Origin of the sequence: Bizionia saleffrena (genome assembly GCF_008086175.1) — a bacterium.
In the GTDB taxonomy this organism is placed as follows: Bacteria; Bacteroidota; Bacteroidia; order Flavobacteriales; family Flavobacteriaceae; genus Bizionia; species Bizionia saleffrena.
The window spans coordinates 1-57,671 of sequence record NZ_VSKM01000016.1; the positions used below are offsets into that span (position 1 = coordinate 1).

Here is a 57,671-nt window from a genome sequence, read left to right on the forward strand (position 1 = left end):
TTTTTCCATTGATGAAAAAACGAACCAAAAAAATCTAGGCTGATTTTAGTACGCTTGAAAACGGCGTAAAACCCTTATCGTGCGGATGGCAACCGCTGCACTAGGCCATCCTCCACTGCCAGCCGCTACAGCTTTTACTTGTTTTGCTACGCCTACGAAAAGTAGGCCATTTAAGATTTAGGTACAAATTAGATTGTAAAACGTTCTAATTGTGTTCAATGTCCACCCTTTAGGGTTGGGGTAAAGACATAGCGCTCTTCCTAATTAAATTACAAACGACCCTCTGCATTTTCCAAAACCCCTTTCACATCATAAACAATCCCCTTTTCGGCTTTCAGACTATTTAAATCGGCAGTTAAAAATTCGTTGTGCGCTACGGCTAGTACCACAGCTTCAAAACGACCTTTAGGCGGCGATTGTACGGTTTGTAATTGGTATTCGTGTTGCACGTGTGCTGGAGAGGCTAGCGGATCGTAAATAGTAACCGTCATTCCGTAGGTTTCTAATTCACGAACCACATCTACCACTTTTGTGTTGCGCACATCGGGGCAGTTTTCTTTAAAAGTTATACCAAGCATTAACACGTTAGCGCCTTTTACTTTTACATCGTTTGCCAGCATTAATTTCACAACTTCTGAGGCGACATAAGCCCCCATAGAATCGTTCATTCGGCGCCCTGCCAATATAATTTCGGGGTGATACCCTACTTCTTGTGCTTTTTGCGCCAAGTAATACGGGTCGACACCAATACAATGTCCGCCCACTAACCCCGGTTTAAAGGGGAGGAAATTCCATTTCGTCGCTGCCGCTTCCAGCACGTCGTTGGTATTGATCTCTAAACGGTTAAATATTTTTGCAAGCTCGTTAACAAAGGCAATATTAATATCGCGCTGTGCATTTTCTATAACTTTCGCCGCTTCGGCCACTTTTATACTAGGTGCTAAATGCGTCCCAGCGGTAATCACACTCTTATAAAGGGCGTCTATTTGTTGGCCGGCCTCTGGAGTCGATCCAGAAGTGACTTTTAATATTTTGTCTACCGTGTGCTCTTTATCTCCCGGATTAATACGCTCTGGAGAATAGCCGGCAAAAAAATCGGTGTTAAAGGTTAAGCCGCTAAACTCTTCTAACACAGGAATGCATTCCTCTTCGGTCGCCCCAGGGTACACCGTAGATTCGTAAATAACGGTATCTCCTTTTTTTAGCACTTTACCTACCGTTTCACTCGCCTTAAATAAGGGCGTTAAATCGGGCCTGTTATTTTTATCTACGGGTGTAGGCACCGTAATAATATAATGCGTACAAGAAGCAATATGCTCTAGGGTGGTGGTACAGTATAATCCCGTCGCACCGTCCTCTTGCAATAGTGCCTCTGGGTCACTTACAGAAACGGCTTTTAAAACGGTATCTTCTACTTCTAAAGTACTGTCTGTACCGTGCTGCAATTCTAAAACGCGGGCGCTGTTAATATCAAACCCAATAACCGCATATTTCGTTGCAAACAATCGTGCTACTGGTAAGCCCACATAACCTAAACCTATTATAGCTATTCTCATAGTTGTGATGTCATCGTTTTAATTTTATTTTATGTTGAAGTAATCGCGGTTAGTACTGCCCTCGGTAGCCATCGTATTATAAACCTGGTAACCCAACACTAAACTTTCCGTCGTTAAGGTGTACTGTAAACGGCAGTAGTAATAATACCATAGCGACAGGAAGCATAATGGCGAAAGCCGTATGTATGGGTAAATCGTTAAGTGCAAAGGCTAAAACAGTAACCATAAGGGTGTACACCGAAATAAACACGGTGGCCCATTTGTGAGGCAATCCAAGATCTATTAAACGGTGGTGAATATGGCATCTATCGGCCGAAAACGGACTGCGTTTATTTCTAATACGAATGCAAAAGACCCGTAAGGTATCTATTAACGGATAGGAGAGTAAGGCCAAAACAAACACGGGTGCATTTTTAAACACAAGCATTTCGGGTTGTTGAGCGCTAAGTTCTAAATATAAAATAATTTGAAAGGCGAGTACAAAACCAACGACCATAGAACCGGTGTCGCCTAAAAAAATTTTCCGACGCAATGAAAAATTATAAATCAAAAAACCGACCAACGCTCCTACCAGTGATAAGGAGATAAGACTATAAAAAAAGTAGTCACTATAAAAGAAAACCAACGCCATAACCATCGAAATTAAGGTTCCTAATGCTCCGGCTAAACCATCGATCCCATCAATTAAATTGTAGGCATTAATGATTAAAACAATAACAAACACAGAAAAACCTATAGCAAAAAGCACGGGAAGTTGCTGTATACCAAAAAGCCCTCCAAAGGAATCAATGTGTATGTTGGTTCCTAAAACAAACAGGAAAGCGATAAGCAGCTGAAAAAAGAATTTTCGGCGTGGGGCAATGGTCATAATATCATCAGAAACACCAACTAATAAAAGCATCAATACCAAAATATTAAATATTACTAAATCGATTAACTGACTATAATTAGCGAATAAAACAGCGGCGACGTTTGCCGTTAAGAGAAAGCCGGTAAAAACACCTATACCACCAAGAGTAGGGACAATACCTTTATGGGAGGTGCGCTCATTGGGTTGCGCCGTTAAATTTTTCTTTTTACTGATTAAGATCACTTTTGGCATCACGATTACGGTGACGACCAAAGAAAATAATAAGGTACAACAAGCAGATAACAGCTTGAACTCAACTAAAAAAGCGGTAACCTCTGAGTGGCTCTTGGGAAACGTTTCTAAAATCATTGATAAGGGATTGTGTGTTATCACGGTAGCGATGTGTTAATTAAGTAAGCGGTAATAAGCGTATTTACGACTAAGGGTTAACATAAATGCGCTGGTATGTGGAGCACCGTAGGTAAGGACGGCACAACGAATCGTTAATAATATAAGCTGGTTTAATACTAATTTCAATACAAAAGTGATAGGTGTAAGTAAAACGTTTAAAAGACGACTATTTCTTGAAATAGGATGTTAAAAACGAAACATCGTAACGTATTTAACGACATACTGTTTTTCTAGGTCTCTTTAATTTTGAATTATAGATCGGGTTTATTAGCGTCTTTCTTTAAGGTTAGAATTCTAATGCTGTCTTCACACTTTTAAAAGCCCACACCTTAATAATGGCGCTATAATAGGTCGAAAAACTGCGCTATAACCATGGCTTCGCCGTCACTTGTTACATAACAAATGCCCGAAAAAGAGGCTCAATAAAGCACATAACGGTGCCTTAAAAGAAACCCAATCCTAACCACTGAAAGTTAAAACGATTGTAGGGTTGAAAAATAAGTGCGCTTTCCCTAATGAAAACAACGACGTTATCATTAGAAAAACAAAAAACTAGAGTTAGGGAAGAAGGAGGGATAAATTAGGTAGGATAGTCTACAGCGATGAGTACTATTACTAATTTACTTCTTGCGATTTTTAGTTGAAATCTTACTATTTTTTCACTGCAATGGTTTAAAAAAACGTGTGGTTTATTGATTAATTTGCAATTTTACAACAAATCCCACAGACCTCAAAACAACCCAAAGGTTATTTTTGGTAGTTTTTACAATAGTTCCTTCTTGATTTTCTAGACCAAAGGTATCTAATTGAAGTGTTTCGCCTGGTGTAAATGTTTCTACTGTATGCGAGGTAATATTCGGCGTTTCTAATATGGATTTTAAATGCGCTATTTCTACATCTCTTACAATACCAGCCTCCCCTTGATCGTACAAATACCGCATGGTGAAAGGGATGTCGAAAACCCTGTTACGTTCTTTTTCTGTAGCGTGAATAAAGACCATTCGCGGCAATAAAGGGACTTCTATTTTTTTCTTACGATCGCTCCAAACACGTTCTTCAATGCGCGTGGGACAAAACGCCACGATATCCTCACTCCAAGCGTTAATGCGCTTTTCAACCTTCTTCTCGTGATTGAGTTTCACATATAAAACAAACCATTTTTTCTCCAGCATTTAGTACGCATTTAGGGTTATCAATCGTAACGTAAAAATAGGACTAATCGCTTTCATAGCAATAACTAACATTATATCATTTACGTATTATCCGTAGGCGGAGTGCTAAGTAACCAGAAATTAATGGGTTAAAAGAGGTGAATCCCAAACTAACGGTTGCTTCTGGCCGCTGGCCGCTGTGTTTCAAAATAAGCACTCCCCGCAGAAATACTCATCGAGAAACACAGTATGCAACACGCAGTGCAACACAATTAAAACCACTGCCTTTTAAAAACTATTCACTTCTCGTTTATCACAACATTCTAATTCCTATTAATCAATTAGTCTTTCTAATGTTCATTTTTTCCATTGATGAAAAAACGAACCAAAAAAATCTAGGCTGATTTTAGTACGCTTGAAAACGGCGTAAAACCCTTATCGTGCGGATGGCAACCGCTCCGCTAGGCCATCCTCCACTGCCAGCCGCTGCAGCTTTTACTTGTTTTGCTACGCCTACGAAAAGTAGGCCATTTCAGATTTAGGTTCTAATTAGATTTTAAAACGTTCTAATTACGTTCAATGTCCTCCCTTTAGGGTCGGGGTAAAGACATTGAGATAGGCACTATTTAAACCACAATCAAAACCATTCTAAAAAGTAAAGAAAACCATCTAATCAGGTTCAAATGCTGACCCCGGCCTATCGAGCATCTATCGTAAAATTTGAAATGAAGGCACCGTAAAATTTTAGGCTGTTTGAGCTATCAAAACGTATGAATTGATAACAGATCTCTCCAGCGAGTTCCTAAAATTTAGGGGCCGAATGATAAATTTAGATAGAGGGTCGTAAGCCTAGACTTTTTTGTTTCTTTTTTGGGCAATGCAAAAAAGAAAAAGAATAATAAGCCAGATCAATCTTAAAGCACCAGCACACTCTATTTAAATCAAAATTAAAACAATTATAAAAAGTAAAGAAAAACATCTAATTATATTCAAATGCTGACCCCGGCCTATCGAGGATCTATCGTAAAATTTGAAATGAAGGCACCGTAAAATTTTAGGCTGTTTGAGCTAACAAAACGTATGAATTGATAACAGATCTCTCCAGCGAGTTCCTAAAATTTAGGGGCCGAATGATAAATTTAGATAGAGGGTCGTAAGCCTAGACTTTTTTGTTTCTTTTTTGGGCAATGCAAAAAAGAAAAAGAATAATAAATAAAAACACTTTATCGAAACGGTATCAATCTTAAAGCACCAGCACACACTATTTGAACCACAATCAAAACAATTCTAAAAAGTAAAGAAAACCATCTAATTATATTCAAATGCTGACCCCGGCCTATCGCCGATCTATCGTAAAATTTGAAATGAAGGCACCGTAAAATTTTAGGCTGTTTGAGCTAACAAAAATTAGGAATTAATAACAGATCACTCCAGCGAGTTCCTAAAATTTAGGGGCAGAATGATAAATTTAGATAGAGGGTCGTAAGCCTAGACTTTTTTGTTTCTTTTTTGGGCAATGCAAAAAAGAAAAAGAATAATAAGCCAGATCAATCTTAAAGCACCAGCACACACTATTTGAACCAAAATCAAAACCATTATAAAAAGTAAAGAAAATTATCTAATTACGTTCAATTTCCTCCCTTTAGGGTTGGGGTAAAGACATTGAGATAGGCACTATTTAAACCACAATCACGAAGTGAACCACAATCAAAAATCAGTCACTTTTAAAAGCCTATTTCTACCTTGCGAGATATAGAATCCCTCCAATAAAGATGCCACAAACAACCGTTTTATATAATTATGCGAACAAGACCCTCGGAAGGCATATCACCATAAATGTTAAACATACCGCTTTAGACCTGTAGATCCTTTTGAATTTACCATAGCGTCCACCTCATCAAATTCAAAACCCATATAATCGACGAATTCTCTTATAGTAACCAGCTGATGTTTTTCCTTATTTAAAAGTGTTTTTATCTTCTGAATAATCGTCCGCGCATAGCTCGCACTTCTATTCGTAATAATAGCAATCTCCTCTGGTGTTATTGTCAATTTTTTCATAATCTGTTATTATACTTTGTGCTATACGTCTTTGTATAGGCTTTCTCCACTATTTTATTTTTCTAAGTAATTTGTATGTATTTCGTTTATATAAAATTAGAAAAAATAAACGCTATTACAAAACAAACTTATAAACATATTAAACTTCTTTAAACCTTGCTAAACAAAGCATTACAGCCGATTAAACGCAAATAAACAAGTCAAACAACATATATTTATAACTAAATAATGAGTATCATTATTGGATGATACTAAAAATTAATGAATGTTTATAAATGAGAGTTTAAGAATAGCTGCTGAAAACGTCAATTACAAAGTTTGAACCTAAAACATTGCACAAATTTTCTAAACCACCCTATTCTCGCCTCTAGCACCTCAATAATAGGAGTATTTAAATAAAGCCCCTCCGGAAACACTCTAAAAAAACCGGAAACCACCAATATAAGGGAGTTTCCAGAAACGCCCCACAAACCTTAGATCCGCAAGAACCCCTTCATCAAAAGTGAGCCCGCGAAAACTACGCACCACTCTCCCCTATGGATACTCCATAGATACCCTATGGATAGTGTATGGATAGTGTATGCAAACCCTAATACCGCAAAAAGGACTCTATAACACAAAAACAGCAGAAACCACCAAATAACAACATTATAACAGCCAGTAGCTAAAATGTCGTAATACCACATGATCTTCGAATATTACCAACTTCCGAAAATTTCAACTATAACAATAAAGAACAACCGTAACACCAGAAAGTAAAATAACCTAAATCACACTCGATTAACTTTGTAAGTGAAAGAGATAGCGAATACCTCCGGGGTATTATTTTAAGTCTGCGCAACTTAAATCGTAAAGCTTTCAAAATTTATTTTTTTTTAATCGAGTCTGATATAGATTCACAACACAAACAAGAATGGCAAAATTAAAAAGCCTCTTAAAAATTGAAGGAACCTTAGATGGTATGACCTTCTACAAAGGAAAAGATGGATATTTAGTACGCACAAAAGGCGGCATAAGTAAATCTAGAATCCAAAACGACCCCGCATTCATTAGAACACGGGAAAACGGGACAGAGTTTGGCCATAGTGCCACTAGCGGAAAACAACTCAGGCATGCATTAACTGGATTATTAGTCGATGTTAAAGACGGAAGAATGACCTCTAGGCTGACGCAGACAATGAGTAGAGTTAAAAATCAAGATTTAATTTCTACGAGAGGAAATCGGAACGTCACGGTAGGTTTAACTACCGACCTAGGCAAAGAAGCTCTAAAAGCTTTCGATTTTAACAACAACGCACAATTAAATGCTGTGCTGTTAGCGGACTTTGATTTTGATACTACTACGGGAGAATTTTCAATTACTGATTTAATTCCAAATCAGCACATTAGTGGCCCAGGAGGAGCTACGCACCTTAGTTTTTTATCGGCAGTTCTAAATTTAGACTTTGAGACAAACACTAAAGAGATCGCCTTGGGGAATACGGTGAATGTTCCTATAAACGGGACTACTGTTAATGTAAACTCCATTCCCACAGCTCTACCTACAGCTGCGGGCGCGGTTTTTTTCTTAGTAAAAATTTCTTTCTTTCAAGAAGTGAACAACATTCAGTACCCCTTGAATAATGGTGCTTATAATGTTCTTAAAATCATTGCTATCGAATAGAATATTACTTTAAGGAATCCAGTAAAGAGAAGACATTATGTCTTCTCTTTTTTGTGTCGTAAATTATAAAAAAGAGTTAAACAATGAATACGCTGTATCACCATCACGTCGTTCCAAATAACACGCCACTCTAAAATTTATGAAGAAGTACGATAAACACGGAATACCGCAATTAGATATGTTTCTCGATACCATATAAACGTGCCCCACAAACCACTCGAAATGACGGATAGAAAAATTAACGTGATACTTATTTAGCTCAACTTTAATTTATATTGAACACACACGAAGGGTTTAAGCTATGGATACTATTTAGATTTAGGTATTCAATACTTTTTATTTTCTTGAGGTAAATCAATTTCCGCCCTTTAGGGTTGGGGTAAAGAAATTGAGATAAGCACTACTAGATCATAATTTATCTTTGAAACACAATCAAAAAACTACACACTCCTAGTTTATAACAACATTCCATTTCAAATAAACCTATTAGTCTTTCTAATATTCATTTTTTCCATTGATGAAAAAACGAACCAAAAAAATCTAGGCTGATTTTAGTACGCTTGAAAACTGCGTAAAACCCTTATCGTGCGGATGGCAACCGCAAGCTAGGCCATCCTCCGCTGCCAGCCGCTGCAGCTTTTACTTGTTTTACTACGCCTACGAAAAGTAGGCCATTTAAGATTTAGGTACGAATTAGATTGTAAAACGTTCTAATTATGTTCAATTTCCGCCCTTTAGGGTCGGGGTAAAGAAATTGAGATAGGCTCTATTTGAACCACAATCAAAACCATTCACTGTTTACCACTCACTATGCACTTTTTAATGAAAAATTCACTTAAAAACTACCCCGGCCTATCGAGCATCTATCGTAAAATTTGAAATGAAGGCACCGTAAAATTTTAGGCTGTTTGAGCTATCAAAAATTAGGAATTAATAACAGATCTCTCCAGCGAGTTCCTAAAATTTAGGGGCAGAATGATAAATTTAGATAGAGGGTCGTAAGCCTAGACTTTTTTGTTTCTTTTTTGGGCAATGCAAAAAAGAAAAAGAATAATAAATAAAAACACTTTATCGAAACGGTATCAATCTAAAAGCACCCTAAACCGTCAATTCTAAAAAGTAAAGAAAATTATCTAATTATATTCAATTTCCGCCCTTTAGGGTTGGGGTAAAGACATTGAGATAGGCACTACTAAATAACAATCACGAAGTGAACCACAATCAAAAACCAGTCTCTTTCCCATTACAGTTTTAACTCTCTGGAGCAAGCGCAACCTTTAAACCTTCCATTGCTGGTGTCATTTGAATCTGACAGCCTAGACGACTATTCTCTTTAACGTAAAAAGCTTCCGCTAACATAGCATCTTCATCGGCTTGCATTTCTGGAAGCTCCGTATCACTTAGTACATAACATTGGCACGAGGCACACATTGCCATACCGCCGCAAATACCAATCGTACCTTCTGGAGCGAGTTCGTAAGAACGAACCACTTCCATTAAATTCATCGCCATATCTGTAGGCGCTTCAATAGTATGCGAAACCCCTTCTCTATCTATAATTGTAATATTTATGTCTTGTTCCATCTTTAGTGTCTACGACAGTGCAAATCTTATTAAATTTAATAAATAATACCTTCAAATTTTAAGGCTTAAAAGTAGTTGTGTTTTAAGGCCCTCTATGGTTACGCCAGTGTTTGCCCTTAATAGCAGACAACAACGGACGATTACACACTTTACTCTATTTTTTTAATAACGGCTTTCGGCGCTTCTTTACGCGTACCATCAAAACCATCGACACCACTCACCGTGGTGTATTTTAACACATACCGTTTCCCTGGATTGATAATTTGGTAAGCGGCTTGGCACATTAACGTCGCTTCGTGGAAACCACACAAAATTAATTTCAATTTTCCAGGATAGGTGTTTACGTCTCCTATGGCAAAGACTCCCGGAATATTAGTTTGGTAGTCTAACGCGTTATTTACTTTAATAGCATTTTTCTCGATCTCTAATCCCCAGTTTCCTAGTGGTCCTAATTTAGGAGACAGACCAAACAAAGGAATAAAGTGATCGCATTCTACTTCGTATTCTTTATCGATATGTTCTGCTTGCGAGACTACTACTGCTTTTAATTCGTGATGACCGACAAGCCCAACGACTTCGGCAGGTGTTATTAAGTTGATTTTACCGGTATCTTTTAATTCTTGTACTTTATCTACAGAATCTAAAGCACCACGAAATTCATTTCTTCGGTGAATTAAAGTCACTTCTGAAGCGATATCACTTAAATAGATACTCCAATCTAAAGCAGAATCTCCACCTCCAGCAATCACCACTTTTTTACCGCGGTAGAATTCTGGCTCTTTAATGATATACTCCACACCATTATCTTCGAAGCTTTCGAGGTTATGGATAAGGGGCTTTCTAGGCTCGAAACTCCCCAGCCCTCCAGCAATAGCTACAATTGGGGCGTGGTGTTTTGTACCTTTATTTGTAGTAACAATAAAAGTGCCGTCCTCTTGTTTTTCGAGCGTGTCGGCGCGTTCTCCTAAAGTAAAACCAGGTTCGAACTGCTTGCACTGCTCCATAAGATTTTTAGTCAGATCATCGGCTAAAATCTCTGGGAAGCCCGGAATATCGTAAATGGGTTTTTTAGGATATATCTCAGAGCATTGTCCGCCAGGTTGTGGCAAGGCATCTATTAAATGGCACTTTAACTTTAATAATCCCGCTTCGAAAACGGCAAACAATCCTGTTGGTCCTGCACCAATTATTAGTATGTCTGTTTTTATCATATGTGGTATCTATAAATAGAGACTGTCTATTTTTAATCTCTGCTTTGTAAGCGCAAAGTTCTTAATTTATCTTGTGCTATTTGATGACATTTGTCAGTTGCGTGAAGGATTGAAACGGCATCCTTTTTTACGGTTTTGTAAAAAAGATATAGTGTAAAGCCTGACCCTTGCGGTCACGCCCTACTTATCTATATTTATTACCTGCTCGATTTGTGGCACGTATTTTTTAATCGTTATTTCTACACCAGATTTTAAAGTCATTTGGTTCACAGTGCACCCTACGCAAGCGCCTTGTAGCTGCACTTTTACGATCTTGTCATCCTCGATAGAGAGTAACGAAATATCGCCACCATCGCTTTGTAAGAACGGACGGATTTCTTCGAGTGCTTTTTCTACATTAAGTCGGATTTCTTCTGTGGTCATCGTTTATTTTTTAACTGCTGAACAACCAGCCATTGTTGTTATTTTAATTGCTTCGGTAGGTGGCAACTCTGTGTTTCGGTCTACAACTTCCTGCACCACATTCTTGGTAATGCTTTGGAAAGCGGCTTCTAGCGGTGTCCCCGTTTGCATTGCTGCTGGTCTACCCACGTCTCCTGCTTCGCGAATGCTTTGTACTAAAGGCAACTCGCCTAAAAGCGGAACGTCTAGATCTTCGGCGAGGTGCTTGGCACCTTCTTTACCAAAAATATAGTATTTATTGTCTGGTAACTCTGCAGGGGTAAAGTAAGCCATATTTTCTATAATCCCTAAAACAGGTACGTTAATACTCTCTTGTTGGAACATAGCCACTCCTTTTTTAGCATCGGCTAAAGCTACATTTTGAGGGGTACTTACGATAACGGCTCCTGTTATTGGCAACGATTGCATTATACTTAAGTGAATGTCTCCTGTACCTGGTGGTAAATCGATTAATAAAAAATCGAGTTCTCCCCAAGCGGCATCAAAAATCATTTGGTTTATTGCTTTTGAAGCCATTGGCCCACGCCAAACCACTGCTTGATCTGGTTTTGTAAAAAAGCCAATAGAGAGTATTTTTACACCGTGATTTTCTACGGGTTGCATTTTAGATTTCCCATCTACGGTTACCGATAGCGGTCGCTTAGTTTCTACATCGAACATTATTGGCATTGAAGGCCCATAAATATCGGCGTCTAAAATACCGACATTAAAGCCCATTTTAGATAAGGTTACTGCTATATTTGCCGTTACGGTAGATTTCCCTACGCCTCCTTTTCCTGAGGCGATGGCTACAATATTTTTGATGCCAGGAATCGATTTTCCTTTTATTTCGTTGGTTGCTTTTGCAGGAGCATTGACAGTGATATTCACTTTAATTTTCGCTTTGGCGTAAACTAAGTCGTGAATGGTTTTAAGAATTTCTACTTCTGTCTTTTTACGTGCTTGTAATGCAGGGTTAGTGATTGTAATATCTACCACAACCTCATCGGCAAAAGTAACCACGTTTGTTATTGCACCGCTCTCCACCATATTTTGGCCTTCGCCAGGTACAGTTATGGTTTCTAGTGCTTTTAGTATGTCTTGTTTCTTTAGATTCATAGTGCAATTTAGATTTGTTCTAAAGTGCAAATATAATTAATAAAGACCGAAGTAGGAAGCCCTAAGCGCCACAATTTTTTATGGCCTTATAAGCAGAAACTATTACTGAAATAAACGCAGTAATAGCCTATATATAACAGATGAACACGCGACTTACTCTGTGGCTTGTTTTTTGGTGACTAGCAAATGGTTTTTTAGTAGTGAATGGTAAATAGGGAATGGGTGTAATTATGGCAAACGAGAGGTATTGTTGTGTTTTATAACCACTATACTTGACTCAATTTAAATGAAAATGTTGAGCGCATAAACAACAACGCATTGAATACTAAAAATAAATTTAAGAATTAAAACGGTGCCACCCCGCGAACGAAGAACCATTTATTTAAGACCTCATCCCAATAGTTACTGCCTAATCCCTAACTCCCAAGGCTTCTGAAGGATCCCAAAACACCGTACCAAAATCCTGAATTTGATTAGCAATAACCGTAATACCTTCATTTTCTAACAACTGCTGCATTAGGTTTGTGCCTTCAAAATGATGCTTGCCCGTAAGCAACCCCTTTCTATTCACCACGCGATGCGCTGGAACCTCTTTACTATGGGAATTTGTCATAGCATAACCAACCATTCGCGCGCTTCTAGCGAGCCCCAAATATCTGGCAATAGCACCATAACTAGTAACTCTACCATAGGGTATTTGCTGGGCAACAGCGTACACATCGTCGTAAAAATGTTGCGTTCTTTTTGCCATTAAAAATCTTTTATAATATTGATTAGCGTTACGATAGAAATAATACCCGTAATCGCACCGATAATGAGATTAATATTTTTTTGAGATTTAATTTTATGGCTATTAATTTTTGTGAAGAAAAAGACGTAAACGTATAACATAATAAAGGTTCCCATTGTAGCTCCTGCAACATACGACCAGATATTAATGGTATCTAGCTGTATTAAAGCTGCTGCTGCTAAGGTGGTCCCCATATACGCTTGATAAGGAATTGGAAATAAATTTAAACCTGATAATAGTATGCCTTGAAAAAAGCGACTCTTTTTACTTTTTACAACGCGTTCTTTATGGGGTTTCGCTTCCTTTTTTGCTAACAACAGAAAGTAAATTGTAATGAGTACAAATATAACAAAGGCCACACGCTGAAGAATATTAACGACATCGGGGTGCTTACTTAAATACTTGGCAAAGGTTAAGGCTACAAAGGTTTGGAAAACAACGACCACACAAACACCACTAGAAAAAACAAGTCCTCGGGTATGCCCCTCTTTTATGCTGATTTTTGCTGCCGTCATATTTAGCAATCCGGGCGGAATAACGCCAATTAAAGCAAATATTAAACCTAAGCAAAACGTAATTGTAATCTCCAAAATTACTTGATTTTAAATCTAATATACGTAATTGGTTTGTTTTGGGCTAAATACTGACCCTCGTAATAGGTTTGAATACTGGTTACTTCCTCCGGGCTTCCTTCTTGCTTGTACACGTCATGATTGGCATACAACACCTCGTGACCTGCACCGTGTAACAACCCTAACGTATAGCCGTGCATAAATTCGCTATCGGTTTTTAGGTTTACCAAACCTTCTGGTTTTAATATTTTTTTGTAACGCTCTAAGAATTCGGCGTTAGTCATTCTGTGTTTGGTACGCTTGTATTTTATTTGAGGATCGGGAAAAGTAATCCAAATTTCGTCGACTTCGTTCTCTGCAAACGCATGATCGATTAATTCAATTTGAGTCCGTAAAAAAGCGACATTAGGAATATTTTCTTCAATACCTGTTTTTGCGCCCCTCCAAAAGCGCGCCCCTTTAATATCGACCCCAACAAAGTTTTTATTTGGATATTGTTTGGCCAATGCTACTGAGTACTCTCCTTTACCGCAGCCCAATTCTAAAACTAATGGATTTTCGTTTTTAAAGAAAGTATCACGCCATTTCCCCTTTAAAGTAAACTCCGCGGTAACTAACTCTTCACGCGAGGGCTGAAAAACATTATTAAAAGTTTCATTTTCATTAAAGCGCTTTAGTTTATTTTTACTTCCCACAATTGACGATTTCTAGTATTCTTAAAATTAATTTGGTAAAATTAAGGAAATATCTGCGACCTTTACTATGTTTAGTCTCGATATTAGCAAATTAGCACAAAGCAGTGCCACGCTATCCTTTTTTAATGGTCTCAAAAAAGAATTTTAGTAACACCCCTTTTTAAGCGCAATACGTTGCAATTAAAGGTGATGCCCAAAAGAAATATGAAAAAAAGAATTCTTGTTGCGCCATTAAACTGGGGCTTAGGTCACGCCACACGATGCATACCTATAATTAACGCCTTACTGCACTTGGGCTTTGCACCTATAATTGCCAGCGATGGTAGCGCGTTAGCGTTACTGAAAAAAGAATTCCCAGAATTACCCTTTGAAACCTTACCAGAATACGCTATTACCTACCCCAAAAACAGTGCTTTTTTTAAATGGAAACTCCTTTGTGATGCGCCTTTTATTCTGAAATCTATTAAAAAGGAGCAACGCACGACTGACGCTTTAGTTTTAAAATACGGGCTTAGCGGTATTATTTCAGACAACCGATTGGGGGTCTATTCTTCTAGCGTACCCTCGGTATATATTACGCATCAATTGGAGGTTATAAGCGGAAACACCACGTTTTTTAGTTCTAAAATTCATCAGCATTTTATAAACCGTTTTGCCGAATGTTGGATACCTGATTTTGAAACCGAACCCCATTTAAGTGGCGCTATGGGGCATCCTAGTGCTATAGACTTACCCTTAAAATACATTGGCCCCTTAAGTCGATTACAAAAACAAGCGCTCCCCAAACGCTATGCTGTTATGATAGTGTTATCGGGCCCAGAGCCCCAACGTCAGTATTTGGAGTCGGAGTTGGTTGCGGCATTTAAAACGTGTGAAAAACCCATTTTAATAGTAAAGGGTGTTATCGCACCACAACAAACCGTAACGCAAAAGGGTTTGTTTACGAGTTATAATTTTATGCAAACTGACGCGTTAGAAAACGCCATAAATAGTAGTGACATAATAGTCTCGCGCTCAGGATACACCACCATAATGGATCTCGCTAAACTAAATAAAAAGGCCTTTTTTATACCCACTCCCGGACAGTTCGAACAGGAATATCTTGCCGAGAGATTGGAGGCCTTAAAAATCGCGCCTTTTTGTAAACAAGGAGCGTTTAAAGCCGCATTATTAGACACCTTAAAGAACTACAGTGGCTTCCAAAATGAAATACCTCCTACCGATTTCGAGTCCCTATTTCGACTTTTCTAACGTAAAGGAGAACTCACTCCCGACACCAAACTCACTGTCGATAAAGATTTTCTCGTCGTGCGCTTCGATAATATGTTTTACTATAGCCAAACCTAAACCAGAACCGCCTTCTTTTCGTGAACCACTTTTATCGACACGATAAAAACGCTCGAATAATCGTGGGATATTAGCTTTTATTATGCCTTCACCATTATCGGTTACGCGAATGATTACCTTGTTTTTAATCAGGTTTTCGATACTGACTTCGGTGGTTCCTTTTTCGCGTCCGTACTTAATAGAATTTACAATTAAATTGGAGACGACTTGTTGTACCCGCTCTTTATCGGCTATTACCAGAATGGGTTCTTTGTACTCTCGGTCGAAGGTTATTGTAATTTTCTTTTTAGCGCATTTCATTTCGAACATTTCAAAAACGTCTGCTAATAATGCGACAATATCAAACTCTTCAATATCTAAGCGTAAATCGCCAACTTCGAGCTTGGTAATCATATCTAAATCTTTAACGATGTAAATAAGACGCTCAACGCCTTTATTAGCACGATCTAAATATTTATCTCTTATTTTTTTGTCATTTACAGCGCCGTCTAGAAGTGTTAGAAGGTAGCTTTGCACCGTAAATAATGGTGTTTTTAATTCATGAGAGACGTTGCCTAGAAACTCTTTTCGGTATTCTTCTCTTACTTTTAAAGTTTCAATTTCTATTTTTTTATCGCGCGCATACTTATCAATACCCTCCGTTAAGGTGGCCATATCTGTGGTGACCAGCTTTCGCCGAAATGTGGCAGATTCTAAAAGCGTTAAATCGTCATAGATTTTTTTTACCCGACGGTAAATAAACTTTTGCACTCGGTATTGTATAATAGAGAAAGAGACGCTATACGTAAACACAGAAAACACCAATAATGGAAGAATTTTTAAGGTGTAAAAAATACCTAACAAAATCGCTAAAACACCCGTTAAAACGCCCGTAATAAATAGAGCTGTTTTAAAAGCGAACCTGTATGTTTTTTTAAGTTGTGCCGACATACTTTTTAATCTACAAACTTGTAACCAACACCTTTAACGGTCTTAAAGCAATCGTCACCAATTTTCTCTCGCAGTTTACGAATATGAACATCGATAGTTCTACCGCCAACCACCACCTCGTTACCCCAAACACTATCTAATATATCTTCACGTTTAAAGACTTTTCCAGGTTTTGAAGCCAATAGCGACAATAATTCGAATTCTTTTCGTGGTAAAATGAGTTCTTCTCCATCTTTAACCACTTTATACTCCTCTCTATTTATAACTAAATCGCCAACGGTAACATTTCCAATGGCTTCTTCCGTTTTAAGGCGTCTTAATAGCGCCTTGACTTTACTAACCAAAAGTTTTGGTTTTATAGGCTTTGTAATGTAATCGTCTGCACCCGCATCGAACCCGGCGACTTGAGAATAATCTTCACCACGAGCCGTTAAAAAGGTTATGATTGTCTGTTTTAACTCTGGCACTTTTCGGATTGCCTCGCACGCTTCAATACCATCCATTTCTGGCATCATCACATCCAAAACTATAAGATGCGGCTTTTCCTTCTTCGCTTTTTTAATGCCCTCTACTCCGTTTTTAGCGGTAAACACTTGATACCCTTCGCTACTTAAATTATAACTGATAATTTCTAATATATCAGGCTCGTCGTCTACAAGTAGAATTTTAATGTCTTTTTTATTCATTATGAATAATGATTTTCTATTTAATTTAACGTAAAGATAAAATTAATACGGCACGCACCATTTATATAAAAATTATTAACCTTAACATAACACTAAGTCAACACGTTACTCATTGATAACGAATATATTGCATCTAAAACCTTCAAAACGCTCCATTTTTTAAAGCCTGATATTAACTTAAGGTTAAAAACCCCTTATTATTTCAGTGACAGACTTTTATACTATAAAATTATTGCTATATTTGATATATAAATAATATTAGTAAGATGAAAAAATGTCGGTTTTTGTTTTAATACTCTTAATCCCCTTAGAGCATTTGGGCCAAAGTTTGGCGGAAGTTAGTCGCTTTGATAATTAAGAAACAACCACGAGAGAGCAAGGATCTACGCTTTACGCACAAGGTATTGCGTTAGGCGTGACGCTGTAGATTTTACTAGTTCTTGAAGTCGTATCGGAGACAAAAACGCTATGAGATTAGCTAGTAATTCACAGTATTTCAAACTAATTATTAAAAATATCATTAAAATAAATACGCTATTTAATTTATTTATAAATTTACAAATTAATTAAACCATTACATTATGAAAAAAATCTACGCTTTACTTTATTTCTTCTCTTTGTTTGCTAGTAGCCTGCTGGCACAGGGTACAGAAACATTTTCTAACCTCGGATTATCGGGGTCAAATTACGCTACAGGATCATACACCGGAGACAATGGTGTTACATGGAATTATATTGAATGCCGCGATGAAAACGGTGACGCGAATGGAGCTGGAATTGATGGAAGCGCTATAATGCTGCGTAGAAGCTCTGATAACAGCGCTATATCTGCACAATCTGGAGCAAACGGTGTTGGGGAAATTTCTATGAAACTCTACAAAGGGTTTACCGGAGATGGACCGAGAAGCGTAGAATTGTTTGTGAATGGTGTTTCTAGAGGAACCTCTACAGGTTTTGACGACACTAGCGAACACATTTTTACAGTAACCGCTATTAATGAACCTGGAGAGGTATTAATTGCGCTTAAAAACGCTACTGGTAAACAAATAATTGTCGATGATTTTGTTTGGACTGCTACAGGAGTAACACTGTCTAAAGAGCGTTTTAAGAAAGCAGATGCGTTTTCTATCTATCCAAACCCAACCAATACAGGGTTTGTAACTATTACAAATAAAAATAATAGCCCGGTAATTGTTTCGGTATTCGACGTTTTAGGAAAACAGGTTATTTCTACCACAGTAAATAACAAGCGATTAAATATCGCGAGCTTAAATGCTGGCGTATACGTTATGCAATTAAACCAAAGTGGCGTCCTTACTACCAAAAAGTTGGTGATTAAATAAGCACTTTTAAAAGTACAGTTCTTAAAAGAGCGTTATCTTATGGTAGCGCTCTTTTATATTTTATATACTTTTGTTTACTGAAAAACATGTCGTTTAAAAGTTTATATATTCTGTAAAATGCGTACACCTCATTCTATTTTTAACATCAAATCTTCCGAAGAATTTGAAGCTCTAGCACTTCAGGTTTTTAATTTTCAATTTAAGAACAATACCGTGTACCGCTCTTTTTGCGACTTAATAAACACGCATCCCAGCGATGTAAAGCACAGTACCGAAATCCCTTTTTTACCTATACAGTTTTTTAAATCTCATACAGTGGTTAGCACCACTGATGCAACAGAAAAGATTTTTACCAGTAGCGGTACCACAGGCGCAGTAACGAGCAAACATTATGTTAGTGATTTATCGATCTACGAAGAAAGCTTCAATAAAGGATTTGAGGTCTTTTACGGGCCTATCGAAGATTATGTCGTCCTTGCCTTGCTGCCCAGTTATTTGGAGCGCGATGGCTCGTCTTTAATTTATATGGCCGATGCGATGATTAAAACATCGAAGCATAAGGAAAGCGGGTTTTATCTACATAATTTATCGGAATTAAAAAACACCCTTATTGATTTAGAGCAACAAGGCAAGCCCATTATTTTACTCGGTGTCTCTTTCGCTTTATTAGATTTAATTGAAATGCATCAGTTTCACTTAAAAAACACGATTATTATGGAAACTGGTGGAATGAAGGGTCGCAGAAAGGAATTAATCCGTGAGGAGCTTCATTCTATCTTAAAAACGGGTTTTGGAGTTAATGAAATACATAGTGAATACGGTATGACCGAACTTTTAAGTCAGGCCTATTCTAAAGGACACGGTGTTTTTGGTTGTCCGCCATGGATGCGTATTTATACCCGAGAACCAGAAGACGCGCTACATATTCAGCATCAAGGAAAAACGGGGGGGATTAACGTTATTGATTTAGCGAATATTAATTCGTGCGCCTTTATTGCGACTCAAGATTTAGGTAGAACATACCCCGATAATACCTTCGAAATTATTGGTCGTTTTGATAGTAGCGATATTAGGGGCTGTAATTTAATGGTGTTGTAAAGCAGATGTACAGTAGGGTCTAGTATAAAATAGTTCAAACCTAAACAGATGATTTGTAAGGTTTAAAAGTATTCTACGACCACTGTATAAGTAGGATAAGATTAATTACTTGAACACAAATTAGTTTTTAGTTGGTTAACTAATTTAAGAAGCCTGATTGTTTAGTTACAATCAGGCTTCTTTATGGGTAAGCTATAAAATGGCTGTTAAAACTTAAACAAACTTTATAATGTAGGTGTTCTTTTTTCCTTTGTTTAAGACCACATATTTATCATTAATTAAATCTTCAGTCGTAATTTTATAATCTGCCGTCACCTTATTTTTATTCACGGCCACGGCATTTTCTTTTAACGCACGACGGGCTTCACTATTACTCGCTAGAAAATTAGTTTTATCGGCAAGTGCTGCTATCATATCGAGGCCTTCTTTTAATACTGACGTGCTAATTTCTGCTTGAGGTACGCCTTCAAAAACATCCAAAAACAAACTTTCATTTAACGTTCTAATATCGGCGTTAAAAGTTTTACTAAATAAAATACCCGATGCTTTTACAGCATTTTCAAAGTCGTCTTTAGAATGCACAAAAGTGGTTACCTCTTCAGCTAGACGCTTTTGTAGCAATCGTAAATGCGGCGCTTCTTTATGCTCTAAAATTAAAGCTTCAATTGTTTCTTTGCTTAAAAACGTAAATATTTTAATGTATTTCTCGGCATCTTCATCGGTGGTATTTAACCAGAACTGGTAAAACTTATAAACCGACGTTTTATCGGTATCTAACCAAACGTTACCGCCTTCACTTTTACCAAATTTAGACCCATCGGCCTTCGTAATTAACGGGCACGTCATCGCGTAGGCTTTAGCGTCCTCTTGGCCGACATTCATACGTCTTACCAATTCGGTACCTGTGGTGATATTTCCCCATTGGTCACTTCCTCCCATTTGCAATTTACAATTAAGCGCTTTGTGTAAATGGTAAAAATCGTACCCTTGAATTAATTGGTAGGTAAATTCTGTAAACGACATTCCGATGCTACCTTCTTCTCCTGTTAACCGTTTTTTTACAGAATCTTTAGACATCATATAATTAACAGTAATACGTTTCCCGACATCTCTAGCAAAATCTATAAAAGAAAAGTCTTTCATCCAGTCGTAATTATTAACGAGAAGTGGAGCGTTTTTTTCGGTAGAATTAAAATCTAAAAAACGAGATAGCACACTTTTAATTCCTGCTACGTTATGTGCTAGCGTGTCTTCGTCTAGCAAATTCCGCTCGTCACTTTTTCCCGACGGATCGCCAATCATTCCTGTAGCACCACCGATTAAAGCGACAGGTTTATGCCCCGCTTTTTCTAAATGCACCAATAAAACAATAGGTACTAAACTACCAATATGTAAAGAATCAGAAGTAGGATCGAAGCCAATATAGGCCGACGTCATCTCTTTATCCAGTTGCTCTTCGGTTCCCGGCATGATATCGTGTACCATTCCTCGCCATCGTAATTCTTCTACAAATGTATTAGCCATTTTTTTAAACTTTAGTATTAAGTGAAGCAAAGATAAAAATCAATGTATAAATAGGTAGCAATATTGAATAATTCTTTACATTAGTCCTATGATTTTAGTTACTGGAGGAACAGGTTTAGTTGGTGCACATTTACTTTTTACATTAGTGAATAGCAAAAAAAAAGTACGTGCTATTTATAGAAATGAAAAAAAGTTTGACCACGTAAAGCGGATTTTCTCTTACTACACCGCTACACCAGAAGACTTATTTAATAGAATTGAATGGGTTGAAGCCGATTTGAATGACATCCCAAGTTTAACTGATGCTTTCGACAGTATTACACACGTTTACCATTGTGCCGCTTTGGTATCGTTCGAGCCTGATAAGTTCGACCTCTTGCAGAAAACGAATATTGAAGGCACGGCAAATATTGTCAATTTTTGTGTTTCTAATGGTATTAAAAAACTGTGTTATGTTAGCTCAGTGGCTACGATTGGCGAACCTAAAAAAGGACAACCAGCTACCGAAAAAACCGAATGGAACCCCGAAAGTGACAATAGCGTTTACGCGCTTACCAAATATGGCGCCGAACTAGAAGTTTGGCGCGGTACACAAGAAGGCTTAGACGCGGTTATTATAAACCCCGGAGTGATTATTGGCCCAGGTATTTGGCACTACGGTAGCGGTTCGATTATAAAAACAGTCGCTAAAGGCCTCCCTTATTATACGTCAGGAAGTATGGGATATGTTGGCATAAACGATGTGGTTACAAGTATGATTACGGCAATGGAAAGCACTATTATCAATGCGCGTTTTATTTGTGTAACAGAAAGCTGGAGCTATAAAAAATTCTTAACTACAACAGCGCTATTATTAGGGGTTAAGCCCCCAAATAAAGAAGCTAAACCTTGGCTTTTACAATTAGGATGGCGACTGGATTGGTTGCGGCATGCTCTTACCGGAAAGCGCAGAAAATTAACTGGCCACTTAGTAGCCTCGTTACAATCGCAATCACTTTACGACAACACCAAAATAAAAGAGACTCTATCTATTACGTTTACTTCCCTACAAACCCAATTAGAAACCACTTGTTCTCAGTATATAAAAGACAACACGTAACTAAATAATTAATTCGGGGAAATAAAACCTTTGGTAACAGCCAGCGAATCCTTAACAGGTGAACGGTCTTTTTTAAGTTTACTCCGTTTTAGAGAATCTAAGTTGCTCTTCTCTTCTTTTTCGCGTTCTTGTATGGCTTGAAAAAACTCCTTTTTTTTGTTTAAAGTATCTTTTACACGTGTGTAAATACGATTATAAGTCTCAATATCGAACGCGTAATACACATTACTTGCGGCAAAACTTAAACTGTCGATATTGTTTCTTTTATAAATGTATTGGTCTGGAACGATGCCATTCTCTTCAATTCTTTTTTTGTTCACTCCTTTTGCAGACGACAAAATAGCCATATCAGAAATAACTGCTACCATTTGATCTTCAGACAACAAATTATTTGGCTTTTCAGGACGCTCTACATCATAGCAGCCGCTTAAGACAAAGAGCGCGAGTACACATAAAAAAAAATGAGTTTTCATAAGTTTTGCTGCTTTTCTATCTGTTAAAAGTGAGTTGTTTAGCAAATTTAGTATCGTAAAATTTAAAGTTTTTATAAGCTAATCCGCCATTTACGAACGTGTGTGTTATTCTAGATTTAAAAGTCGTACCCTCAAAAGGAGACCAGCCACACTTGTAAAGTATATTGTCTTTTTTAACGGTCCACGGACTGTTTAAATCTACAATTACTAAGTCGGCATAATACCCCTCTTTAATATATCCGCGTTTTTCAACTTGGAATAAAATCGCAGGATTATGACTCGTTTTTTCAACTATTTTTTCGATTGAAATTTTATCTCGGTGGTATAACTCCAACAATGCAGGCATAGCGTGCTGCACTAATGGACCGCCAGAAGGCGCTTTAGTATACACGTTTTGTTTTTCTTCTAAAGTGTGTGGCGCGTGATCGGTTGCAATAATATCGATTCTATCGTCTAGTAATGCTTTTAGCAATTGATCTCTATCTTTTTCAGATTTCACCGCAGGGTTCCATTTTATAAAGGACCCTTTATTATCGTAATCTTTATCGCTAAACCATAAGTGATGAATGCACACTTCGGCAGTGATTTTCTTGTCTTTTAATGGTAATTTGTTAGAAAACAACTTGGTCTCTTTTCCTGTAGACACGTGAAAAACGTGTAAACGGGCACCTGTTTTTTTAGCTAACTCGATAGCTTTAGATGACGAAATATAACACGCTTCTTCACTTCTAATAATAGGGTGAAAATGCATCGGGATATCATCACCGTATCGCTCTGTATAAACTTCTAGATTCTTTTTAATCGTGGCTTCATCTTCGCAGTGTACAGAAATTAATAAATCGGTACTTGAAAAAATAGCCTCTAAAACCTCAGGATTATCGACCAACATATTGCCTGTAGACGACCCTAAAAATAATTTCAAACCCGCTACCTGCTTCGGGTCTACCTTTTTAATTTCTTCAAGATTGTCGTTGGTGCCTCCAAACATAAAAGAATAGTTTGCCGACGATGTTTTTTTTGCAATTGCAAATTTATCGTTTAACTTGTCGATAGTTGTTGTTTGCGGTACGGTATTTGGCATCTCGATAAAAGAAGTAATTCCACCAGCAATAGCTGCTCGAGATTCAGTTTCTATATTTCCTTTGTGCGTTAACCCAGGCTCTCTAAAATGAACTTGGTCGTCTATCATTCCTGGCAAAACGTGTCGCCCTTCGGCATCAAAAATAAGAACATCACCATTTTTGGGACTTATAGATTCCGCTATTTTTGTAATAAACTCACCTTCAATTAAGATATCTCTCGTCTCGATTGTGCCTTCATTTACAACTTTTGCATTTTTAATAAGTGTAACTCTTTCGTTCATTTTTTTTATTTTTTAAAAAAACTTTTCAATTTCATTGTCAAAACTCCAAAGATAGCTTCAGAAATAATATTAGTACTCAATTTAGACTCTCCTCTAGCACGATCTGTAAAAATAACCGGCACTTCCACGATATTAAAACCTTTTAAATAGGCCTTAAACTTCATTTCAATCTGAAAAGCATAGCCTACAAATTTGATATCGTTTAGATCTAATGTTTCCAAAACAGCGCGTTTATAACATATAAACCCTGCTGTAGTATCTTTAATAGTCATTCCGGTAATTAACCGCACGTACACCGAAGCACCGTACGACATCAAGATACGACCTAGAGGCCAATTTACAACATTTACGCCTTTAACGTAACGCGAACCAATACTTAAATCTGCTTGACCGCGGTGGCAAGCGGTATACAATTTGATTAGATCTTTAGGATCGTGAGAAAAATCGGCATCCATTTCAAAAACATAGGCATATTCTCGCTCTAAACACCACTTAAAGCCGTGAATGTAAGCCGTGCCTAAACCAGATTTTTCTTTTCGGGTTTCTAAGAATAACCGATCGCCGTACTTTTTTTGAAGCTCTTGAACCTTAAGACCTGTTAAATCTGGAGAATTATCGTCTACTATTAAAATGTCGAATGCCTTATCTTCTGAAAATATTGCCGTTATTATGGCTTCAATATTTTCAATCTCATTATAAGTGGGAATAATGACAATAGCATCTTTCATTAATAGTCTTCGTTTTGGCAAATGTAGTATTTTGAAATTTATTTATTTTTAAATATTTATTAATATTAGCGATTACCCTATAAATAATTATAATAATTTTACGGCATGTTAAGAGAACTTGTTTCAAACGAAATTTTTACGATTCTATTGGTCATTAGTTTACTACTAATTGCAAGCGCTAGAATCGCTTACCCTAAACGATTTAACGATTTTGCATTTATACTTGTAAACTATAAATACTCGAATGCCTATATTAAAAATCAAAAATTTATTAGTGGTTTCGAATCTATTTTATTCGCGAACCTTGTCGTGCAACTTACCGTGCTTTTTGTCATTTTTTACAATGTAAAGGAAAGTATTAATTTAACGACTTTAGAGATTTACTACACTATAGGTTTCGGTATCACTTTATTTTTACTCATTAAAACACTTGTACAACGCTTAATTAGTAGTGTTTTAAATATTGATTTTATTGTTAGCGATTATTTATTCTTAAAAATAAACTTTAAAAATTTCGTGGGCTTACTACTTATTCCTATTAATTTCATTCTCATTTTTAGTTTAGATCCGCATTTAAATCACTTATATATCATTGGTTCTATCTTGTTTTTCGTGCATATTATAGGGTTATCTTATTTTTTTAAAACGCATCTATTCGCGATTAAAAATAACTTGTTTTATTTTATTTTGTACCTTTGCACTCTTGAAATTTCACCATATGTCGTTTTGTATAAATTAATTACAACTACATAGAAACTAAAAAAAGCTATTATATTATGAAAGTGAAAACGATTTTAATATCACAACCAGAACCGAAAATGGAAAACTCGCCTTACTTTGAGCTCTCTGAAAAGCAAAAAGTTAAGATTGATTTTAGATCTTTCATCCACGTGGAAGGAGTTCCTTCAAAAGAAATAAGGCAACAAAAAATAGATTTAACTAAGTTTACTGCTATTATCTTAACGAGTAGAAATGCCATTGATCACTTTTTTAGAATAGCGGAAGAAATGCGTTTTAAGGTACCAGATACGATGAAATATTTTTGCCAGTCGGAAGCTGTTGCTTTTTACTTACAAAAATATGTCGTGTATAGAAAACGTAAAATCTATGTTGGTAAACGTACTTTTTCTGAATTATCGCCATTGCTTAAAAAAAACAAAGATGAAATATTCTTGCTACCAACCACTGATAAATTAAAACCTGAAGTTCCTGAAACGTTAAACGAACTAGGGGTTAATTGGAAAGAAGCTGTTTTTTATAAAACGGTAATTAGCGATTTATCTGATTTGGCAAATGTATCTTACGATATATTAGTCTTCTTTAGCCCTTCTGGAATAGACTCATTATTTCAAAACTTTCCTGACTTTAAACAAAACGATACGCGAATTGCCGTGTTTGGTAACACAACGATTAAAGCTGTTGAAGAGCGCGGTTTAAGAGTTGATATTTCGGCACCAACACCAGAAACACCATCGATGACTATGGCTTTAAAAAAGTACATAGACAACGCTAACAAAAAGTAGAAGGATTTAATTTTTTACCATAAAAAAAAGCGACCATACGGTCGCTTTTTTTATATTCTATACTCTTTTTAGTTACACCACTTTTGGTGCTCCTGCAAGAATTTCTGCATTTGCATTTTCTTCAAACTTCTTAAAGTTTTCATTAAATGACATCGCTAATTTATTAGCTGTTTTGTAATAACCTTCATCGTTATTCCAAGTTTGTTTTGGGCTTAACACTTCTGAAGGAACGTTGGGACACGTTTTAGGTTGTTGTACACCAAAAACAGAATGAGTATGGTAATCTCCTTTATTTGCTTCTTCTAAAGAACCATTCATTGCCGCTGTTATCATGGCACGTGTGTATTTTAATTTCATGCGCGTACCCACACCGTAAGGACCACCGGTCCATCCGGTATTAATTAACCACACAGTCACTCCAGTTTCTTTCATCTTAGCACTAAGCATTTCTGCGTACTTCGTTGGGTGTAACGGCATAAATGGCGCTCCAAAACACGCTGAAAAGCTAGGTAATGGTTCATTAATTCCAGTTTCTGTTCCTGCTACTTTTGCCGTATAACCAGAAATAAAATGGTAGGCTGCTTGACCAGGTGTTAATTTTGAAATTGGAGGCAATACACCAAAAGCATCAGCCGTTAGAAAAAAGATGTTTTTAGGATTTCCTCCTATAGAAGGCACCTTGATATTTTCGATATGATCAATAGGGTAACTCACTCTTGTATTTTGAGTAATAGAGGTATCGGCAAAATCAACCTCGCCTTTATCATTCATAATCACATTTTCCAGAATCGCACCTTTTTTAATCGCTCCGAAAATTTCTGGCTCTTGCTCTTGAGATAAGTTAATTACTTTTGCGTAACAGCCACCTTCAAAGTTAAAGACAGTGTTTTCGCTTGTCCAACCGTGCTCATCATCACCAATTAAACTGCGGTCTGGATCTGTAGATAACGTTGTTTTTCCTGTTCCTGATAAACCAAAGAAAATAGCCGTATCCCCGTCTTTACCCACGTTTGCACTACAGTGCATAGGTAGCGTGTTTTTATAGACTGGTAAAATAAAGTTTAACGCCGAGAAAATACCTTTTTTGATTTCTCCCGTATACCCGGTTCCACCAATTAAAGCTATTTTTTTTGTAAAGTTTAAAATTACGAAGTTATGCTGACGTGTTCCGTCTTTATCTGGAACAGCCATAAAACCTGGCGCGTTAACGATTGTCCATTCTGGCGAAAAGTCTTTTAACTCTTCAGCAGTAGGACGTATAAACATGTTGTTCGCAAACATATTACTCCAAGCATGCTCGGTAATAACACGAATGTTTAAACGGTATGCATCGTCTGCACAGGCAATACTATCTCTTACAAAAACCTCTTTTCCCGATAGATAATCTGCAACTTTATCGTATAATTTGTCGAACTTATCGGCATCGAATGGTTGGTTGATATTACCCCACCAAACGCGGTCTTTAGTCACATCATCTTTAACAATAAATCGGTCTTGAGGCGATCGCCCAGTAAATTCGCCTGTATTAACAGCCAACGCACCCGAAGCGGACTCCACACCTTGACCCTTTTCGAGGGTAATAGCGTGTAAATCGTCTGATGAGAGTTGGTATTTTACTTTAGCGTTCTTAATTCCGTATGTTTCCAACGAAATCGTATTTGTAGATTGTGTATGGTTTACCATAATTTGTGTATGTTGTTTTAAGGTACAAAATTAATCAATATTCTAAATATAGTAGTGGAAATAAAAAAATAATTCTATTTAATTCTTATAAAGCTAATAAGCATCACTATCCACGCCGAAATTAGCAATAATCCGCCAATAGGCGTTATTAAAGCAATAGATTTAAAATTAAATGCTGTTAGCGTATCGGTCGCTAAGCCATAAATAGACCCAGAGAACAAGAACACCCCTAAAAGCACTAAATAAAACACCGCTTTTTTTGTGCCCTTCGGAAGTGTTCTAGACCCCCCAACGAAAAGCAAAAGAAAAGCGTGATACATTTGATAACGAACGCCGGTCTCAAAAGATTGTATGGCTTCGAAAGAAATTAAAGGTTTTAATCCGTGAGCCGCGAAAGCACCTACAATAACGGCGATTAAACCTAATACTGAAGCACCTATAAAAAGTTTTCTATTCATAAAAATATATTGTTTGAGTTTTTATAACACCAACATTTCGTTACATTCGTCTTTTAAATTAACACAAAACTACTCAAAAAATCCACTATGCGAAATATATTAGTTATTGGTTCTGGTAAATCTTCTTCCTATTTAATAAAATACCTTTTAGACGCCTCTGAAAACGAAAAATTACATATTACCATAGGTGATTTAGACATAAATAATGCAAAAAAATTAATTGCAGATCATAAAAATGCCACCGCTATCACTTTAGATGTTTTTAATACAGCGTCTCGAATAGAGGCCATTCAAAAAGCAGATATTGTAATCTCAATGTTGCCAGCACGTTTCCATATTGAAGTCGCTAAAGACTGTATCACTTATGATAAAAATATGGTAACAGCCTCTTATGTTAGCGAAGAAATGCAGGCCTTAAATACCCAAGCCGTAAAAAAAGGATTGGTGTTTATGAACGAGATTGGTGTAGATCCTGGTTTAGACCATATGAGTGCGATGCAAATTATAGATCGTATTAGAGATAAAGGCGGTAAAATGTTGCTTTTCGAATCGTTTACTGGCGGTTTAGTAGCTCCAGAAAGTGATACCAATTTATGGAATTACAAATTTACTTGGAACCCAAGAAACGTTGTCCTTGCCGGCCAAGGTGGCGCTGCGAAATTCCTACAAGAAAGCACTTATAAATACATTCCATACAATCGCTTATTTAGAAGAACAGAGTTTTTAGATGTAGAAGGATACGGACGTTTTGAAGGGTATGCTAATCGCGATTCTTTAAAATACCAAGAAATTTACGGGTTACAAGACGTAAAAACGCTCTACCGAGGAACCATTAGACGGGTAGGCTTTAGCCGCGCTTGGAACGCCTTCGTTAATCTAGGACTGACAGACGATAGTTACACGATCGATGATAGCGAAAATATGAGCTACCGCGATTTCGTTAATTCATTTTTACCTTATAGTCCTACAGATTCTGTAGAACTAAAATTTAGACACGCTTTAAAATTGGATCAAGATGATACTATTTGGTCTAAGTATTTAGAGTTAGATATCTTTGATGGCACTAAAATGGTAGGACTTAAAAAAGCCTCTCCTGCGCAAATTCTTCAAAAGATATTAATGGAACATTGGACTTTAGACGCAATGGATAAAGATATGATTGTAATGTACCATAAGTTTGGTTATGAATTAGACGGCAAGAAATACCAAATAGATTCTACAATGGTAACGCTAGGAGAGGATCAAACCTACACAGCAATGTCAAAAACTGTTGGTTTACCAGTCGCCATTGCTACGTTGGCCATTTTAAACGGTAAAATTAAAACACCGGGCGTTCAAATTCCTATTACAAGAGAGGTATACACGCCTATTTTAAAAGAATTAGAACAATACGGTATTGGTTTTAATGAAACCGAAGCGCCTTATTTAGGATATAATCCGTTAACTTTATAAAACATTATTTATAAAATTTAATCTTTGAAAACAACCTCAGGTACCGTATCGATAGATGGTATAGACAAAACAATCCTCCGTGCTTTAATGGAAGATGCGCGCACGCCTATTTTAGAAATTGCACGTCAAGTTGGTATTTCTGGAGCGGCAATTCATCAGCGGTTGCGAAAACTTGAAAAATCAGGATTAATTGCAGGCTCTAAGTTTGTTATTAATCCTAAGGTTTTAGGCTATACGACGATGGCTTTTGTCGGCATTTACCTAGATAAAGCTATGAGCAATCCAGAAGCCGTAAAGCAATTAAAAAAGATTCCCGAGGTTATAGAATGTCACTATACCACAGGGAACTGGAGTATTCTAATTAAAATACTCTGTAAGGACAACGCGCATTTAATGTACTTATTAAATAAAGATATACAGACTATAAACGGTGTATCGCGAACGGAAACTTTTATTTCTTTAGACCAACAAATACAACGACAAATTAACATATAAAAAAAAGGGCTTAAGTTTAAAATTAGGCCCTTTTTTTTATTTCAGTATTCTTATTTTTTATGACTAATCTCTAGACATAAATAGTTGTAACACATACCAAAATAATAACATTAGCGATGCAAATAAACCTAGCGATGCAGGAATATACTCATCGGTAGAATATTTATTAATAAGGTTTGACGTTTGGTATAAAATAGCCCCTCCTGCTAATAGACACATTCCTACAGAAAACCATAAGCCTAGGTTAAAACCGAACAAGGTACCGGCTACAATTAAACCGATAGCTATAAAAAAGCCAATGGTTAATCCGGTTTTTAAGAAAGAAAAATCTTTTTTAGTCACAAAAACTACAGCTGTTAATCCGCTAAACAAACCTAGCGTAACAATGGCAGCTTGTTGTAATATTTCTGGCCCCGAATCTAATTGAAACGCTGCGATATAAATTAAAGGTATAAAAATAAAAGCTTCCGCTAAAATGTAGACTCCAAAAGCCAAGTATTGTTTAGATTTATCTGCCGATCGCAGCGCAATCCCTTCAGCATAATTGGTGATAAACATAAATCCGCCCAGCATAATAAGCCATTTAAATCCTTCGGTTAAAGACATCGCAAACGCCACAATAGTCTCACTTTGAAGTAATAAGTATTCAAACAATACAAAAACAGCAACACCACCGGCAACGTGCGCATAGGTTTTTTTATAAAAAGCGACGCGCTCATCTTGAGCCAATGCGCCCACCATTATTTTAGACGGCATCTCATTTTTAAATTGGTTTCCCATAAAAATTATTTTTTTTCTGATTAAGGTTTCAATATAAGAAAAAAGAGATTGTACACTATGTTGCCATACTATCAATCTCTTCTCTTTTAAGTCTAATTTATAAAATTAATCACGCCCTCCAAAAACGCGTAATGCCCAAAATAACAAGGACGCTAAAGCACCGATAGCAGCCACTAAATAAGTTCTTGCGGCCCATTTAAGAGCATCTTCAGATCCTTTATATTCGTCTGGCGTTACTATGTTTTTCGCTTTTAACCACGCCAATGCTCTATGACTTGCGTCGTATTCTACAGGTAGAGTTATAAATGCGAATACCGTCGCAAAGCCCATCATTACCAATCCAGCAACCGAGATGTAGAAACCAAATCCTAAACCATCGGCAGCACCCAACATTAAACCTCCAATAATTACCCATTGTGAGATATTGGAGGTTACACTAACTATGGGCACTAATTTAGAGCGCATTGTTAACCATTGGTAAGCGGTGGCGTGTTGCACGGCGTGACCACATTCGTGTGCGGCAACAGCTGCAGCAGCGGCATTACGCTCGTTATATACAGATTCACTTAAGTTTACTGTTTTATTTACGGGGTTGTAATGGTCTGTTAAACGGCCGGGTGTAGAAATCACCTCAACGTTTCTAATACCGTGATCGGCTAACATTTTTATCGCGATTTCGGCACCACTCATTCCATTACGTAATTGTATTTTTGAGTATTTTTTAAATTTCTTTTTTAGTCGGCTACTTACCAACCAACTGATTAAGGCTATGACTCCAAGTAGCACATAGTATCCCATAATTCCTTGCATAGTATCGTGTTTTTATTTTCTAGGTAAATATAGCAAAAAGTAAGCCAATTTATAGTGAAGAAATAATGTCAGTCCGCAACATCCTGAGCGGTTATAAACTACTATTAATCCCTTAGCTTTTATAGTGGTTTCAATGACTCTGACGCTTTAGATTTTAAAAATCATATTTACAATAACTAATATTAAAAAAACGAAACGTTCCGCGATACCATTTTTCGCTCCTCAAAATCGCCCTAAATATCGGTGCTTCGGTTAAGTAAAAAGAGTGATCATTTCAATTTTTATTTTGCTAGTTATACGAGATTTGTTATAAGCAAGAAACCATCCTTAAAAGGATGGTTTCTGTTTTTATGTAATGCTACTTTATCTTCTTTATTTTTTATAGATACTTACCCCACAATATTCACAATTTTACCCGGTACGATAATTACCTTTTTAGGTGTACGTCCTTCCAATTGTGCCATTGTTTTTTCGTGTGCTAGTACCGTTTTCTCGATTTCGTCTTTACTCATATCCATTGGCAACTCTAATGTAAAACGCATTTTCCCATTAAAAGAAATCGGATAGTTTTTACTACTTTCTACTAAATGTTTAGCATCAAATGTTGGAAACGCTACAGTGGCGATCGATCCTTCGTTACCTAACCTACTGTATAACTCTTCAGCTATGTGTGGCGCGTAAGGTGATAATACAACCAATAACGGTTCTAAAACATCTTTACTGGTACATTTTTGTTGCGACAATTCGTTTACAGCAATCATAAAGGTAGAAACCGACGTGTTAAAAGAAAAATTCTCGATGTCTTCTTCTACTTTCTTTATGGTTTTATGTAGGGTTTTTAAGCTATCTTTTGTCGGCTCGCTACCGTTTACTAGCAAACCATTGTCGCCGACGTACAATTTCCATAATTTTTTAAGAAAGTTATGCACTCCTGTAATTCCAGCCGTATTCCAAGGCTTCGATTGCTCTAAAGGCCCTAAAAACATTTCGTATAGACGCAAACTATCCGCGCCGTATTGCTCACTAATCTGATCGGGATTAACAACATTATATTTAGACTTCGACATTTTTTCGACTTCCCTCCCTACTTTGTAAACGCCATCTTCCAAAATGAAATCTGCATTACGATAATCTGAATATATTGGATGATTTTTAAACGCTTCGGTATCTATTTCATTTGAAGCATTCACTAAATTAACATCGACGTGCAACTTTTGAAATCCAAATTCCAAGGTGTCAATCACATCTTCATATTCTGGATATTGCTTCTTAAGAAAGTTTGGAATTACAAACTTATGATGAGCCATTTCACGAGATAATTCCTCATTAGAAAGCGTATCAATTTTCTCATCGACAGGAAAATCGTTCGTATAATATTCTGGTACGAATAGCGCGTTCTTGTTAATTTCAATAAAATCTAACACGCGACTACTATTATTTACACCTTCATTTAAAACGACTTTAAAGACAAAAGCACTAGTCCCTAATATCATTCCTTGGTTAATAAGCTTTTTAAAAGGCTCTTCAACATTAACAAATCCGCGATCCTTTAAAAACTTCACCCAAAAACGCGAATATAATAAGTGCCCTGTGGCGTGCTCGCTTCCACCTATATATAAATCGACATTCTCCCAATAATTAAGCGCCTCTTCACTGGCAAAAACAGAATCTCTCAGTGTATCTTCCATATAACGGAAAAAGTACCAAGAACTCCCTGCCCAACCCGGCATTGTGTTTAATTCTAGAGGAAAAACGGTAGTATTATTAATTTTATCGTTACTAACAACGCTGTTACTTTCTGTACACCACGCCCAAACATCGGCGCGACCTAATGGCGGCTCACCAGTTTCGGTAGGTAAATATTTTTCTACTTCTGGCAAACGAATTGGCAAATGCTCTTTTGCAATCATTTGCGGCATTCCGTTTTTGTAATATACCGGAAACGGTTCTCCCCAATACCGCTGTCTGCTAAATACGGCATCGCGCAATCTGTAATTGGTTTTACCCTGGCCTTGTCCTAATTTCTCTAGTTCGAAAATAGCACGTTTTGTTCCTTTTTTGTACCCGATTCCGTTTAGGAATTCACTATTGGCAAGCACGGTGCTTTCTTTATCGGCATTTGCTTCTTTAGAAATATCCACACCTTCAAAGATGTTTGGAATGTCTATATTAAAGTGTTTTGCAAAATCGTAATCGCGTTGGTCACCACAAGGCACGGCCATTACCGCTCCCGTACCGTAACCTGCCAATACGTAATCGCCAATCCATATTGGTATAAGCGCTTTACTAAAGGGGTGCACGGCATACGCGCCCGTAAACACACCAGAAATAGTTTTTACATCGGCCATACGTTCGCGTTCGCTACGTTTTGCAGTGGCTTCAATATAAGCGTTTACCGCATCTTTTTGTGCTGGCGTTGTAATAGTATGCACCAACTCGTGTTCTGGAGCCAAGGTCATAAAACTCACCCCAAAAATAGTATCTGGTCTCGTGGTAAAAACAGGAATCGTTTCGTTGTGGTTATTCACCTTGAACGTTACCGAAGCGCCAACCGATTTACCTATCCAATTTCGCTGACTTTCCTTTAGCGACTCCGTCCAGTCTATCGTATCCAAACCTTGAAGTAAACGCTCTGCATACGCAGAAATACGCATACTCCATTGTGTCATTTTTTTACGTGTTACGGTATGACCGCCACGTTCTGATACGCCATTTACAATCTCGTCATTGGCTAAAACGGTTCCTAATGCTGCGCACCAGTTCACTTCTGTTTCTGCCAAATAGGTTAAACGGTATTGTAGTAGTATTTCTTGTTGCTTTTCAGTTGAAAATGCGTTCCAATCTTCTGCTGAAAACTGTTCTATATTATCGTCACATTCCACAGCAACTAAAGCATTCCCTTCGGTTGAAAAAATCGCGATTAATTCCGTTATGGGTTTTGCTTTATTGTCTTTTTTACAATAAAACGATTCAAAAAGCTGAATAAAAATCCATTGTGTCCATTTGTAATACGCTGGATTAGAGGTGCGTACTTCTCTACTCCAATCGAAAGAAAAACCAATTTTATCGAGTTGTTTTCTGTAGCCTTCAATCTCATTTCCTGCTTTATCGACACCACCTTCAATATTCACTCGCGTGGTATCGGCAGGATGCTGCCCCGTTTGTATGGCATACTGTTCGGCAGGCAAACCAAAACTATCGTATCCCTGCGGGTGCAATACATTAAACCCTTTATGGCGTTTATACCGCGCATAAATATCGCTGGCAATATACCCTAACGGATGCCCAACATGTAAACCGGCTCCACTTGGATAAGGAAACATATCGAGTACGTAATATTTAGGTTTATCGCTGTTGTTGGAGGCCTTAAATGTTTGGTTCTCGTCCCAATATTTTTGCCATTTGGCTTCTATGTCGTTAAAATGGTATTGCATCTTATTTATTTATACTTAATGAAGCGTCAAATTTAACAATTACCCACCAAATAGCCTATTAAAAGTGTGTTCAAGTCATAAATCTAAAATGATATGAAATTGTGGTAAATCAATTAAAATCTGTCGGTTCTATAACATTATTAAAAGTTTAAACGTTGTTCGCTATAATAGTGTAAATTCTTTATTATTTTTACGCTGTAAATTACATCCTTTTTATGAGCTCATCGTTTGACAAATATCAAAAACGCCGTTTAATATCGTCTTATTTTTCTGTGGCATTAAGTATTGCTTTAGTCCTGTTTTTAGTGGGGCTTTTAGGACTTTTGGTCTTAAATGCTAAAAAAGTTGCCGACCATTTTAAGGAGCAAGTAACGGTTACTATTTACTTAAAAGACACCGCGAAAGATGTCGAAATTAAGCAGCTCGAAAAGAGTTTAGCAATGGCCGATTACGTGAAATCTACAAATTTTGTATCGAAAGAGCAAGCTGCCGAGTCTATGAAAGCGGAAAGTGGCGAAGATTTTATGGAGTTTTTAGGTATTAACCCCTTAAAAAACTCGATTGATGTGCATTTAAAAGCCGATTTCGTTACCTCTGAAAAATTAGAGATTATTTCTAAAGAAGCACTCTCTAAAAGCTTTGTTGATGAAGTGAATTACGACAATGATTTAGTGAAATTAATGAACGATAACGTTAAAAAAATAAGTTTCTGGATTTTATTAATCAGTGGTATATTTACTTTAATAGCCGTATTATTAATAAACAGCTCGATTCGTTTGGCAGTATATTCTAAACGATTCACTATTAAAACAATGCAAATGGTAGGTGCTACAAAACGTTTTATTCGTCTTCCGTTTATTTGGAGAAGTGTAAAACTAGGAATTATTGGCGCTCTCATTGCCTTGACAGGAATGGGGATTGTATTGTATTATATCGATAAAATGTTCCCAGAATTAGCCTTATTAAGCAATCCTATTCTACTTATTGCGTTATTTGGTTTTGTGTTTGGATTAGGTATAGTAATCACTTGGATTTCTACGTTTTTCGCGACGCAACGTTTCTTAAACCTTAACACCGATAAGCTGTATTATTAGTTTCAACAGCATTTTACGAGTGCCCCGAAATTAATTAAGAGGATGCGTTATTATATTTACGAGACACTAATAGAAATCATTTTAATTATAACGTTACGCCCTCTTATTATTAATCTAAAAACGAAGACTTTTATAACGTGTAACATTTGTTCTTATAGGCGTAATTACCACAGCATTTGCCTATATCTAAAAAAAGGAACAACAAGGAAAACATAAATTATACTGTAAAAAAACTATTCACTTTGCAGTAACCAAAAGTATTAGTTAATTTAGCAACTCTAATTACAGTACGGTATTCTATTTATAGAAGATTGTAGTGTACAGCATTTTTGAATATTATGGCAGAAAAATCAGTTAAAAACAACACGAAAGACTCTAAATTTATATTTGGAAAACGCAATTATAAATTTATGTTTATTGGTTTAATCGCCATTGCCGTAGGATTTATTTTGATGTCTGGCGGAGGAAGCGACGACCCTAATGTATTTAATCCAGAGATCTTTAGTTTTCGACGTATTAGTTTAGCACCAACTTTAGTGCTAATTGGTTTTGGCATTCAGATTTATGCGATACTTTTAAATCCAAATAAAAAGTAAAAGCTCAACTTCACAATAAATACATATATTAAATGGATATTTTCGACTCTATAATTTTAGGAATTATACAGGGGTTAACCGAGTTTTTACCTGTTTCTTCTAGCGGTCATTTAGAGCTTGGAAAAGCTATTCTTGGCGATCAATCTGTGCCAGAAGAAAGTTTACTTTTTACAGTAGTATTACATTTTGCCACGGCCTTAAGTACCATCGTTATTTTTAGAAAAGATATTTTAAGTATTTTAAAAGGCGTTATAAAAATGGAGTGGAATGAAGATATGCAGTTCATTTCTAAAATCGCACTTTCCATGTTACCAGCTGTGTTTGTTGGCTTATTTTTTGAAAAAGAATTAGAATCCCTATTTGGCAGTAACATTTTATTAGTAGGTTCTATGCTAATAGTAACCGCTATATTATTATTTTTAGCAGACAAAGCAAAAGACACCGATAAAAAAGTAACCTTTAAGAATGCTTTTATAATTGGTATATCTCAAGCCATAGCGATGCTCCCTGGAATTTCACGTTCTGGAGCAACGATTTCAACCTCTGTATTATTAGGAAACGATAAAACTAAAGCTGCGCGTTTTTCTTTTTTAATGGTAACCCCATTAATATTTGGAAAAATAGCAAAAGATATTTTAAGCGGAGATCTCACGTATGAAGCTCAAAACTTCACATCATTATCTCTTGGTTTTGTAGCTGCCTTTGTTTCAGGCTTATTTGCTTGTACATGGATGATTTCTTTAGTTAAGAAAAGCAAACTGTCGTATTTTGCTTATTACTGTGTTATTGTTGGTGTTATAGCCATTATTTATTCTTTATTAAATTAATATGTTAACAGAAGAAGATTACAAGTCCGGACAAGTTTTATTAATAGCCAAGCCTTTACAATGGACCTCTTTTCAAGTGGTGAACAAGCTGCGTTGGGAAATCCGTCAAGCCTTTAACATTAAAAAGATAAAGGTTGGTCACGCCGGTACTTTAGATCCTCTAGCGAGTGGATTGTTAGTGATTTGCACCGGAAAAATGACCAAACAGATCGATACGTTTCAAGGACAGACTAAAGAGTACACCGGTACCATTACGTTGGGCGGCACGACACCGTCTTTTGATTTGGAAACCGAAATTAATGAAACCTTTCCTACCCATCATATTACACCAGAATTAATACACGAAACTACAGCACCGTTTATTGGTGAAATCGATCAATTTCCTCCTATTTTTTCGGCTATTAAAAAAGAAGGTAAACGCTTATACGAATACGCTAGAGCCGGAGAAACTGTCGAAGTAAAATCGCGTAAAGTGACTATTGAAGCCTTCGAAATTACGGCTATAAACGGTAATGCCATAGACTTTAGAGTGGTCTGCAGCAAAGGTACTTATATTCGCTCTTTAGCAAACGATTTCGGTAAAGCGTTACAGTCTGGAGGACACCTTTCTGCTTTACGACGGACAAAAATTGGTGATTTCAAAGTGGATAATGCATTGTCTATAGACGATTTTATAGCGCAACTTCCTAAAGAATAACAAACTCCTCACATCTTTTATAGCACATTTCACGTATATTATGTACTTACATACTAATTCGGAGAACGACGTTTTAAATTGAAATTCAACAATTCCCATAAGGCTTTAGCCATCACACTACTTATTGCTGGAAGCTTAGTGCTTTCGGTTATAAATTTGAATATTATAAAATATCAGAAAACGGTTATCGAAACTCTAATCGATATTTCTATGGTCGAACCTATAGAAGAGATTATACCAGATATTGAAACTCAGAAAAAAGAAACAAACAAAGGATTTAATGACGCTGAAAAACCAAAACATTTTAGTCAAGCATATCAGCCTATTGCGCCTCCAAAAGATTACAAACGAAAACCCATAGAACGTAAAGAAGACACTCCTAAAAAACCCGAAACAGAACCAGAACAAAAAGGAACCTCTCACATTCAGCGTGACGAGTTAACGGCTTTTGAAAGTGTAAATGCCATTCTAAAAAAGCAAACCACAAAAAGCAGCCCGGAAAGCGGAACAAAAACCACAAATACCAATAGTACGGTTCGCTATTCCTTAGTAAATAGATCCGATGTGTATTTGCCGATTCCTATTTATTTATGTGAAGAAAAGGGGACTATTATCGTAAATATTACCGTTACAAAAAACGGACGAGTTAAGGAAACCTCCATTAACTCGTCGTCTAATTCTAATAATAAATGTCTTGAAAATAGTGCTTTAGAATACGCCAAAAAAGCACAATTTAATAGGGGTGAAAGGACTGATCAAATTGGCACAATAACTTTTACTTTTGAAGGTAAATAAGCATGTTATTGCATTAAGGCCGCAAGCTCTGCAATTGTAGACTGCCCTTTATCTTTATTATACCACCCTTGCAAATCTTCTTTAAGTTCTGCGGTTATTTCGCCGTGTTTTTCTTTATAATCGGTCACTAACTGTATCGCGCCTATAGGTCTTGGTCCGAAGGTGTTTTTTACGCGTAGTGTTTCTGTATCTACCATAACTAATTTCGGAATAGATTTTCCACCATGTGTTAAAAAGTGATCCATTAATTCTTCGTTTTGATCACGTAGCACAACTTTAAACTCTATAGTATCGTTAAGCTCGGCCACTTTATTCATTACCGGTAATAAATGCGCAGCGTCTCCACACCAACTTTCGGTAAGTACAATCCACGTTTGTTTTGAGCTCAAATTTTTAATTTGAGTTGATATAGGCTCACTAATCTTTAACGTTTTATCCCAACGTTTCATACGCTTGTCGTTTAACATTGTATAATTCGCCATTTCTTCATTTTGTAATTCTCCTGTAGAAGCCTTATCACTCACCAATTGTGCTACTAACTCTCTGTACTTAGTATACGACATCGCGCGCTTTAAACTCTCATTAATTATAGTCGAAATAGCGGCATCTTTTAAAGTTTTCATACTGTTGTTTTTTATACCCACAAAAATACCAAATTACCAACTTCCAAAAGGTGATAAATGTTACCATTGTAAAATAGTTTCAGAATGTTATTTTCGTCGTTTTAAAAAAAATAGCGCTCTGAAATTATAGCTGAGGAATAGTTCCTATATTTACCTAAACCACTTATAAAACAGTAGTTGTAATCACTCTTAATTTTCTATTATGACAAAACACAGATGCGATTGGTGCACTGGCGACGCCCTTTACGAAGCGTACCACGATACAGAATGGGGAAAACCAGTGTACGACGATGCTACTATGTTCGAGTTTTTAATTCTAGAAACTTTTCAAGCGGGATTAAGTTGGGTTACTATTTTGCGCAAACGTGAAAATTTTAGAGCCGCTTTTGATCTCTTTGATTATAAAAAAATAGCGGAATACAATCCACAAAAAATAGAGGCTTTACTAGAAAATAATGGTATTGTGAGAAATAAACTAAAAGTTAAAGCGACCGTTACTAATGCCCAGGCTTTTATGCAAGTTCAAAAAGAGTTTGGAAGTTTTAGCGACTATATTTGGGGGTTTGTAAATAATAAACCCTTAAAAAATACCGTTAACAATTACAAAGAAGCTCCTGCAAACACACCTATTAGTGATGCACTAAGTAAAGATTTAAAAAAACGAGGGTTTAAGTTTGTCGGGAGCACCGTTATTTACGCCCATATGCAAGCCACAGGAATGGTAAATGACCACGAAGTGAACTGTTTTAGATATAACGAAGTCTAACACACTTACCAAACCAATTAATATAATTCGAAAAAACGGGTGATTCCTGAGTTTAATTTTTACTTAAGAAAAAGTATCCTAATATATAGCAGTGCATCTCAACGACCTTTCATCGAAAGGCGAAACAATGTAATTCTAATATACGATGATTTGCATACAGCATCTGTACATTTAAAAGAATGGAATTAAAACGCTATTTCATTGTACTCATAAATCTTGACCCAACAATTGAATTGAATTCAGAAAAACGCGCTCTTCCGTAATAGTATCGCCGAATGAAATTAATAAGTTCTTGAAAACAATTGTGATGACTACTAACTAAAAAAAATACCCTCTAAAATTGAAGTCAGCCACAATAAAAAAAAGGTATGATTACAATGGACAAAATTAGGACAATTGATAAATCGCGAATAATAAAAGCTTTTGATCCCTTATCGAAATCTGAAATACAAAAATGTAACGATATTATTCTAGAAACTTTAGTTGATTACAATTGTAATGGACACAAAATGGCGATAAGCATTGGAGCTAAAACCTCTCTTAATTAGCTCTAAAAAACCTACAAATAAGTTAAAAAAAGATCTCTAGGAATCTCTCTTGCCCCTAACCGCTCCATGTGATTAGTAAAGACTTGACAATCGATTAATTTATAATTGGTATTTTGAATAAAGCTAATAAAGGCCGCTTTACTAGCATTACTTTGTTTAGCGAACATACTTTCACCACAAAACACCCCGTTCCCTAAATCTACACCATACAAGCCGCCAACTAATGTTTCGCCGTTATACACTTCTACCGATTTAGCATAGCCCATTTTATGAAGCTCTACGTACGCTTCAATCATACCGTTAGTAATCCACGTGCCCTCTTGCCCGGCTCTTTTAGCCAAAGCACATTCTGTAATTACCGTTCTAAAATCTTTATTTACGGTAACCTTAAGGTCGCAATTACGCAGAAACTGCTTCATACTTTTAGACACTTTTAATTCCGATGGATACAATACAAACCTAGGATCTGGCGACCACCACAAGACCGGCTGATCGTCTTCAAACCAAGGAAAAAGACCTTTTTGGTAAGCGTCTAGCAAGCGATTGGTTGTTAATTCCAGACTAAAAGCCAATAAGCCATCTTCATTGGCAAGAGAGACGTCGGGAAAACTGTCGTTAGGTTCTAAAAAATACATAGTTGTTTAGTTTAAACAAAAAAAACCTCAGCGATAGACATCATTGAGGTTTTAATATTCTTTTCTAAATAAAATTTAGAATGGTAAATCGTCGTGATCTTCTTCGTTTAAGTTTTTCGCTGGTTCGAAAGCTTGTGCTGGTGGCACTTCTGGTGCTCCTGCTGGTGCAGCACCTTGAGAAGCTTCAATTCTCCAACCTTGTACTGAGTTAAAGTATTTTGTTTCTCCTTGTGGATTAACCCACTCTCTACCACGTAAATTAATATTCACTTTTACATCTTGACCTACTTGGTAGTTGTTTAATAAATCACATTTATCTTGAACAAACTCAACTAAAATATGTTGTGGATATTGCTCCTCAGTTGTTACAACTAACTCTCTCTTTCTAAACCCATTACTTCCAAAAGTTTGCGTTTCTCCTACTAATTTTACTTTTCCTTGTACTTCCATTACTCTATATAATTATTTAAATATTCGTCTCATTTATCTTTGCTTTTTTACGCTAATAGCACGCAAAAAGCATGTTCCACATTACCTTCATTTAAAAACACTTGTGCTTTTTTGTGCTTTTCCTCTAAAGTTAATGTGCTTATATTATGCGCTTTAACAAAGGCTTCAATTATGTGTTGCGGTGGCAATGCTTCCACATTTCCTAGCATTCCTAAATCGTTTCCTGTTAATATACGACTTCCTTTAATACTTTCTGGCAAACCATCAACACCAATTCCTAAGGAAAATAATGGTTTCGGAATTTCGAAAAATCCTGTTTTCGATCGGCTGTAATAACTACCTCCTGCTCTAGATACTAAATCTAATTTATTTTGGTCTATGCCTCCTTCTTCATTTAACACAGCGTCATCAATATGCATTTTAACCACTTCACAAATCACTAAATTTCCTGCTCCGCCTTCTATTCCTAATTTAATAATCTCTTTTACCTTGCACTCCATTTGTACTGGAGATTCGGCCACACGAAAGGGCTTTACCAGATCACTTTTTAACATTGTTAATCCCGCTTTTTCAAACTCGTTAACCCCTTCAGCATATTCTGTACTACTTAACGAAGCTTGGTGTACCAAATTATAATTTACCACATTAATAACCACTTCTTTAGTTAATTCTACATTCTCCAAAGTGTGTTTTGTAGTGTTTCCTCTTACGCGTCGTGCGGGAGAAAAAATTAAAATTGGCGGATTGGCGCTAAACACATTAAAAAAACTAAATGGCGATAAATTTGGATTCCCGTTGTCGTCTATCGTACTTGCAAAGGCAATTGGGCGAGGCGCAACGGCACTTAACAAATAACTATGTAACTTAGGGGTTTCCAATTCTTTAGGTTCGAAAGAAATCATTTTTAAGTATTATTTTTGACAAATGTAACCATTATTGAAACCAACTAAAAATGATTTAAGAACTAGCTGCACAATATTATTAACACATTAACTTTATATACTTTTAAGTATCTTAACACGAAAAACGAATGTTTTACACAAAGCACAGACAGTTAATTCGTTGGGGAATTATATTAATGTCCTTTATTATCATAACACTTATTCTTTGGAATACCTATGTGTTTTTTCAAGAGTTTAAAGAAGAAGAAGCGCAAAAAATGAATGTTTGGGCCACCGCACAAATTGAATTTCAGAAAAGCGCATTGGACGAGGACATTAACCCTGTCATTGACTTAGTTATTACTTCGGAAAACACAAACCCTATGTTTGTAGTGACAAGCGATGGCAAACTGAGTGTAAATAATTTAAAAAAAAGAACGATTAATTCTGAAGAAGATCTCGACACTTTAATCAATGAATTTAAAAATCAGAACCCGCCAATAGATTTAGAATACACAGATCCTAAGACCAAAGAAAAAATAGATTTAGGAAAATTATACTATGGCGATTCTGAAATATTAAGTAAACTAAAATACTATCCGCTCGCGTTATTACTCATTATTGTTCTTTTTGGTACCGTCGTCTATTTGTTTTATAGCAGTACCAAAAATGCCGCTCAAAACAAATTATGGACAGGAATGGCAAAAGAAACGGCGCATCAAATAGGGACCCCTTTATCGTCTTTAATTGGGTGGACTGAAATTTTAAAAATTGAAAATGTAAATCCGGAATACATTATAGAAATTGAAAAAGACATTAGCCGATTGCAAACCATTACCGAGCGTTTTAGTAAAATAGGATCGCTACCAGCACTAAAACAATGTGATATTATTAAGGAAACGCAAGCTACTTACGACTATCTTAAAACGCGCTCTTCTAAACTTATTAACTTCTCGCTTCACGTTCCAGAAACACCCGTTTTTGTACTATTAAACGCACAATTATATAGTTGGACGCTAGAAAACTTGGTTAAAAATGCTATCGATGCTATGCGTGGAAAAGGCGATTTAACCGTTATTGTAGAAGCTAACGAAACGACAGTAAAAATTAAAGTTATAGATATTGGAAAAGGGCTAGCTAAAAGCGAATTTAATACTATTTTTGACCCCGGTTACACTAGTAAAAAAAGAGGTTGGGGATTAGGACTCTCTTTAGCAAAACGTATTATTGAAGATTTCCATAACGGAAAAATAAAAGTAAAACACTCTGAAATAGGTAAAGGAACCACAATGCAAATAACATTAAAGTCGTTATAATATTATCATTATGCCAGAACAATTAGTCACTGTAAAAGAAGTGTTTATTAACAACAATTGCCCTGAATGCTTTAGCAAAGAAGGCTTGCATTTAACGTTTAAACAAAAATTTATAGATACGCGATTTTATAAATCTATAGGCAAGGATATATTTACAGAAATGCATTGCACTATTTGCGAAACACCTATCTACCCGCAACGGTGGACGGAAGATATTGAGCGCGTATACCGCTACCAAAACAAAGCACTTACACCCGAAAAACCATCGACTCAATTAAAGAAATTATCTTGGATTCTAGTTGGATTGGTTATCGGTATTATAATAACTTCCATTGTTTTAACTCTCTATCTAAGGGTTTAAGAACTTCTAAAGCACTATTTAAACACCTTATTACTACGTTTTATTACAACTATAAATTAGATTGAATAGCCAGCGCTAACTCTCCAAATTCTTTTGGAGTTAATTGTGTTTTACTAATAAAGCGCGCATCTTCCATAGTGGTTAACGGAATTAAATGCACGTGTACGTGTGGCACTTCCAATCCAATTACAGACATCCCTATTCGTTTACAATCTATAGTTTTCTTTAAGGCTTGGGCTATTAAACGCGAAAACTGCATTAATCCTGCGTATTCCACTTCATCCAAATCGAAAATTTTATCAATTTCTTTTTTAGGGATACATAGCGTGTGCCCTTTTGCATTAGGATTGACGTCTAAGAAGGCTAAAAAATCCTCGGTTTCTGCGATTTTATAACACGGTAATTCGCCGTTTACAATTTTGGTAAAAATAGATGCCATTTATATTAATTTATGATTTGAATTAAAGGTAAAAAAATAATCCTGCATTATTGCGGTATTTTACAATATATACAGGAGTATAGTTTAGGTCTTGTACTGAAGAATTATCTAGATATTTCGATTATATCAAATTTCATTACGCCATTCGGCACTTGAATTTCGGCTACATCGCCTACTGTCTTTCCTAATAACCCTTTTCCTATTGGAGAGTTTACAGAAATTTTACCAGAAGCTAAATCCGCTTCACCATCGGCAACTAAGGTGTAATTCATTTCCATCCCATTGGTTTGGTTTTTAATTTTCACTTTAGAAAGCACTAATATTTTTGAACTATCCATTTGAGACTCGTCTATAACGCGCGCGCCCGCCATTTGATCTTCTAATTTAGAAATACGCATTTCTAGCATACCTTGAGCTTCTTTTGCTGCATCATACTCTGCATTCTCACTTAAATCACCTTTATCCCTAGCCTCAGCAATGTCTTTTGAAGCCTTAACGCGCTCAACATCTTTTAAACGCCTTAGCTCATCCCTTAATTTTTTTAATCCTTCTGCTGTATAATAAGATACTTTACTCATGATCTTTACGTTTTAAAAATAACTTGACTTTGCTCTACTAAAAAATACCTCAAAAGCAAGTTTTGAGGTATCGCAAAAAAAATCCCGCATATTACGAGATTGTAAAGCAAATATACAAAATATTTAATTCAGTTTACTCATTTGTTGTAAATTGCAAAACTTATAAAAGCGAGATTAACTTATGAAAAAAATACTTTCAATTATATCCATATTAGCCATTACCCTTTCCTCTTGTAATAAAAATGACGACGATGGTATTACGGGCAACCCTAATATCCCGAATGCGGTTTTTGATACTCAGGGGTTAATTAACACGAACTTACCACAATTTAATCAAATGCAATTTCCAGGAAACTATGTGGTGCTTAGTAGTAATTATGGTATTAACGGTGTAGTGGTCTTTTTTTCTGGTGGGGAGCAATATGACGCGTTCGAGCTTAGCGACCCCAACCACCAATTAAACTCGTGTTCGTTATTAACGGTCGATGGTATTTTCGCGACGTGTAGTTGCGACGACGGTAACGCTTATAATATTATTACAGGATCACCAAAACAAGGCACTTCTGGGCAATATGGTTTAACGCGTTATTTTGTAGAAGCGAATGGCAACACAATTCGGGTGTATAATAACTAAAAAAGCCCCCTTTTTTTGAAGGCGGCCTTTTTATAATTTACAAACTGTAATCAACACTGTTTTTAGACTAAAACTTTAGAGTCATTCCCAATAAAAAGTTTGTTGTCGCTTGTGGATAGTAGAAATTTTCTGTGATGGCTTCATCTCCAGAATTTTCTGGCCTGTAGAAATAACTATAGGTATACCCGTTAGACACATACTCTGAATTGAAAATATTATTCACCAAAAGATTAAAAGACACTTCCTTAATCCAATTTGGGTGTATTTTATAAGACGCATTAATATTATTCACAAAATAAGCATCGATACTTTTTGATGCGCTAGAGGTATTATCTAAATACTGTTTACCGACATACTTAGATATAAAACTCAAATTGAGGTCTTCTAAAAGACTATAAGTGACTGTTCCGCCGGCAATAATTTCTGGAGAGAACGAAATATCGGTATCTTTATACTCGGTAACTACAGGAGAATAAGACACGGTATTGAAAGTATTAGGATCGTATTGTGTATCGTAAACGGTATAATGAAATGTGTCTATTTTATTTTTACTAAAAGTTGCATTGGCGTCAATTCTAAGCTTATCTGAAGCCTTATACCCCAATTGCAGCTCTATTCCGGCGCGGTAACTATCGGCAACATTTTCGCGAATAGCATCTCCAGCATTATCTAAATCGCCAGTTAATACCAATTGGTCTTTATACGACATATAATACAAGTTGGCAGTAGCAGAAAACGCAGATGTACGGTGTTTAAATCCAAACTCAAAATCGTTTAAACGCTCTGCTTTTGGAGTGACTGGGTTTTTAGTTAAATCGTCTCTGTTTGGCTCTCTATTAGCCACAGCAAACGAACCGTAAACACTATTGTAATTATCTATTTTATAAGACAATCCCAGTTTTGGATTGAAAAAACTATAGTCCTTTTCGACATCAATTGGTTCTAAATCTGAACTTAAACCTGTCGAGTTATAGTGCACCGCCCGATACTGCACATCGGCAAACGCAAATAATTTAGAAGTTAAATCGTACTCGGCCTTTAAATACGTACTGTAATCTTTCTTTTCACCAACACTGGTGTAGTACTTGTTTCTAATAGGCACTTCAGACGCAAAAGAATCCCAAATAATTTCCCCGTAATGATCCCCTTTATAGGTATTATAACCACCGCCCAAATATAAGTTTAACTGATCTCTTTTATAATTTAAGGAATAGACGATCGCAGTAAAATCGTTATCTAACCAACGCCGTCTTATGACATCTCCTTCCTCTGATACATTGGAATTTCCTGGAAAATAATCGCCCAATTCTTCATTGTCTTTAAACTGTTCGAAATACCCTGCTCCCTTGGTAAAATTCCCCGATAAGTTTGCTGAAAAGCGCGAAGAAAATTGATGCGTTCCGTGCAATTGATAATGTGTTTGCTTATAATTATCGGTCTGATTATCGTAAGTATAAGAATTATAAGTACGTCCCGCATTTAACAAATTATCCGCCTCAGCGTCTGAAGAATAATTTCTATCAATAAATGTTTGAATCCCCTCCAAATCGCCATTTACGACCGCTTCCGGAGCTCCGTTCCAAGATTGATATGTTTGCTGATCGCCACCAAAAACCAATGCTTTAATTTGTGTTTTATCGGTGATATAACCTGCTTCCGTATAAAATGATTTTAAATCGGATGCTGCACGATCGATATAGCCATCACTTTGAATTTTAGAAAGTCTCGCCTCGGCATAAAAGTTGTTTTTTATTCCTGAACCCACACTTAGATTGTGTTTTCTTGTCCCGTAAGATCCCACAGTATTGGTTGTATTAGCGTAACCTTCAGTTGATGGATTTAGTGTTTTTAAATTTAAACTGGCTCCAAAAGCTCCCGATCCGTTTGACGATGTTCCAACACCACGTTGTAATTGGATATCTTCAACAGAAGACACAAAATCGGGCATATTAACCCAAAAGGTACCTTGACTTTCAGAATCGTTATAAGGAATTCCATTAATAGTCACATTTACACGTGTGGCATCGGTTCCACGCACACGAATTCCTGTATAACCTACACCAGAACCCGCATCGCTAGTGGTTACTACCGAGGGTAATTGATCTAATAAAATGGGTAAATCCTGACCCAGGTTAGACGATTCTAACTCCTCTTTTGTAATATTTGTAAAGGCTACCGGAGTTTTGTCTTTCGCTCGTGTAGACGAGAGTAAGACTTCATCTAAAGTTTCAATTTTAGTAGAATCTTGTGGTTTTTCTTGTGCCGTTGCACAAAGTGATAAAACAAGAAATGAGACAAAAAGACATTGTTTTTTCATTACGATTAAAACTTAATCGAATAAAAAGAGGTTATTATTCTATATTAATTACTATTAGTTTTTATAAATAAACCACCCATTTATCTATATTAAAAATCCCTAAACAGCATTACCTGTTCTAGGTTCGTTGGGTATGATCTCAGCCGATATAGGCACCCCTTTTTTGAGAACGCTGCAAATATACTATCGATTTTTTGATTTCGAATGCCTATTCTTAAAATTTAATCTAAATCAGGTTTTTTACGATTACTTTTTACCGTCGAGCGCCGACTTTTATTTTTCAAGCGTTTTTTTATAACAGATTTTGGCGTTTTTGTCCGTATGCGTTTTTTTCTAATAACTAAAGCATCTTGTAAAAGCTGAAGTGCGCGTTTTATGACCAACGCTTTATTTTTATGCTGACTTCTAGTCTCTTCACATTGTAAAATTAAAGCGTTGTCTTTGGTTAATCGTTTCGATAACCGCAGCAGCAAACGCTCTTTTTGTCGTTCGCGAAACACAGAAGACGCGTTTAAATAAAAGGTAAGTTCCACTTTCGACGCCGTTTTATTAACGTGCTGTCCTCCACTTCCAGAGCTTCTTATTGCTTTGAATTGGCATTCTTTAATAAAGGCATCAGCATTAAACATTACACCACTTGATGTTTAATTTTTAATAAATCATTTACCGTCTTAACCGGATTAAAAGTATCGGTAGGTACTTCTACAAAAATAGTGTTCCAATTCGACATCCCCCCATTCCAAAGCCCTGGTAATTCCAAAGCTTTCAGTGCTTTTCCTAGATGTGTTTTTGGCGTTATAAAAGCGGCTTTATGATCTACAAATTTAGATAAATCGAACGTTTCTCCTTTGTAATCTTTTATTCCGCACACAATATCTACCGGGTTAAAATGTGTTGCATTTTTTAAAATTAAGAGTTGCTGCTTATTCTCCTTGTCAATTTGAGAAGACTCGACAATTTGCAATGACAGATGACCGCCTTCATCTTTCACCCAAAACGGACCACCACCAGGTTCTCCCTCATTTTTAACCATTCCACAAACACGAATTGGTCGGTTTAGTTTAGTTTCTAAATATTCAATTTGATATTTCAAGGAATACTTTTCAAACTCTGAAGAAATAATAACATTCAATTTACGCTGCAAAAACCTAGCAATTTCTATAACACGTTGTTCTGAAAGGGTTTCATTTTTTAACTCTTTTAAATAACTAAAGGCTTGTTTTTGCGTCTCAAGTAAAACACCGGCAAGTACTTTTTTGTTCTCGGCGACTTCATCCACAAACCGACAAACAACGACATTATCTATATTTTTTATAAACATTAAATCCCCTTCAAAATCATTTAAATTAGACAATAAGGCACCGTGACCAGAGGGCCTAAAACACAACGATCCGTCAACGTCTAAAAACGGTTTGTTATCTGGCGTCACCGCGATCGTATCGGTGGTTTCATTTTGATAAGAAAAGGAAATAGTAAAAGTTGTTTTGGTCTTGTTTTCTACATAGTTTTGAATACGTTTAAATTCTTTTTCAAAAATAGATTTATGCGCTTTTGAAATTGTAAAATGAAGTTTCGCCACGTTATTTGATGCTGCATACGCCGCCGCTTCGTATAGATGCTCCTCGAAAGCCGTTGCTATACTAGTCTTATACTTATGAAATGGCAACAATCCCTTAGGATAAAAACTATAGTTAAGCTTGTCTGCATCCAACAACGTTTTAATTAGGAGCACCCTTTTTTCGTCGCTCGACAAGTCGCTAAAATTGCAATGCAACGCTTTTGTTTCGTCTAATAATAATTTATAAAATGAAAATTTTTCTAAACCAACAAAAAACAATGGTAACTCGGTTGCATTATTCTTATTTAAAAAAGAATTTACACTTTCCTTTTTAGGGTTATAGGACTCTAAAAATTCGAATAAAAACTTAAACATTCGTGTTGCTGCTCCCGAAGCTGGTACAAATTTTACAATATCTAAATCGTCTTTATGTGACATATAATAGTCTGAAAAGAACGTTTTTTCTTTACTAGACAAACTTAAAATACCATTACCTATTGAAGCTGCCGATTTTAAAAACATAAATGGAAGTCCCGCTTTAAATAACTCTAACTGTTTATTAACTGCTTGTACTGAAAGCCCTTTATTTTCAATCTCTTTCGTGTGTTTTATAGAAAAACTCATCATCTCTTTGCTATTAATGTATCGATATGCTCAATGGCGGTTTCTAAACGAATCGCCCAATCCCCTTTAAGCAAAACGTACTGTTTATTATATTTTTTCAAAGCATTTTCAAACGCTTCAAACATAGCGACTCTTTCCTTAGGTTTGTCGCGTAAATCATCTTTTTCCCAAGGCGTATCAATATAAGTTAAAAAATAAAGATCGTAAGTATTTTGCAAGGCATATTTTTCTAAAATAGGATCGCATGTTCCAGAATAATACGCTTCAGAATACACTTTTGTTTCCAATAAATCGGTATCGCAGATAAGCACATTATTTGCTTTTTTAGCATATGTATTCTCCAGTTTCATTTGCCCTTTTGCTATGGGCAATAAATCTTTTGGTTCACAGATTTTTCGTTCGATATCCCACTTTTTCTGAAGATAATCTCTCGCAAATTCTTCCACCCAAACGGTATTATAATGTGCTGCTAATTGCTTAGAAAGCGTTGTTTTCCCAGTCGATTCTGGCCCAAAGAGCACAACCTTTATGCAACTTGAAGGTTCTTGTTTATAATCTTTTTCCATGCTAAAAATCCGTATACAGCTAAGACTGTAAAGCCTATATATTGCATACTAGTAAAAGTTAATCCTTTATAAAAATAGAGCGGTATCGAAATTAAATCTCCTACAATCCAAAAGATCCAATTCTCAACTTTTCGTTTGGCCATAAGCCACATTCCGACAAAAAATATTGCTGTTGTAATGGTATCGACATACGCCGTCCAGCTCGTCCACTTATCGAATATTTCATAGACATAATAAACGAAACCCAACGTCATACAAAAAATAATTACACTTATCCATTTCTCTTTGGTGGTGGTGTACGTAATGGGCGTAAAGTGGTCGGTATCGACTTTTCGAGTCCATACATACCAGCCATAAATACTCACAACAAAATAGTAGGCGTTAATCATCATATCGCCTAAAAGCGTCCATTTGTATAATAAATACACAAAAATCGCCGTACTTATTAATCCTGTTGGGAACACCCCTATTTTATTTTCCTTAGAAAACCAAACAGAGAGCACACCAAACACAACAGCTACGATTTCCAGAATAATGTCTAGGGTATCGTAACCAGAATATTGCTCGAATAAGAGATTAAAAATGTGGTTCATAATCGCGTCTGTCTGACTTTACAATTTTTATAAATATCACGCCATTATCGAGCATCTCGAAAACATTTTTAATTTCGGCCGTTAGCAACGCCATCACCTCATAATAGTCACCATACACCTGGGTACTCAATGGGTTTTCTAGAACTCTTAATCCTGAAGCACGTAACGTTTTAATAAAGCTAATAATTGCGGGTTCGTAATTATCGTGTAATGGTGTTAATGTTAATTCTACTGATATTTCCATAGGTATGCAAGCTCTAAAAATTGAACTGTTTTTATGTTAAAATACTATTATTATTTTTATTTATCTGGCTTTTAAAAACCGCCCAGAAATGCTGTAACTCTCTAACTCTTCAAAGAAGGAATTATTGTTTTCAAAAGCGGTACCAATAACGACTAAATCTGCTCCTGCAGCATAAGCGTCATCTAGTTGTTGTTTAGAACGAATGCCACCACCAACAATTAGAGGGATATTAAGATCATTTTTCACACCTTTAATCACGTGACCTGAAACCGGATTTACCGCTCCACTACCCGCTTCTAAATATATTAATTGCAGACCTAGCAATTCGCCTGCCTTGGCAGTATCGGTAATGGTGTGTTTACAGTTTTTTAGAGGCTGCGTTTTCGTTACGCGCTGTACGGCTGTTTCTGCCCCACTTTCTATAAGTAAATATCCCGTAGGAATAATTTCTAGGTTACTATTGCGCAGCAATCGCGCTGCTTTTACGTGTTTACCAATCAAAAAATCGGGGTTGTCGCCAGAAATTAACGACAAAAATAAAACGGCATCTGCCGCTTCGGTAATTTGTGTAACATCGCCGGGAAATAAGACTAAAGGTAAATCTGTGAGTCTTTTAAGCGCTAAAACTAGCGTTTCTGTGCGCTGGGCTTCAACGGTGCTTCCGCCAATAAAAATATGTGTAATTACCGATGCCTTTATCAATGTAATAAAATCCGGTAAAGCTTCAATATTCTGCTTATCGGGATCTATTAAAATAGCAAGAAGTTTTTTATTTATAACTACCGATGCTTTTATATGTTCGAGAACGTGTTTCATCTATCCTAAGGCATAAGCGCACGTAAATCCTTCAAACTCTAAAAACTTAGTAGTATATCTTTTTTTAAGTCCGTTATAATCTATCCAAGCTACGGTTTCTAGATCGGTCATACAAAACGGAATGACAAAAAAGTGCTTTTTAAATAGCATTCCTGGAGTCGCAAAAAGCTTATATAACGACTCTTTCGCTCCCCAAATAACGGTTAGCCTATTAATATAATCGGTATCGTCGTCTTTGAGGTATTCAAATTCATATTCTACAAATTTAGAGGCTATTTTTATAATCTTTTCACGCTGTTTTTCGATGTCTATTCCCACTTCATTTTCACTAATAATGACGGCCGAAAACGTAAAAGAATGTGTAATAGAAATGTATTTCCCATCCTTTAAATGTGGCTTACCATTGGCGTCATAAAATAAGTCGGCATCGGTATATCCAAACGCTGCCAATAAGTGTCTTACGCTTAAAAATCCACGTTGATGCAATTCACTTTTCATTCCAGATAAGCGCAATGCACTCTCTGATCTTAAGGTAATTGGCGCCAGTAATTCACTGTAAGACTCTTCAATTTTCCAGATTTTAACAGTAGTTTGTGAATTTTCAGTAATGGTTTTATAAAGAGGCATTTAATATTCTGAATGTTATTGATTATCTTTGCAGTCTGAAATTTTATTGTAAATATGGCCTAAAGGCTACTTTCCAGTTTTGGTTGACGAATTTAAGCTATTTTAAGTTTAACCCAAAGTTGCGAAGCTAATAAAACTTAAAACACATTATGAGTACAAAAACAATTGCTTATGTTCCTAACAAAGTTAAAGATATGTCTTTAGCCGATTGGGGAAGAAAAGAAATAGAATTAGCCGAAGCAGAAATGCCAGGTTTAATGAGCTTACGCGAAGAATACAAAAACTCACAACCCTTAAAAGGAGCACGTATTGCAGGTTGTTTACACATGACCATTCAAACGGCTGTTTTAATTGAAACATTACAATCTTTAGGCGCTCAAGTTACGTGGAGTTCTTGTAATATTTTCTCTACTCAAGATCAAGCGGCTGCCGCTATTGCACAAACAGGAACTGCTGTTTATGCTTGGAAAGATATGACAGAAGAAGAATTTGAATGGTGTATCGAGCAAACCTTGTTTTTTGGAGAGGACAGACAGCCCCTAAACATGATTCTTGATGATGGTGGAGATTTAACAAATATGGTTTTAGATAAATATCCTGAATTAGCAGCAGGAATTAACGGTTTATCTGAAGAAACTACTACCGGAGTACACCGTTTATACGAACGTGTAAAAGCAGGGACATTACCAATGCCAGCTATTAACGTTAACGATAGTGTAACAAAATCTAAATTCGATAATAAATACGGATGTCGCGAAAGTGCCGTAGATGCAGTACGTCGTGCCACCGATATTATGTTAGCTGGTAAACGTGTTATCGTTTGTGGTTACGGTGATGTTGGTAAAGGTACAGCCGCTTCTTTTAAAGGCGCCGGAAGTATTGTTACCGTTACAGAAATAGACCCTATCTGTGCGCTACAAGCAGCAATGGACGGTTTTGAGGTTAAAAAACTAGAAACAGTTATAAAAACGGCCGATATCATTATTACAACGACTGGAAATAAAGACATTGTACGTGGTGAGCACTTTAAGGCAATGAAAGATAAAACCATCGTTTGTAACATTGGGCATTTCGATAACGAAATTCAAGTATCTTGGTTAAACGATAACTATGGTGATACTAAAAACACGATTAAACCACAAGTTGATAAATATACAATAGACGGAAAAGATATTATTTTATTAGCCGAAGGTCGTTTAGTAAACCTAGGCTGTGCAACAGGTCACCCAAGTTTTGTAATGAGTAACTCATTCACAAACCAAACCTTAGCGCAGATTGAATTATGGACTAACAGAGACGCTTACGAAAACCAAGTGTATATGTTACCTAAGTATTTAGACGAAAAAGTAGCCAAATTACACTTAGCAAAAATAGGTGTTGAGCTTACCGAATTAGAGCAATACCAAGCAGAATATATTGGTGTAAAAGTTGAAGGTCCTTTCAAACCTGAATACTACAGATACTAAAAAAGACCGCCAGCACTTCTATACTATAGGTCGCTGCGTTTATAAAATTATATTAAATCCCATACAGTTATGTTTGGGATTTTTTTTGTACGTTACCACAAGGGTCGGGCTTTCCACAGTCGCTTTGTTGCGTTGCATAGGCGCAACAACACAAAAAGAGCTCCGACAAATGCTACAATCCCTAACGCAGGTTAGCGAGTAACAGCACTTCCGAACAGTAAAAAGACATATAACTCCCTATTCAGGGCTCATCCCTAAAGATTGTGTTTTGGGAAGTCTATGTACTGGGCAAGTACAGCAACCTAAAGCTTAGAGTTGTATAAAAAAATAGATTTATAAAGTAATAAAGTTGTCTCCTCAAGCACAGTCGAGAGGTACTTACGAACTGATAAATAAAAAAATTGCAATCCTAAAATCCCACAACTTTTGGAATTGATCCAGTTTTATCGGTCGCAAGAATTAGATAGGCTTATCTATTCTATCGATCTCAAAATTAAAACGACTACACACACCGCTTTTGCGAATGATCCCCGATTATTACGCACAAAAAAAACGCCTTTTCAATTAAGAAAAGGCGTTTAATACATTTAAAAGAAAAATTTCTAAGCTTCGAAAGGCTCAATAGAGATGTAAGATTTATCATCTTTTTTCTTTGTAAATTTTACTAGACCATCTACTCTAGCGTGTAAAGTATGATCTTTTCCTTGGTATACATTTTCACCTGGGTGATGCGTGTTACCACGTTGTCTTATGATAATGTTTCCAGCAATAGCAGCTTGTCCACCAAAAATCTTAACACCTAAACGTTTCGATTCTGATTCTCTACCATTTTTAGAACTACCAACTCCTTTTTTGTGAGCCATTGTCTTAAGGTTTTATAAAGTTAATAATTAGCTTAATGCAGCAATTAATTCAGCTTTCTTCATAGAAGAGTATCCTGAAATTTCTTTCGCCTTAGCCATATCTCTTAATTCAGCAACGGTTAAGTTACTTAAATCATCGTTTGCATCTGCTTTCGCTTCAACTTTAGATTCAGCTTTGGTTTCTTTTTTTGGAGCAGCTTTTGCTCCCGAAGTTAAAATATCTCCAATAATAATTTCAGAAATGGCTTGTCTGTGACCGTTTTTCTTTCGGTAACCTTTTCTTCTTTTCTTTTTGAAAACAATAACTTTATCACCCTGAAGGTGACTTAAGACTTTTGCACTTACTTGTGCTCCGCCTATAGCTGGGGCGCCTAGAGTTATATTGTCACCATCTGCAATTAAAAGAACTTTATCGAAAGATATCTCTTTCCCTTCTTCTACTGCTAAACGATTAACGTAAACTTTTTGGTCTTTTACAACTTTAAATTGATGCCCTGCTATCTCTACAATTGCGTACATAGCGTAACGTTTTTATTTAATTAAATTGATAAAATGAGTGCAAATATAACTCTAATTAATTAATCTACAAGCATTTTATACATTTTGCGCAACATTATTACTGTTTTTAAATAATTGCATACACGTTAATGTTAAAACAACAGTTGTTGCAAAACCCATTATTGCGACAACAAAAGCCACTAAACCAACGCCTACTCTGTAATCGCCTTTAAACACATTTAGCAATTTTTCTAAAAACAAAGGGTCGATTTCGGTGGCGTAAAACAAGAAAAAAACTGTAAACAATAGTGTTGCAATAAACCCAGAAACTAGTCCAACAGTAAAACCTCCTGTATATGTAAAGTTTTTACCCTGCTCTAACTTGTAATATCGTATGGTTTCATAAATACCAAAACCGGTAATCACACCATTTAGTAAACTAAACATTGGTTTTGTGTGCAAGCCAAACAAAGACAAAATTAAAAAGAACGCAACTAATAAGGCACTAATTATTATTCCAAATCTAACTGGTAAAGCTATTTTTCTCATTATGTGTATATATATTTTTTTGTATTTCCATAAAGTTCGGGAAATAAATTGATTTATTGGGCATAACTCATTATTTTTTAACGAATAAACCATTTAAAACCCTTTACAATTGTTATTTTTGGTTAAGGCTTGTAACAAAAAGCACGCTTTATAGACCTATAATTAAATTGATTAACTAAAACAATCTCAAAAATGAAAAAAAATTTATTCTCGTTAGCGGCTTTGCTTTTAGCTGGTATATCTATGCACGCTCAAGAAGTTAAGTTTGAAGAGTATGATTTAGATAATGGCATGCACGTTATTTTACATCAAGACAATTCCGCTCCAGTTGTAACCACCTCTGTTATGTACCATGTTGGTGCAAAAGACGAAAACCCAGA

General features: G+C 36.3%; 60 protein-coding genes (1 of these 60 running past the window's edge). 21 read left to right on the plus strand and 39 right to left on the minus strand.

Annotated features, from left to right (window positions below; translation table 11 throughout):
* Positions 1 to 269 precede the first annotated feature (269 nt).
* From ES676_RS12775 to ES676_RS12790, 4 genes are all read right to left on the minus strand, one after another.
* Positions 270 to 1,556, minus strand: coding sequence for a nucleotide sugar dehydrogenase (locus tag ES676_RS12775; protein ID WP_148370718.1), 1,287 nt, complete (start codon positions 1,554 to 1,556; stop codon positions 270 to 272).
* A 76-nt stretch (positions 1,557 to 1,632) separates the two neighbouring features.
* On the minus strand, positions 1,633 to 2,775 hold the full coding sequence (locus ES676_RS12780; protein ID WP_148370719.1) for a glycosyltransferase family 4 protein: 1,143 nt from the start codon (positions 2,773 to 2,775) through the stop codon (positions 1,633 to 1,635).
* Positions 2,776 to 3,506: 731 nt separating this feature from the next.
* Positions 3,507 to 3,989: a UpxY family transcription antiterminator gene (locus tag ES676_RS12785; RefSeq protein WP_148370720.1), complete on the minus strand. Its 483-nt coding sequence runs from the start codon at positions 3,987 to 3,989 to the stop codon at positions 3,507 to 3,509.
* 1,818 nt (positions 3,990 to 5,807) lie between these two features.
* On the minus strand, positions 5,808 to 6,029 hold the full coding sequence (locus tag ES676_RS12790; protein WP_148370721.1) for a hypothetical protein: 222 nt from the start codon (positions 6,027 to 6,029) through the stop codon (positions 5,808 to 5,810).
* Positions 6,030 to 6,942: 913 nt separating this feature from the next.
* On the opposite strand from ES676_RS12790, the gene ES676_RS12795 reads away from it, so the two are divergent.
* A complete protein-coding gene (locus ES676_RS12795) occupies positions 6,943 to 7,692 on the plus strand; it encodes a hypothetical protein (RefSeq protein ID WP_148370722.1) in 750 nt (249 codons plus the stop codon).
* Between the two features lie 1,251 nt (positions 7,693 to 8,943).
* On the opposite strand, the gene ES676_RS12800 is transcribed toward ES676_RS12795, so the two are convergent.
* The 7 genes from ES676_RS12800 to trmB form a co-directional block, all read right to left on the minus strand.
* The gene (locus tag ES676_RS12800; RefSeq protein WP_148370723.1) at positions 8,944 to 9,276 is read right to left on the minus strand and encodes a 2Fe-2S iron-sulfur cluster-binding protein; all 333 of its coding nucleotides are present in this window, start codon (positions 9,274 to 9,276) and stop codon (positions 8,944 to 8,946) included.
* A 149-nt stretch (positions 9,277 to 9,425) separates the two neighbouring features.
* On the minus strand, positions 9,426 to 10,487 hold the full coding sequence (locus tag ES676_RS12805; protein ID WP_148370724.1) for an NAD(P)/FAD-dependent oxidoreductase: 1,062 nt from the start codon (positions 10,485 to 10,487) through the stop codon (positions 9,426 to 9,428).
* Positions 10,488 to 10,667: 180 nt separating this feature from the next.
* On the minus strand, positions 10,668 to 10,910 hold the full coding sequence (locus ES676_RS12810; RefSeq protein ID WP_148370725.1) for a NifU family protein: 243 nt from the start codon (positions 10,908 to 10,910) through the stop codon (positions 10,668 to 10,670).
* 3 nt (positions 10,911 to 10,913) lie between these two features.
* A complete protein-coding gene (locus ES676_RS12815) occupies positions 10,914 to 12,047 on the minus strand; it encodes an Mrp/NBP35 family ATP-binding protein (RefSeq protein WP_148370726.1) in 1,134 nt (377 codons plus the stop codon).
* 409 nt (positions 12,048 to 12,456) lie between these two features.
* A complete protein-coding gene (locus tag ES676_RS12820; protein ID WP_148370727.1) occupies positions 12,457 to 12,798 on the minus strand; it encodes an MGMT family protein in 342 nt (113 codons plus the stop codon).
* Positions 12,798 to 13,427, minus strand: a complete 630-nt coding sequence (locus ES676_RS12825) for a LysE family transporter (protein ID WP_148370728.1) — start codon at positions 13,425 to 13,427, stop codon at positions 12,798 to 12,800. Before ES676_RS12825 ends, ES676_RS12820 begins: the two co-directional genes overlap by 1 nt.
* Positions 13,428 to 13,429: 2 nt before the next feature.
* Positions 13,430 to 14,104 carry a tRNA (guanosine(46)-N7)-methyltransferase TrmB gene (trmB, locus tag ES676_RS12830; RefSeq protein WP_148370729.1) on the minus strand — a complete coding sequence of 225 codons (675 nt, stop codon included), beginning with the start codon at positions 14,102 to 14,104 and terminating at the stop codon, positions 13,430 to 13,432.
* A 204-nt stretch (positions 14,105 to 14,308) separates the two neighbouring features.
* Here trmB and ES676_RS12835 point away from each other — a divergent pair, with 204 nt between their 5' ends.
* Positions 14,309 to 15,355 (plus strand): glycosyltransferase, encoded by a 1,047-nt coding sequence (locus ES676_RS12835; protein ID WP_148370730.1) that lies wholly within the window; start codon positions 14,309 to 14,311, stop codon positions 15,353 to 15,355.
* Here the strand turns inward: ES676_RS12835 and ES676_RS12840 are convergent.
* Both ES676_RS12840 and ES676_RS12845 read right to left on the minus strand, forming a co-directional pair.
* Positions 15,338 to 16,381, minus strand: coding sequence for a sensor histidine kinase (locus ES676_RS12840; protein ID WP_148370731.1), 1,044 nt, complete (start codon positions 16,379 to 16,381; stop codon positions 15,338 to 15,340). The two genes, ES676_RS12835 and ES676_RS12840, sit on opposite strands and share 18 nt — an antisense overlap.
* 5 nt (positions 16,382 to 16,386) lie before the next feature.
* Entirely contained in the window at positions 16,387 to 17,067 is a 681-nt protein-coding gene (locus tag ES676_RS12845) for a response regulator transcription factor (protein ID WP_148370732.1), read from the minus strand.
* Positions 17,068 to 17,648: 581 nt separating this feature from the next.
* Between ES676_RS12845 and ES676_RS12850 the strand changes: the two genes are divergently transcribed.
* Both ES676_RS12850 and ES676_RS12855 read left to right on the plus strand, forming a co-directional pair.
* Complete coding sequence (locus tag ES676_RS12850; RefSeq protein WP_148370733.1) at positions 17,649 to 18,410, plus strand: T9SS type A sorting domain-containing protein; 762 nt, start codon at positions 17,649 to 17,651, stop codon at positions 18,408 to 18,410.
* Positions 18,411 to 18,527: 117 nt separating this feature from the next.
* Positions 18,528 to 19,508 carry a LuxE/PaaK family acyltransferase gene (locus ES676_RS12855; protein WP_148370734.1) on the plus strand — a complete coding sequence of 327 codons (981 nt, stop codon included), beginning with the start codon at positions 18,528 to 18,530 and terminating at the stop codon, positions 19,506 to 19,508.
* Between the two features lie 213 nt (positions 19,509 to 19,721).
* Here the strand turns inward: ES676_RS12855 and tyrS are convergent, their stop codons facing one another.
* The gene (gene tyrS, locus ES676_RS12860; protein WP_148370735.1) at positions 19,722 to 21,032 is read right to left on the minus strand and encodes a tyrosine--tRNA ligase; all 1,311 of its coding nucleotides are present in this window, start codon (positions 21,030 to 21,032) and stop codon (positions 19,722 to 19,724) included.
* Positions 21,033 to 21,120: 88 nt separating this feature from the next.
* Between tyrS and ES676_RS12865 the strand changes: the two genes are divergently transcribed.
* Positions 21,121 to 22,131 (plus strand): NAD-dependent epimerase/dehydratase family protein, encoded by a 1,011-nt coding sequence (locus tag ES676_RS12865; protein WP_148370736.1) that lies wholly within the window; start codon positions 21,121 to 21,123, stop codon positions 22,129 to 22,131.
* A gap of 8 nt (positions 22,132 to 22,139) precedes the next feature.
* On the opposite strand, the gene ES676_RS12870 is transcribed toward ES676_RS12865, so the two are convergent.
* From ES676_RS12870 to ES676_RS12880, 3 genes are read right to left on the minus strand one after another with little or no spacing between them, the layout of a single operon-like run.
* A complete protein-coding gene (locus ES676_RS12870; protein ID WP_148370737.1) occupies positions 22,140 to 22,604 on the minus strand; it encodes a DUF4296 domain-containing protein in 465 nt (154 codons plus the stop codon).
* Positions 22,605 to 22,620: 16 nt separating this feature from the next.
* Entirely contained in the window at positions 22,621 to 23,967 is a 1,347-nt protein-coding gene (locus ES676_RS12875; protein ID WP_148370738.1) for a dihydroorotase, read from the minus strand.
* Between the two features lie 5 nt (positions 23,968 to 23,972).
* Positions 23,973 to 24,695 (minus strand): polyprenol monophosphomannose synthase, encoded by a 723-nt coding sequence (locus ES676_RS12880; protein ID WP_148370739.1) that lies wholly within the window; start codon positions 24,693 to 24,695, stop codon positions 23,973 to 23,975.
* 105 nt (positions 24,696 to 24,800) lie between these two features.
* Here ES676_RS12880 and ES676_RS12885 point away from each other — a divergent pair, with 105 nt between their 5' ends.
* Entirely contained in the window at positions 24,801 to 25,448 is a 648-nt protein-coding gene (locus tag ES676_RS12885; RefSeq protein ID WP_148370740.1) for a DUF4271 domain-containing protein, read from the plus strand.
* A gap of 23 nt (positions 25,449 to 25,471) precedes the next feature.
* Positions 25,472 to 26,218 (plus strand): uroporphyrinogen-III synthase, encoded by a 747-nt coding sequence (locus ES676_RS12890; protein ID WP_148370741.1) that lies wholly within the window; start codon positions 25,472 to 25,474, stop codon positions 26,216 to 26,218.
* A 72-nt stretch (positions 26,219 to 26,290) separates the two neighbouring features.
* Here the strand turns inward: ES676_RS12890 and pckA are convergent, their stop codons facing one another.
* Positions 26,291 to 27,901 carry a phosphoenolpyruvate carboxykinase (ATP) gene (gene pckA / locus ES676_RS12895; protein ID WP_148370742.1) on the minus strand — a complete coding sequence of 537 codons (1,611 nt, stop codon included), beginning with the start codon at positions 27,899 to 27,901 and terminating at the stop codon, positions 26,291 to 26,293.
* 74 nt (positions 27,902 to 27,975) lie between these two features.
* Positions 27,976 to 28,359: a DUF423 domain-containing protein gene (locus ES676_RS12900; RefSeq protein WP_148370743.1), complete on the minus strand. Its 384-nt coding sequence runs from the start codon at positions 28,357 to 28,359 to the stop codon at positions 27,976 to 27,978.
* Positions 28,360 to 28,446: 87 nt separating this feature from the next.
* Between ES676_RS12900 and ES676_RS12905 the strand changes: the two genes are divergently transcribed.
* Positions 28,447 to 29,811: a saccharopine dehydrogenase family protein gene (locus ES676_RS12905; RefSeq protein ID WP_148370744.1), complete on the plus strand. Its 1,365-nt coding sequence runs from the start codon at positions 28,447 to 28,449 to the stop codon at positions 29,809 to 29,811.
* Between the two features lie 24 nt (positions 29,812 to 29,835).
* Entirely contained in the window at positions 29,836 to 30,306 is a 471-nt protein-coding gene (locus ES676_RS12910; RefSeq protein ID WP_148370745.1) for an Lrp/AsnC ligand binding domain-containing protein, read from the plus strand.
* Positions 30,307 to 30,369: 63 nt separating this feature from the next.
* Here the strand turns inward: ES676_RS12910 and ES676_RS12915 are convergent, their stop codons facing one another.
* The 3 genes from ES676_RS12915 to ES676_RS12925 form a co-directional block, all read right to left on the minus strand.
* Complete coding sequence (locus ES676_RS12915; RefSeq protein ID WP_148370746.1) at positions 30,370 to 31,086, minus strand: Bax inhibitor-1/YccA family protein; 717 nt, start codon at positions 31,084 to 31,086, stop codon at positions 30,370 to 30,372.
* 105 nt (positions 31,087 to 31,191) lie between these two features.
* Positions 31,192 to 31,887, minus strand: a complete 696-nt coding sequence (locus ES676_RS12920; protein WP_148370784.1) for a zinc metallopeptidase — start codon at positions 31,885 to 31,887, stop codon at positions 31,192 to 31,194.
* 398 nt (positions 31,888 to 32,285) lie between these two features.
* A complete protein-coding gene (locus ES676_RS12925; protein ID WP_148370747.1) occupies positions 32,286 to 35,330 on the minus strand; it encodes a leucine--tRNA ligase in 3,045 nt (1,014 codons plus the stop codon).
* 215 nt (positions 35,331 to 35,545) lie between these two features.
* Between ES676_RS12925 and ES676_RS12930 the strand changes: the two genes are divergently transcribed.
* The 5 genes from ES676_RS12930 (at position 35,546) to ES676_RS12950 (ending at position 39,339) form a co-directional block, all read left to right on the plus strand.
* On the plus strand, positions 35,546 to 36,424 hold the full coding sequence (locus ES676_RS12930; protein WP_148370748.1) for a cell division protein FtsX: 879 nt from the start codon (positions 35,546 to 35,548) through the stop codon (positions 36,422 to 36,424).
* Positions 36,425 to 36,762: 338 nt separating this feature from the next.
* Positions 36,763 to 37,020 (plus strand): DUF3098 domain-containing protein, encoded by a 258-nt coding sequence (locus tag ES676_RS12935; RefSeq protein ID WP_148370749.1) that lies wholly within the window; start codon positions 36,763 to 36,765, stop codon positions 37,018 to 37,020.
* Between the two features lie 32 nt (positions 37,021 to 37,052).
* Positions 37,053 to 37,847, plus strand: a complete 795-nt coding sequence (locus ES676_RS12940; RefSeq protein WP_148370750.1) for an undecaprenyl-diphosphate phosphatase — start codon at positions 37,053 to 37,055, stop codon at positions 37,845 to 37,847.
* Between the two features lies 1 nt (position 37,848).
* Positions 37,849 to 38,544, plus strand: coding sequence for a tRNA pseudouridine(55) synthase TruB (gene truB, locus ES676_RS12945; RefSeq protein ID WP_148370751.1), 696 nt, complete (start codon positions 37,849 to 37,851; stop codon positions 38,542 to 38,544).
* Positions 38,545 to 38,622: 78 nt separating this feature from the next.
* Positions 38,623 to 39,339, plus strand: coding sequence for a TonB family protein (locus ES676_RS12950; RefSeq protein ID WP_148370752.1), 717 nt, complete (start codon positions 38,623 to 38,625; stop codon positions 39,337 to 39,339).
* Between the two features lie 5 nt (positions 39,340 to 39,344).
* Here ES676_RS12950 and ES676_RS12955 read toward each other — a convergent pair whose 3' ends face one another.
* A complete protein-coding gene (locus ES676_RS12955) occupies positions 39,345 to 39,962 on the minus strand; it encodes a thioredoxin family protein (protein ID WP_148370753.1) in 618 nt (205 codons plus the stop codon).
* A gap of 202 nt (positions 39,963 to 40,164) precedes the next feature.
* Here ES676_RS12955 and ES676_RS12960 point away from each other — a divergent pair, with 202 nt between their 5' ends.
* Together ES676_RS12960 and ES676_RS15125 are read left to right on the plus strand one after the other, a co-directional pair.
* Positions 40,165 to 40,728 (plus strand): DNA-3-methyladenine glycosylase I, encoded by a 564-nt coding sequence (locus tag ES676_RS12960; protein ID WP_148370754.1) that lies wholly within the window; start codon positions 40,165 to 40,167, stop codon positions 40,726 to 40,728.
* Positions 40,729 to 41,105: 377 nt separating this feature from the next.
* Positions 41,106 to 41,276, plus strand: a complete 171-nt coding sequence (locus ES676_RS15125; protein ID WP_246130366.1) for a type II toxin-antitoxin system PemK/MazF family toxin — start codon at positions 41,106 to 41,108, stop codon at positions 41,274 to 41,276.
* 11 nt (positions 41,277 to 41,287) lie between these two features.
* On the opposite strand, the gene aat is transcribed toward ES676_RS15125, so the two are convergent.
* The 3 genes from aat to ES676_RS12980 all read right to left on the minus strand — a co-directional run bounded on the left by aat (position 41,288) and on the right by ES676_RS12980 (position 43,263).
* On the minus strand, positions 41,288 to 41,911 hold the full coding sequence (gene aat, locus ES676_RS12970) for a leucyl/phenylalanyl-tRNA--protein transferase (RefSeq protein ID WP_148370755.1): 624 nt from the start codon (positions 41,909 to 41,911) through the stop codon (positions 41,288 to 41,290).
* A 75-nt stretch (positions 41,912 to 41,986) separates the two neighbouring features.
* Positions 41,987 to 42,361 (minus strand): DUF3127 domain-containing protein, encoded by a 375-nt coding sequence (locus ES676_RS12975; RefSeq protein WP_148370756.1) that lies wholly within the window; start codon positions 42,359 to 42,361, stop codon positions 41,987 to 41,989.
* 47 nt (positions 42,362 to 42,408) lie between these two features.
* Entirely contained in the window at positions 42,409 to 43,263 is an 855-nt protein-coding gene (locus tag ES676_RS12980; RefSeq protein WP_148370757.1) for a flavin reductase family protein, read from the minus strand.
* Between the two features lie 128 nt (positions 43,264 to 43,391).
* Here ES676_RS12980 and ES676_RS12985 point away from each other — a divergent pair, with 128 nt between their 5' ends.
* Entirely contained in the window at positions 43,392 to 44,558 is a 1,167-nt protein-coding gene (locus ES676_RS12985; RefSeq protein ID WP_148370758.1) for a sensor histidine kinase, read from the plus strand.
* 10 nt (positions 44,559 to 44,568) lie between these two features.
* Entirely contained in the window at positions 44,569 to 44,919 is a 351-nt protein-coding gene (locus ES676_RS12990; protein WP_148370759.1) for a hypothetical protein, read from the plus strand.
* A 49-nt stretch (positions 44,920 to 44,968) separates the two neighbouring features.
* Here the strand turns inward: ES676_RS12990 and ES676_RS12995 are convergent, their stop codons facing one another.
* On the minus strand, positions 44,969 to 45,358 hold the full coding sequence (locus ES676_RS12995) for an HIT family protein (RefSeq protein ID WP_148370760.1): 390 nt from the start codon (positions 45,356 to 45,358) through the stop codon (positions 44,969 to 44,971).
* A 104-nt stretch (positions 45,359 to 45,462) separates the two neighbouring features.
* Positions 45,463 to 45,936: a transcription elongation factor GreA gene (gene greA, locus ES676_RS13000; protein WP_148370761.1), complete on the minus strand. Its 474-nt coding sequence runs from the start codon at positions 45,934 to 45,936 to the stop codon at positions 45,463 to 45,465.
* 181 nt (positions 45,937 to 46,117) lie between these two features.
* On the opposite strand from greA, the gene ES676_RS13005 reads away from it, so the two are divergent.
* Positions 46,118 to 46,570, plus strand: a complete 453-nt coding sequence (locus ES676_RS13005; RefSeq protein ID WP_148370762.1) for a hypothetical protein — start codon at positions 46,118 to 46,120, stop codon at positions 46,568 to 46,570.
* A 67-nt stretch (positions 46,571 to 46,637) separates the two neighbouring features.
* On the opposite strand, the gene ES676_RS13010 is transcribed toward ES676_RS13005, so the two are convergent.
* The 8 genes from ES676_RS13010 to ES676_RS13045 form a co-directional block, all read right to left on the minus strand.
* Positions 46,638 to 48,887 (minus strand): TonB-dependent receptor, encoded by a 2,250-nt coding sequence (locus ES676_RS13010; RefSeq protein ID WP_148370763.1) that lies wholly within the window; start codon positions 48,885 to 48,887, stop codon positions 46,638 to 46,640.
* A gap of 221 nt (positions 48,888 to 49,108) precedes the next feature.
* On the minus strand, positions 49,109 to 49,516 hold the full coding sequence (arfB, locus tag ES676_RS13015) for an alternative ribosome rescue aminoacyl-tRNA hydrolase ArfB (protein WP_148370764.1): 408 nt from the start codon (positions 49,514 to 49,516) through the stop codon (positions 49,109 to 49,111).
* Positions 49,516 to 51,072: a DUF4301 family protein gene (locus ES676_RS13020; protein WP_317130614.1), complete on the minus strand. Its 1,557-nt coding sequence runs from the start codon at positions 51,070 to 51,072 to the stop codon at positions 49,516 to 49,518. The genes arfB and ES676_RS13020 overlap by 1 nt, the downstream gene beginning before the upstream one ends.
* Positions 51,069 to 51,635: an AAA family ATPase gene (locus ES676_RS13025; protein WP_148370765.1), complete on the minus strand. Its 567-nt coding sequence runs from the start codon at positions 51,633 to 51,635 to the stop codon at positions 51,069 to 51,071. The genes ES676_RS13020 and ES676_RS13025 overlap by 4 nt, the downstream gene beginning before the upstream one ends.
* A complete protein-coding gene (gene pnuC / locus ES676_RS13030; RefSeq protein ID WP_148370766.1) occupies positions 51,596 to 52,228 on the minus strand; it encodes a nicotinamide riboside transporter PnuC in 633 nt (210 codons plus the stop codon). Before pnuC ends, ES676_RS13025 begins: the two co-directional genes overlap by 40 nt.
* A complete protein-coding gene (locus tag ES676_RS13035) occupies positions 52,212 to 52,472 on the minus strand; it encodes a thiamine-binding protein (RefSeq protein WP_148370767.1) in 261 nt (86 codons plus the stop codon). The genes pnuC and ES676_RS13035 overlap by 17 nt, the downstream gene beginning before the upstream one ends.
* A gap of 60 nt (positions 52,473 to 52,532) precedes the next feature.
* On the minus strand, positions 52,533 to 53,288 hold the full coding sequence (locus ES676_RS13040) for a geranylgeranylglyceryl/heptaprenylglyceryl phosphate synthase (RefSeq protein WP_148370768.1): 756 nt from the start codon (positions 53,286 to 53,288) through the stop codon (positions 52,533 to 52,535).
* Entirely contained in the window at positions 53,289 to 53,915 is a 627-nt protein-coding gene (locus ES676_RS13045; RefSeq protein ID WP_148370769.1) for a 4'-phosphopantetheinyl transferase family protein, read from the minus strand.
* 149 nt (positions 53,916 to 54,064) lie between these two features.
* Between ES676_RS13045 and ahcY the strand changes: the two genes are divergently transcribed.
* A complete protein-coding gene (gene ahcY / locus ES676_RS13050; RefSeq protein ID WP_148370770.1) occupies positions 54,065 to 55,381 on the plus strand; it encodes an adenosylhomocysteinase in 1,317 nt (438 codons plus the stop codon).
* 602 nt (positions 55,382 to 55,983) lie between these two features.
* Here the strand turns inward: ahcY and rpmA are convergent.
* The 3 genes from rpmA to ES676_RS13065 all read right to left on the minus strand — a co-directional run bounded on the left by rpmA (position 55,984) and on the right by ES676_RS13065 (position 57,384).
* Positions 55,984 to 56,244 (minus strand): 50S ribosomal protein L27, encoded by a 261-nt coding sequence (rpmA, locus tag ES676_RS13055; protein ID WP_148370771.1) that lies wholly within the window; start codon positions 56,242 to 56,244, stop codon positions 55,984 to 55,986.
* 27 nt (positions 56,245 to 56,271) lie between these two features.
* Complete coding sequence (rplU, locus tag ES676_RS13060; RefSeq protein ID WP_148370772.1) at positions 56,272 to 56,763, minus strand: 50S ribosomal protein L21; 492 nt, start codon at positions 56,761 to 56,763, stop codon at positions 56,272 to 56,274.
* A gap of 75 nt (positions 56,764 to 56,838) precedes the next feature.
* The gene (locus ES676_RS13065; RefSeq protein WP_317130827.1) at positions 56,839 to 57,384 is read right to left on the minus strand and encodes a DUF4199 domain-containing protein; all 546 of its coding nucleotides are present in this window, start codon (positions 57,382 to 57,384) and stop codon (positions 56,839 to 56,841) included.
* Between the two features lie 99 nt (positions 57,385 to 57,483).
* Here ES676_RS13065 and ES676_RS13070 point away from each other — a divergent pair, with 99 nt between their 5' ends.
* Positions 57,484 to 57,671, plus strand: the start of a protein-coding gene (locus ES676_RS13070; RefSeq protein ID WP_148370774.1) for a M16 family metallopeptidase. Its footprint extends 1,132 nt past the window's final position; only the first 188 of its 1,320 coding nucleotides appear in the window; it begins with the start codon at positions 57,484 to 57,486; the stop codon falls past the right edge of the window.

Bases quoted from the DNA above. Each gene is read 5' to 3' on its own strand.
- ES676_RS12810 (WP_148370725.1), bottom strand. From the start codon at position 10,910: ATGACCACAGAAGAAATCCGACTTAATGTAGAAAAAGCACTCGAAGAA.
- ES676_RS13005 (WP_148370762.1), top strand. From the start codon at position 46,118: ATGAAAAAAATACTTTCAATTATATCCATATTAGCCATTACCCTTTCC.
- ES676_RS12975 (WP_148370756.1), bottom strand. From the start codon at position 42,361: ATGGAAGTACAAGGAAAAGTAAAATTAGTAGGAGAAACGCAAACTTTT.
- tyrS (WP_148370735.1), bottom strand. From the start codon at position 21,032: ATGGCTAATACATTTGTAGAAGAATTACGATGGCGAGGAATGGTACAC.
- ES676_RS12835 (WP_148370730.1), top strand. From the start codon at position 14,309: ATGAAAAAAAGAATTCTTGTTGCGCCATTAAACTGGGGCTTAGGTCAC.
- ES676_RS12840 (WP_148370731.1), bottom strand. From the start codon at position 16,381: ATGTCGGCACAACTTAAAAAAACATACAGGTTCGCTTTTAAAACAGCT.
- ES676_RS12930 (WP_148370748.1), top strand. From the start codon at position 35,546: ATGAGCTCATCGTTTGACAAATATCAAAAACGCCGTTTAATATCGTCT.
- ES676_RS12925 (WP_148370747.1), bottom strand. From the start codon at position 35,330: ATGCAATACCATTTTAACGACATAGAAGCCAAATGGCAAAAATATTGG.
- ES676_RS12900 (WP_148370743.1), bottom strand. From the start codon at position 28,359: ATGAATAGAAAACTTTTTATAGGTGCTTCAGTATTAGGTTTAATCGCC.
- ES676_RS13020 (WP_317130614.1), bottom strand. From the start codon at position 51,072: ATGATGAGTTTTTCTATAAAACACACGAAAGAGATTGAAAATAAAGGG.
- truB (WP_148370751.1), top strand. From the start codon at position 37,849: ATGTTAACAGAAGAAGATTACAAGTCCGGACAAGTTTTATTAATAGCC.
- ES676_RS12790 (WP_148370721.1), bottom strand. From the start codon at position 6,029: ATGAAAAAATTGACAATAACACCAGAGGAGATTGCTATTATTACGAAT.
- ES676_RS12890 (WP_148370741.1), top strand. From the start codon at position 25,472: ATGAAAGTGAAAACGATTTTAATATCACAACCAGAACCGAAAATGGAA.
- ES676_RS12815 (WP_148370726.1), bottom strand. From the start codon at position 12,047: ATGAATCTAAAGAAACAAGACATACTAAAAGCACTAGAAACCATAACT.
- ES676_RS12880 (WP_148370739.1), bottom strand. From the start codon at position 24,695: ATGAAAGATGCTATTGTCATTATTCCCACTTATAATGAGATTGAAAAT.
- ES676_RS12850 (WP_148370733.1), top strand. From the start codon at position 17,649: ATGAAAAAAATCTACGCTTTACTTTATTTCTTCTCTTTGTTTGCTAGT.
- ES676_RS12805 (WP_148370724.1), bottom strand. From the start codon at position 10,487: ATGATAAAAACAGACATACTAATAATTGGTGCAGGACCAACAGGATTG.
- ES676_RS12775 (WP_148370718.1), bottom strand. From the start codon at position 1,556: ATGAGAATAGCTATAATAGGTTTAGGTTATGTGGGCTTACCAGTAGCA.
- ES676_RS12985 (WP_148370758.1), top strand. From the start codon at position 43,392: ATGTTTTACACAAAGCACAGACAGTTAATTCGTTGGGGAATTATATTA.
- ES676_RS13025 (WP_148370765.1), bottom strand. From the start codon at position 51,635: ATGGAAAAAGATTATAAACAAGAACCTTCAAGTTGCATAAAGGTTGTG.
- ES676_RS12955 (WP_148370753.1), bottom strand. From the start codon at position 39,962: ATGAAAACTTTAAAAGATGCCGCTATTTCGACTATAATTAATGAGAGT.
- ES676_RS13045 (WP_148370769.1), bottom strand. From the start codon at position 53,915: ATGCCTCTTTATAAAACCATTACTGAAAATTCACAAACTACTGTTAAA.
- ES676_RS12995 (WP_148370760.1), bottom strand. From the start codon at position 45,358: ATGGCATCTATTTTTACCAAAATTGTAAACGGCGAATTACCGTGTTAT.
- ES676_RS12800 (WP_148370723.1), bottom strand. From the start codon at position 9,276: ATGGAACAAGACATAAATATTACAATTATAGATAGAGAAGGGGTTTCG.
- pnuC (WP_148370766.1), bottom strand. From the start codon at position 52,228: ATGAACCACATTTTTAATCTCTTATTCGAGCAATATTCTGGTTACGAT.
- ES676_RS12845 (WP_148370732.1), bottom strand. From the start codon at position 17,067: ATGAATAAAAAAGACATTAAAATTCTACTTGTAGACGACGAGCCTGAT.
- ES676_RS12990 (WP_148370759.1), top strand. From the start codon at position 44,569: ATGCCAGAACAATTAGTCACTGTAAAAGAAGTGTTTATTAACAACAAT.
- ES676_RS12855 (WP_148370734.1), top strand. From the start codon at position 18,528: ATGCGTACACCTCATTCTATTTTTAACATCAAATCTTCCGAAGAATTT.
- arfB (WP_148370764.1), bottom strand. From the start codon at position 49,516: ATGTTTAATGCTGATGCCTTTATTAAAGAATGCCAATTCAAAGCAATA.
- ahcY (WP_148370770.1), top strand. From the start codon at position 54,065: ATGAGTACAAAAACAATTGCTTATGTTCCTAACAAAGTTAAAGATATG.
- aat (WP_148370755.1), bottom strand. From the start codon at position 41,911: ATGTATTTTTTAGAACCTAACGACAGTTTTCCCGACGTCTCTCTTGCC.
- ES676_RS12960 (WP_148370754.1), top strand. From the start codon at position 40,165: ATGACAAAACACAGATGCGATTGGTGCACTGGCGACGCCCTTTACGAA.
- pckA (WP_148370742.1), bottom strand. From the start codon at position 27,901: ATGGTAAACCATACACAATCTACAAATACGATTTCGTTGGAAACATAC.
- ES676_RS12780 (WP_148370719.1), bottom strand. From the start codon at position 2,775: ATGATTTTAGAAACGTTTCCCAAGAGCCACTCAGAGGTTACCGCTTTT.
- ES676_RS12935 (WP_148370749.1), top strand. From the start codon at position 36,763: ATGGCAGAAAAATCAGTTAAAAACAACACGAAAGACTCTAAATTTATA.
- ES676_RS12820 (WP_148370727.1), bottom strand. From the start codon at position 12,798: ATGGCAAAAAGAACGCAACATTTTTACGACGATGTGTACGCTGTTGCC.
- ES676_RS12915 (WP_148370746.1), bottom strand. From the start codon at position 31,086: ATGGGAAACCAATTTAAAAATGAGATGCCGTCTAAAATAATGGTGGGC.
- ES676_RS12875 (WP_148370738.1), bottom strand. From the start codon at position 23,967: ATGAACGAAAGAGTTACACTTATTAAAAATGCAAAAGTTGTAAATGAA.
- ES676_RS12870 (WP_148370737.1), bottom strand. From the start codon at position 22,604: ATGAAAACTCATTTTTTTTTATGTGTACTCGCGCTCTTTGTCTTAAGC.
- ES676_RS12865 (WP_148370736.1), top strand. From the start codon at position 21,121: ATGATTTTAGTTACTGGAGGAACAGGTTTAGTTGGTGCACATTTACTT.
- ES676_RS13040 (WP_148370768.1), bottom strand. From the start codon at position 53,288: ATGAAACACGTTCTCGAACATATAAAAGCATCGGTAGTTATAAATAAA.
- ES676_RS12785 (WP_148370720.1), bottom strand. From the start codon at position 3,989: ATGCTGGAGAAAAAATGGTTTGTTTTATATGTGAAACTCAATCACGAG.
- ES676_RS13010 (WP_148370763.1), bottom strand. From the start codon at position 48,887: ATGAAAAAACAATGTCTTTTTGTCTCATTTCTTGTTTTATCACTTTGT.
- ES676_RS12940 (WP_148370750.1), top strand. From the start codon at position 37,053: ATGGATATTTTCGACTCTATAATTTTAGGAATTATACAGGGGTTAACC.
- ES676_RS12980 (WP_148370757.1), bottom strand. From the start codon at position 43,263: ATGATTTCTTTCGAACCTAAAGAATTGGAAACCCCTAAGTTACATAGT.
- ES676_RS12795 (WP_148370722.1), top strand. From the start codon at position 6,943: ATGGCAAAATTAAAAAGCCTCTTAAAAATTGAAGGAACCTTAGATGGT.
- ES676_RS15125 (WP_246130366.1), top strand. From the start codon at position 41,106: ATGGACAAAATTAGGACAATTGATAAATCGCGAATAATAAAAGCTTTT.
- ES676_RS12905 (WP_148370744.1), top strand. From the start codon at position 28,447: ATGCGAAATATATTAGTTATTGGTTCTGGTAAATCTTCTTCCTATTTA.
- rplU (WP_148370772.1), bottom strand. From the start codon at position 56,763: ATGTACGCAATTGTAGAGATAGCAGGGCATCAATTTAAAGTTGTAAAA.
- rpmA (WP_148370771.1), bottom strand. From the start codon at position 56,244: ATGGCTCACAAAAAAGGAGTTGGTAGTTCTAAAAATGGTAGAGAATCA.
- ES676_RS12885 (WP_148370740.1), top strand. From the start codon at position 24,801: ATGTTAAGAGAACTTGTTTCAAACGAAATTTTTACGATTCTATTGGTC.
- greA (WP_148370761.1), bottom strand. From the start codon at position 45,936: ATGAGTAAAGTATCTTATTATACAGCAGAAGGATTAAAAAAATTAAGG.
- ES676_RS13065 (WP_317130827.1), bottom strand. From the start codon at position 57,384: ATGGTTTATTCGTTAAAAAATAATGAGTTATGCCCAATAAATCAATTT.
- ES676_RS13035 (WP_148370767.1), bottom strand. From the start codon at position 52,472: ATGGAAATATCAGTAGAATTAACATTAACACCATTACACGATAATTAC.